This is a genomic window from Methylophilus sp., from assembly GCF_008015755.1.
In the GTDB taxonomy this organism is placed as follows: Bacteria; Pseudomonadota; Gammaproteobacteria; order Burkholderiales; family Methylophilaceae; genus Methylophilus.
The window spans coordinates 57,672-114,649 of the sequence record NZ_SSGF01000006.1; the positions used below are offsets into that span (position 1 = coordinate 57,672).

Annotated in this window: 62 protein-coding genes (2 of these 62 cut by a window edge); 35 read left to right on the forward strand and 27 right to left on the reverse strand. The window is 48.8% G+C overall.

Translation table 11 applies throughout. The features are described 5' to 3' along the window. Positions 1-1,094: the start of a PAS domain S-box protein gene (locus E6Q52_RS02120; RefSeq protein ID WP_292817871.1), read on the reverse strand. 1,906 nt of this gene lie to the left of the window's left edge; the window shows 1,094 of its 3,000 coding nt (coding positions 1-1,094); the start codon lies at positions 1,092-1,094; its stop codon lies beyond the left edge, outside the window. Positions 1,095-1,587: 493 nt separating this feature from the next. Here E6Q52_RS02120 and E6Q52_RS02125 point away from each other — a divergent pair, with 493 nt between their 5' ends. Continuing rightward, a complete protein-coding gene (locus E6Q52_RS02125; RefSeq protein WP_292817872.1) occupies positions 1,588-1,902 on the forward strand; it encodes a hypothetical protein in 315 nt (104 codons plus the stop codon). Between the two features lie 183 nt (positions 1,903-2,085). Then, entirely contained in the window at positions 2,086-2,787 is a 702-nt protein-coding gene (locus E6Q52_RS02130) for an OmpW family outer membrane protein (protein WP_292817873.1), read from the forward strand. 132 nt (positions 2,788-2,919) lie between these two features. On the opposite strand, the gene E6Q52_RS02135 is transcribed toward E6Q52_RS02130, so the two are convergent. Continuing rightward, positions 2,920-3,753 (reverse strand): SAM-dependent methyltransferase, encoded by an 834-nt coding sequence (locus E6Q52_RS02135; protein WP_292817874.1) that lies wholly within the window; start codon positions 3,751-3,753, stop codon positions 2,920-2,922. 255 nt (positions 3,754-4,008) lie between these two features. Here E6Q52_RS02135 and E6Q52_RS02140 point away from each other — a divergent pair, with 255 nt between their 5' ends. Together E6Q52_RS02140 and ylqF are read left to right on the forward strand one after the other, a co-directional pair. Then, positions 4,009-5,076, forward strand: a complete 1,068-nt coding sequence (locus tag E6Q52_RS02140; RefSeq protein ID WP_292817875.1) for a YdiY family protein — start codon at positions 4,009-4,011, stop codon at positions 5,074-5,076. A 170-nt stretch (positions 5,077-5,246) separates the two neighbouring features. After that, the gene (ylqF, locus tag E6Q52_RS02145) at positions 5,247-6,188 is read left to right on the forward strand and encodes a ribosome biogenesis GTPase YlqF (protein ID WP_292817876.1); all 942 of its coding nucleotides are present in this window, start codon (positions 5,247-5,249) and stop codon (positions 6,186-6,188) included. 8 nt (positions 6,189-6,196) lie between these two features. On the opposite strand, the gene E6Q52_RS02150 is transcribed toward ylqF, so the two are convergent. Next, entirely contained in the window at positions 6,197-7,462 is a 1,266-nt protein-coding gene (locus E6Q52_RS02150; protein ID WP_292817877.1) for a GGDEF domain-containing protein, read from the reverse strand. A 127-nt stretch (positions 7,463-7,589) separates the two neighbouring features. On the opposite strand from E6Q52_RS02150, the gene E6Q52_RS02155 reads away from it, so the two are divergent. The 15 genes from E6Q52_RS02155 (at position 7,590) to E6Q52_RS02225 (ending at position 20,965) form a co-directional block, all read left to right on the forward strand. Further along, complete coding sequence (locus E6Q52_RS02155; RefSeq protein ID WP_292817878.1) at positions 7,590-9,614, forward strand: UvrD-helicase domain-containing protein; 2,025 nt, start codon at positions 7,590-7,592, stop codon at positions 9,612-9,614. 106 nt (positions 9,615-9,720) lie between these two features. Further along, entirely contained in the window at positions 9,721-10,152 is a 432-nt protein-coding gene (locus tag E6Q52_RS02160) for a nucleotidyltransferase substrate binding protein (RefSeq protein WP_292817879.1), read from the forward strand. Between the two features lie 10 nt (positions 10,153-10,162). Continuing rightward, a complete protein-coding gene (locus E6Q52_RS02165) occupies positions 10,163-10,477 on the forward strand; it encodes a nucleotidyltransferase family protein (RefSeq protein ID WP_292817880.1) in 315 nt (104 codons plus the stop codon). A 7-nt stretch (positions 10,478-10,484) separates the two neighbouring features. Continuing rightward, positions 10,485-10,646 (forward strand): hypothetical protein, encoded by a 162-nt coding sequence (locus E6Q52_RS02170; protein ID WP_292817882.1) that lies wholly within the window; start codon positions 10,485-10,487, stop codon positions 10,644-10,646. 92 nt (positions 10,647-10,738) lie between these two features. Beyond that, positions 10,739-11,791: a TDP-N-acetylfucosamine:lipid II N-acetylfucosaminyltransferase gene (locus E6Q52_RS02175; protein ID WP_292817884.1), complete on the forward strand. Its 1,053-nt coding sequence runs from the start codon at positions 10,739-10,741 to the stop codon at positions 11,789-11,791. 44 nt (positions 11,792-11,835) lie between these two features. Beyond that, a complete protein-coding gene (locus E6Q52_RS02180) occupies positions 11,836-13,026 on the forward strand; it encodes an ATP-grasp domain-containing protein (RefSeq protein WP_292817886.1) in 1,191 nt (396 codons plus the stop codon). After that, on the forward strand, positions 13,019-13,825 hold the full coding sequence (locus E6Q52_RS02185) for an amidohydrolase family protein (RefSeq protein ID WP_292817888.1): 807 nt from the start codon (positions 13,019-13,021) through the stop codon (positions 13,823-13,825). Before E6Q52_RS02180 ends, E6Q52_RS02185 begins: the two co-directional genes overlap by 8 nt. Further along, positions 13,822-14,505: a class I SAM-dependent methyltransferase gene (locus E6Q52_RS02190; protein WP_292817890.1), complete on the forward strand. Its 684-nt coding sequence runs from the start codon at positions 13,822-13,824 to the stop codon at positions 14,503-14,505. The genes E6Q52_RS02185 and E6Q52_RS02190 overlap by 4 nt, the downstream gene beginning before the upstream one ends. A 20-nt stretch (positions 14,506-14,525) precedes the next feature. Next, a complete protein-coding gene (locus E6Q52_RS02195) occupies positions 14,526-15,257 on the forward strand; it encodes an RraA family protein (protein ID WP_292817892.1) in 732 nt (243 codons plus the stop codon). 55 nt (positions 15,258-15,312) lie between these two features. Then, on the forward strand, positions 15,313-16,449 hold the full coding sequence (gene rffA / locus E6Q52_RS02200; RefSeq protein WP_292817894.1) for a dTDP-4-amino-4,6-dideoxygalactose transaminase: 1,137 nt from the start codon (positions 15,313-15,315) through the stop codon (positions 16,447-16,449). Further along, positions 16,436-17,140, forward strand: a complete 705-nt coding sequence (locus E6Q52_RS02205; RefSeq protein WP_292817896.1) for a class I SAM-dependent methyltransferase — start codon at positions 16,436-16,438, stop codon at positions 17,138-17,140. The genes rffA and E6Q52_RS02205 overlap by 14 nt, the downstream gene beginning before the upstream one ends. After that, positions 17,137-18,573, forward strand: coding sequence for an MOP flippase family protein (locus E6Q52_RS02210; RefSeq protein WP_292817897.1), 1,437 nt, complete (start codon positions 17,137-17,139; stop codon positions 18,571-18,573). The genes E6Q52_RS02205 and E6Q52_RS02210 overlap by 4 nt, the downstream gene beginning before the upstream one ends. 94 nt (positions 18,574-18,667) lie before the next feature. Further along, positions 18,668-19,615, forward strand: coding sequence for a glycosyltransferase family A protein (locus E6Q52_RS02215; RefSeq protein WP_292817899.1), 948 nt, complete (start codon positions 18,668-18,670; stop codon positions 19,613-19,615). Between the two features lie 2 nt (positions 19,616-19,617). After that, positions 19,618-20,376, forward strand: a complete 759-nt coding sequence (locus tag E6Q52_RS02220) for a glycosyltransferase family 2 protein (protein WP_292817901.1) — start codon at positions 19,618-19,620, stop codon at positions 20,374-20,376. A 16-nt stretch (positions 20,377-20,392) separates the two neighbouring features. Continuing rightward, positions 20,393-20,965 (forward strand): sugar transferase, encoded by a 573-nt coding sequence (locus tag E6Q52_RS02225; RefSeq protein WP_292817903.1) that lies wholly within the window; start codon positions 20,393-20,395, stop codon positions 20,963-20,965. Between the two features lie 37 nt (positions 20,966-21,002). Here E6Q52_RS02225 and E6Q52_RS02230 read toward each other — a convergent pair whose 3' ends face one another. After that, positions 21,003-21,149: a hypothetical protein gene (locus E6Q52_RS02230; protein WP_292817905.1), complete on the reverse strand. Its 147-nt coding sequence runs from the start codon at positions 21,147-21,149 to the stop codon at positions 21,003-21,005. 24 nt (positions 21,150-21,173) lie between these two features. On the opposite strand from E6Q52_RS02230, the gene E6Q52_RS02235 reads away from it, so the two are divergent. Both E6Q52_RS02235 and E6Q52_RS02240 read left to right on the forward strand, forming a co-directional pair. Further along, positions 21,174-22,901 carry a nucleoside-diphosphate sugar epimerase/dehydratase gene (locus tag E6Q52_RS02235; RefSeq protein ID WP_292817907.1) on the forward strand — a complete coding sequence of 576 codons (1,728 nt, stop codon included), beginning with the start codon at positions 21,174-21,176 and terminating at the stop codon, positions 22,899-22,901. A gap of 93 nt (positions 22,902-22,994) precedes the next feature. Continuing rightward, positions 22,995-24,902, forward strand: a complete 1,908-nt coding sequence (locus E6Q52_RS02240) for an ATP-binding cassette domain-containing protein (RefSeq protein WP_292817909.1) — start codon at positions 22,995-22,997, stop codon at positions 24,900-24,902. Between the two features lie 78 nt (positions 24,903-24,980). Here E6Q52_RS02240 and E6Q52_RS02245 read toward each other — a convergent pair whose 3' ends face one another. From E6Q52_RS02245 to flgA, 3 genes are all read right to left on the reverse strand, one after another. Then, positions 24,981-25,460, reverse strand: a complete 480-nt coding sequence (locus tag E6Q52_RS02245) for a flagella synthesis protein FlgN (protein WP_292817911.1) — start codon at positions 25,458-25,460, stop codon at positions 24,981-24,983. A 5-nt stretch (positions 25,461-25,465) separates the two neighbouring features. After that, positions 25,466-25,783 (reverse strand): flagellar biosynthesis anti-sigma factor FlgM, encoded by a 318-nt coding sequence (gene flgM / locus E6Q52_RS02250; RefSeq protein WP_292817913.1) that lies wholly within the window; start codon positions 25,781-25,783, stop codon positions 25,466-25,468. Between the two features lie 168 nt (positions 25,784-25,951). Further along, a complete protein-coding gene (gene flgA, locus E6Q52_RS02255) occupies positions 25,952-26,713 on the reverse strand; it encodes a flagellar basal body P-ring formation chaperone FlgA (protein WP_292817915.1) in 762 nt (253 codons plus the stop codon). Between the two features lie 235 nt (positions 26,714-26,948). On the opposite strand from flgA, the gene flgB reads away from it, so the two are divergent. From flgB to flgL, 11 genes are all read left to right on the forward strand, one after another. Beyond that, positions 26,949-27,383: a flagellar basal body rod protein FlgB gene (gene flgB / locus E6Q52_RS02260; RefSeq protein ID WP_292817917.1), complete on the forward strand. Its 435-nt coding sequence runs from the start codon at positions 26,949-26,951 to the stop codon at positions 27,381-27,383. A 16-nt stretch (positions 27,384-27,399) separates the two neighbouring features. Next, entirely contained in the window at positions 27,400-27,804 is a 405-nt protein-coding gene (gene flgC / locus E6Q52_RS02265) for a flagellar basal body rod protein FlgC (protein ID WP_292817919.1), read from the forward strand. 20 nt (positions 27,805-27,824) lie between these two features. Further along, positions 27,825-28,493: a flagellar hook assembly protein FlgD gene (locus tag E6Q52_RS02270; protein WP_292817920.1), complete on the forward strand. Its 669-nt coding sequence runs from the start codon at positions 27,825-27,827 to the stop codon at positions 28,491-28,493. 34 nt (positions 28,494-28,527) lie between these two features. Next, on the forward strand, positions 28,528-29,739 hold the full coding sequence (flgE, locus tag E6Q52_RS02275; RefSeq protein WP_292817922.1) for a flagellar hook protein FlgE: 1,212 nt from the start codon (positions 28,528-28,530) through the stop codon (positions 29,737-29,739). A gap of 36 nt (positions 29,740-29,775) precedes the next feature. Continuing rightward, positions 29,776-30,519, forward strand: a complete 744-nt coding sequence (gene flgF / locus E6Q52_RS02280; protein WP_292817924.1) for a flagellar basal-body rod protein FlgF — start codon at positions 29,776-29,778, stop codon at positions 30,517-30,519. Between the two features lie 53 nt (positions 30,520-30,572). Then, positions 30,573-31,355, forward strand: a complete 783-nt coding sequence (flgG, locus tag E6Q52_RS02285) for a flagellar basal-body rod protein FlgG (RefSeq protein WP_292817925.1) — start codon at positions 30,573-30,575, stop codon at positions 31,353-31,355. A gap of 40 nt (positions 31,356-31,395) precedes the next feature. Further along, positions 31,396-32,046, forward strand: a complete 651-nt coding sequence (locus E6Q52_RS02290) for a flagellar basal body L-ring protein FlgH (protein ID WP_292817927.1) — start codon at positions 31,396-31,398, stop codon at positions 32,044-32,046. An 11-nt stretch (positions 32,047-32,057) separates the two neighbouring features. Then, positions 32,058-33,203 carry a flagellar basal body P-ring protein FlgI gene (locus E6Q52_RS02295; RefSeq protein WP_292817929.1) on the forward strand — a complete coding sequence of 382 codons (1,146 nt, stop codon included), beginning with the start codon at positions 32,058-32,060 and terminating at the stop codon, positions 33,201-33,203. 12 nt (positions 33,204-33,215) lie between these two features. Then, entirely contained in the window at positions 33,216-34,292 is a 1,077-nt protein-coding gene (gene flgJ / locus E6Q52_RS02300) for a flagellar assembly peptidoglycan hydrolase FlgJ (RefSeq protein ID WP_292817931.1), read from the forward strand. A 105-nt stretch (positions 34,293-34,397) separates the two neighbouring features. Then, positions 34,398-36,050 carry a flagellar hook-associated protein FlgK gene (gene flgK / locus E6Q52_RS02305; protein WP_292817933.1) on the forward strand — a complete coding sequence of 551 codons (1,653 nt, stop codon included), beginning with the start codon at positions 34,398-34,400 and terminating at the stop codon, positions 36,048-36,050. 21 nt (positions 36,051-36,071) lie between these two features. Then, positions 36,072-36,977, forward strand: a complete 906-nt coding sequence (gene flgL, locus E6Q52_RS02310) for a flagellar hook-associated protein FlgL (RefSeq protein WP_292817935.1) — start codon at positions 36,072-36,074, stop codon at positions 36,975-36,977. A 13-nt stretch (positions 36,978-36,990) separates the two neighbouring features. Here flgL and fliR read toward each other — a convergent pair whose 3' ends face one another. The 13 genes from fliR to fliF all read right to left on the reverse strand — a co-directional run bounded on the left by fliR (position 36,991) and on the right by fliF (position 48,703). Continuing rightward, positions 36,991-37,758, reverse strand: coding sequence for a flagellar biosynthetic protein FliR (gene fliR / locus E6Q52_RS02315; protein WP_292817937.1), 768 nt, complete (start codon positions 37,756-37,758; stop codon positions 36,991-36,993). Between the two features lie 69 nt (positions 37,759-37,827). After that, positions 37,828-38,097: a flagellar biosynthesis protein FliQ gene (gene fliQ / locus E6Q52_RS02320; RefSeq protein WP_019882538.1), complete on the reverse strand. Its 270-nt coding sequence runs from the start codon at positions 38,095-38,097 to the stop codon at positions 37,828-37,830. Positions 38,098-38,127: 30 nt separating this feature from the next. Further along, positions 38,128-38,895: a flagellar type III secretion system pore protein FliP gene (fliP, locus tag E6Q52_RS02325; protein ID WP_292817939.1), complete on the reverse strand. Its 768-nt coding sequence runs from the start codon at positions 38,893-38,895 to the stop codon at positions 38,128-38,130. A 113-nt stretch (positions 38,896-39,008) separates the two neighbouring features. Further along, positions 39,009-39,524 (reverse strand): flagellar biosynthetic protein FliO, encoded by a 516-nt coding sequence (gene fliO, locus E6Q52_RS02330; RefSeq protein ID WP_292817941.1) that lies wholly within the window; start codon positions 39,522-39,524, stop codon positions 39,009-39,011. Positions 39,525-39,548: 24 nt separating this feature from the next. Then, on the reverse strand, positions 39,549-39,983 hold the full coding sequence (fliN, locus tag E6Q52_RS02335; protein WP_194742215.1) for a flagellar motor switch protein FliN: 435 nt from the start codon (positions 39,981-39,983) through the stop codon (positions 39,549-39,551). Between the two features lie 50 nt (positions 39,984-40,033). Beyond that, on the reverse strand, positions 40,034-41,035 hold the full coding sequence (fliM, locus tag E6Q52_RS02340; protein ID WP_292817943.1) for a flagellar motor switch protein FliM: 1,002 nt from the start codon (positions 41,033-41,035) through the stop codon (positions 40,034-40,036). A gap of 33 nt (positions 41,036-41,068) precedes the next feature. Beyond that, positions 41,069-41,653 (reverse strand): flagellar basal body-associated FliL family protein, encoded by a 585-nt coding sequence (locus E6Q52_RS02345; protein WP_292817944.1) that lies wholly within the window; start codon positions 41,651-41,653, stop codon positions 41,069-41,071. Between the two features lie 174 nt (positions 41,654-41,827). Further along, entirely contained in the window at positions 41,828-43,225 is a 1,398-nt protein-coding gene (locus tag E6Q52_RS02350; RefSeq protein WP_292817946.1) for a flagellar hook-length control protein FliK, read from the reverse strand. Positions 43,226-43,250: 25 nt separating this feature from the next. Beyond that, entirely contained in the window at positions 43,251-43,697 is a 447-nt protein-coding gene (gene fliJ, locus E6Q52_RS02355) for a flagellar export protein FliJ (protein ID WP_292817948.1), read from the reverse strand. Between the two features lie 18 nt (positions 43,698-43,715). Then, positions 43,716-45,254 (reverse strand): flagellar protein export ATPase FliI, encoded by a 1,539-nt coding sequence (gene fliI / locus E6Q52_RS02360; RefSeq protein ID WP_292817950.1) that lies wholly within the window; start codon positions 45,252-45,254, stop codon positions 43,716-43,718. Positions 45,255-45,292: 38 nt separating this feature from the next. Continuing rightward, on the reverse strand, positions 45,293-45,961 hold the full coding sequence (locus tag E6Q52_RS02365) for a flagellar assembly protein FliH (RefSeq protein ID WP_292817951.1): 669 nt from the start codon (positions 45,959-45,961) through the stop codon (positions 45,293-45,295). A gap of 24 nt (positions 45,962-45,985) precedes the next feature. Beyond that, on the reverse strand, positions 45,986-46,984 hold the full coding sequence (fliG, locus tag E6Q52_RS02370) for a flagellar motor switch protein FliG (protein ID WP_292817952.1): 999 nt from the start codon (positions 46,982-46,984) through the stop codon (positions 45,986-45,988). A gap of 3 nt (positions 46,985-46,987) precedes the next feature. Then, positions 46,988-48,703, reverse strand: coding sequence for a flagellar basal-body MS-ring/collar protein FliF (gene fliF / locus E6Q52_RS02375; RefSeq protein WP_292817954.1), 1,716 nt, complete (start codon positions 48,701-48,703; stop codon positions 46,988-46,990). A 265-nt stretch (positions 48,704-48,968) separates the two neighbouring features. Between fliF and fliE the strand changes: the two genes are divergently transcribed. Next, a complete protein-coding gene (gene fliE / locus E6Q52_RS02380) occupies positions 48,969-49,334 on the forward strand; it encodes a flagellar hook-basal body complex protein FliE (protein ID WP_292817956.1) in 366 nt (121 codons plus the stop codon). Here fliE and E6Q52_RS02385 read toward each other — a convergent pair. From E6Q52_RS02385 to E6Q52_RS02415, 7 genes are all read right to left on the reverse strand, one after another. Further along, positions 49,331-49,621 carry an EscU/YscU/HrcU family type III secretion system export apparatus switch protein gene (locus E6Q52_RS02385; protein WP_292817958.1) on the reverse strand — a complete coding sequence of 97 codons (291 nt, stop codon included), beginning with the start codon at positions 49,619-49,621 and terminating at the stop codon, positions 49,331-49,333. The two genes, fliE and E6Q52_RS02385, sit on opposite strands and share 4 nt — an antisense overlap. Continuing rightward, a complete protein-coding gene (locus E6Q52_RS02390; protein ID WP_292817960.1) occupies positions 49,608-50,747 on the reverse strand; it encodes a flagellar hook-length control protein FliK in 1,140 nt (379 codons plus the stop codon). Before E6Q52_RS02390 ends, E6Q52_RS02385 begins: the two co-directional genes overlap by 14 nt. After that, a complete protein-coding gene (locus tag E6Q52_RS02395; protein WP_292817962.1) occupies positions 50,748-51,080 on the reverse strand; it encodes a flagellar protein FliT in 333 nt (110 codons plus the stop codon). A gap of 1 nt (position 51,081) precedes the next feature. Then, positions 51,082-51,573 carry a flagellar export chaperone FliS gene (fliS, locus tag E6Q52_RS02400; RefSeq protein ID WP_292817964.1) on the reverse strand — a complete coding sequence of 164 codons (492 nt, stop codon included), beginning with the start codon at positions 51,571-51,573 and terminating at the stop codon, positions 51,082-51,084. Between the two features lie 81 nt (positions 51,574-51,654). Beyond that, positions 51,655-53,322, reverse strand: a complete 1,668-nt coding sequence (gene fliD, locus E6Q52_RS02405) for a flagellar filament capping protein FliD (protein WP_292817966.1) — start codon at positions 53,320-53,322, stop codon at positions 51,655-51,657. Between the two features lie 33 nt (positions 53,323-53,355). Continuing rightward, positions 53,356-53,700 (reverse strand): flagellar protein FlaG, encoded by a 345-nt coding sequence (locus E6Q52_RS02410; RefSeq protein ID WP_292817968.1) that lies wholly within the window; start codon positions 53,698-53,700, stop codon positions 53,356-53,358. Positions 53,701-53,771: 71 nt separating this feature from the next. After that, entirely contained in the window at positions 53,772-54,569 is a 798-nt protein-coding gene (locus E6Q52_RS02415; protein WP_292817970.1) for a flagellin, read from the reverse strand. Positions 54,570-55,059: 490 nt separating this feature from the next. Between E6Q52_RS02415 and aepX the strand changes: the two genes are divergently transcribed. Both aepX and aepY read left to right on the forward strand, forming a co-directional pair. Then, the gene (aepX, locus tag E6Q52_RS02420; protein WP_292817972.1) at positions 55,060-56,358 is read left to right on the forward strand and encodes a phosphoenolpyruvate mutase; all 1,299 of its coding nucleotides are present in this window, start codon (positions 55,060-55,062) and stop codon (positions 56,356-56,358) included. 24 nt (positions 56,359-56,382) lie between these two features. Next, positions 56,383-56,978 carry the 5' portion of a phosphonopyruvate decarboxylase gene (gene aepY, locus E6Q52_RS02425; RefSeq protein ID WP_292817974.1) on the forward strand. 583 nt of this gene lie beyond the right edge of the window, so the window shows 596 of its 1,179 coding nt (coding positions 1-596); it begins with the start codon at positions 56,383-56,385; the stop codon falls past the right edge of the window.

Here is a 56,978-nt window from a genome sequence, read left to right on the forward strand (position 1 = left end):
CGCAAAAACTCACCAGCGATAGATTCCCCGCGTCTCAGGCGTTGCCAGAAGGTCTCATACTCGCCACTGCTGACAAACGCCGGTTCAACCAGTTGACGATGCGACAGGCCGACCAGCGCATCACGCGTGTAACCCAGCACCTCCAGAAAAATATCATTCACGGCAAGAATCTTGCCTTCCAGGTCAAATTCTATCGAGCCGGTAGAGCGGTTAATCGCCGCCAGTTGATTTTCAAACAAAGCGGCCTGCTCACGGGTTTCGACGGCAGATTCTTTTAACGCGTTTTCACTCACGCTAAGCAGCGTCTGCATTTTCTTCAACGCCTGCAACACTTCACTGAGCTCATTGCTGCCACGTGCATCAATGTAGGTGCTGTAGTTGCCGGTGGTGATTTCCTTCACTGCATGCAGCGTTTGCGCCAGCGGTTGAGTCACTGAGCGTGCAATCAACACCGCCAAGCCTAGCAACAGAGGCAAGGCCAACCCCAGGCTGGCAAACATCATGGCAGGTGATGACGCGGGATGGGCAACGCTGAGTCCGGCTTGCACAGCCATGCATGCAAAAGCCATGACCGCCAGACCGATTAAGCGCTGCTTGACGGTAATCGCCCCCAGTCTGTCTTTTAGGGTGTTGACCCACGACACATTGACCACCTTGCCATCAACAATCGCCAGACCCTTGGCATTGCCTGACGTAAATAAGGCATAAGCGGCAGAGGCCTCATTAATTTGTTCGCGCGTCGGTTTTCGGCGCGCCGATAAGTAGCCCACCACCTGATTGTTTTCGGTCACAGGCGTGGCATTCGCCACCACCCAGTAAAAGTCACCATGCTTGGTACGGTTTTTGACTAAACCAGTCCATGGCTTGCCCGCTTTCAAGCTACGCCACATATCAGCAAAAGCGGCGGCAGGCATGTCGGGGTGGCGCACAATATTGTGACTGCTGCCGACCAGCTCAGCTTCACTAAAACCACTCACTTGAATAAAGTCTTTGTTCGCATAAGTAATCACGCCCTTGAGGTCTGTTCTGGTCAGCATAAACTGGGCATCATCAAACTGCACTTCTGTCGTAGTCACTGGCAAATTTAATTTCATCGTTAATCGCTTTCTATCCCTGAGTCATTGAGACAACTTCATTGAATAATTGAGAGTCCATGTGTTCTTTATTGCCGCCCTGCCAACATGTTCATATTTCAGTGGCAACGCAAAATAAACACCTGATTCTTTGCTTTTCCTAGCGGGATAGCCGTCACTTCACACATCAAAAAACCCGTGACTGATTATCCGTTTTGTCTGTTCGCCATGTCAGAATCTGTCTTACAAAAAACATTACTTTTATTTTTAAATACAATAACTTAATTAACAAATGACATATTGAGATAGATCAATAAATCTGCCGAATCATTAACGCTATTGACACTAAGATGACGCGGCTGACGTTTGTGGCGCCAGGAACCTAATGCCATTGCAGCTCACTAATAAGGAGTCCCTTCTATGATTAATAGGCTCCGGCCAATATCAAGCCAGCGTGCATTTTGGCTTTATAATCGTGTCAAAATTTTGTGATGTTGTTTTTATGGAGTGTCCCATGCGTTTACAAGCCCTTGCCGTTTTATGCCTGATCGCCACACTGAGCCAGCCAGTGTTTGCGCGCAATATTCTGAATGAACAAACGGACGCCGCTACTGCGCGGGATGCCGTCGGTGATGCCATGAGCAAGCTGACCGACCTCGAGCAAAAAATCAAATCCCAGGAAGCCTTGGTCGCCCAAGAACAGGCGAAGTTAAAACAATATCAATCCGATAAAGCGCAGGCCGAAAAAGACCTCGAGAATAAAAAAGTGATTTTTGAGCAAAAATCAAAACTGCTGGATGATGCCTGGAAACAGCGCAACGATTATTAGTTTTAGCGACTAGTTTCACCAAAGCACGCTTGCGCGGGTCGCCACACCGCGCTATCCCATCCCCCTCCCTTTAGGTGTGTTCACACAGCACAAAGCTGTGTCGAGTTGATGTGGGTCAATACCAGGTTTAGCCAGCAACCCTACAATGACCCTAAATTCAATGCACCTAATGGAGTGATCATAATGAAAAAAACCGCAATCAGTTTAATGTTGGCCGCCTTGTTGCCTGCCATGAATGCCCATGCAGAACAAGGCGACTGGGTTGTACGTCTGCGTGCGACGAATGTCAGCCCGAATGAAAGCAGCCGTCTCGGCAGCACCGTGAACAAAGCGGTAGGCGCGAATGTGATGACACCTAGTGCAGACCTCAAAGTGGATAGCAATACCATCCCAGAGCTGGATATTAGCTATTACTGGACTAAAAACATCGCCACCGAGCTGATTCTGGCGCTGGGTAGCAAACATGATGTCAAAATCAGTGGCGACAGCGCGGGGGTCGTTGGTAACCAGCATCTGGGTAGCATTGATGCATTGCCACCAACACTTACCGTGCAATGGCACTTTAACCCCGACCAGACCATAGACCCTTATGTGGGCGCAGGCTTGAACGCCACCTTTATGCTGGACCGTAACCTGCGCTTCACCTCTGGCGCGACCGCTGGCGAGAAAATCAAAATTGACCGTAGTAGCTTTGGCCCTGCTTTGCAAGCCGGTGTAGACGTCAATTTGAAAGATGGCTGGTTATTAAATGCGGATGTGAAGTATGTCTGGATGGATACCGACGTGGAAATGAAGAGTGCGACCACGGGTAATCGCTGGGCAAAAATCGACTCGCTCGACATTAACCCATGGGTGATCAGCCTGGGTATCGGCAAACGTTTCTAACCGAATACGCTTTAAAGTCTCTTCCCTGGGGCAAGTTACACGCTCCATTCGCCTCTGATGCCTTCCCGGTATCAGAGGCTTTTTTATGGCTGGTCGCGTTTATGGCTAGTAGTGTTTATGGGTGGTTCGCGATTACTGCAAATGAAAGCGTGACGAGAGGCTGGTTAAGTTCAGCTGTTCCAGCAGTTGTTGTCCGCGCTCACGGGCGCTACGTTTGCGCTGCCCCGTATATTTGGCAATGATCAGTTCATTTTTCATCGAGTGTTCCCAGCCAACCAATTCGGTCACGGTCACCTGATAACCATGTGCTTCCAGCGCCAAACAGCGCAACACGTTGGTCACCTGGCTGCCAAACTCCCGGGTGTGAATAGGATGCCGCCACAACTCGCTGAGAAACGTCTGCGCCAGGGTTTCAGCTTTATGCTGACGCATGACTTCTGCCACCTCAGCCTGGCAACAGGGCACCAGCACCATAAATTGCGCCTGTTTTTGCAAACCAAACGCAATCGCATCATCAGTGGCCGTATTACAGGCATGCAAGGCCGTGACAATATCCACCGTTGCTGGCAATTGTTGTGACTGCATCGCCTCGGCCACGGTTAAATGCTCAAACTGCATGCGGTCAAAGCCGCATTCTTGCGCCAGTTGGCGTGATTTTCCAATCAGCTCGCCGCGGCTTTCAATGCCAATCACTTGTCCAGCGGCATGTTGCTTGAGCAACAAATCATACAAAATAAACCCAAGGTAAGACTTGCCCGCGCCGTGGTCGACCAATACAGGTTGTGAATGTTTATCCATCACCGCCTGCATCAATGGCTCGATAAAGTTCACCAGGTGATACACCTGCTTGAGTTTACGGCGACTGTCCTGGTTGAGTTTGCCATCACGCGTCAAAATATGCAGTGCCTGCAATAGCGGGAGGGATTGGCCAGGTTTGATTTCTGGCGGTAGATTTGGCTTGACCATGCGTGTTGCTGTTTTAAAATACTAAACAATCAGTTTAACATGCAGCCGCTTTAACGGCATGGGTTGCTTGGGTGTGCCGGGCAAGCGCTCGGGAACTCACAGGCTGTTTTAGTAATCATGTTTATCATGATGACATCATGGTGGCCCATGTTAAGCCGTGCAATCCAGCACGCCCACCACTGCAGCGACGTTAGTTAGCGCTGCATCAATTCGCTGCCCAGCAGCGCAGTTGTTCAATCGTATGAGGGAGTATCTATGCCACAGCGCTTAGCCAAAAGGGCTTTTTTATATCTAGACAAGACGGTTAAGTTCACGCTCTTTCCGCTCACCACCTTCTCTCTGCTCGCTACGCCTGTGCTTGCAGATACCATCTGGCTCAAAAATGGCGACAAAATCACCGGCACGCTAGGCGTAAAAATCTCCAACAAACTCACCGTCAAAACCACTTATGCCGACGAAGTGAAAATCAACTGGAACGATATTCACAGCATAGACGCCGACAAGGCGATCCTGATGCAATTGTCTGACGGCAGCATAGTTAATGGCCGCTTGGTTCACACAGACGAAGGCCAGGTGATTCTAGATGAAGAAACCAACACGCCCCTGGTCGATACCGAGTTAGACGAAATTCATTACATTAACCCCAGCCGCGACCTGATTGGCGAAGGTTATGTCTGGACCGGCAACTTAAGTCTGGGCGGCGCCTTTAACAATGGCAACAGTACCAACCGCAACATGCAATTTAACGGTGAGTCGGTGTTACGTGGCCTGGAGAATCGTTACACAGTACAAGGCTATTACTACTGGGCCGAGGATAACGACCAGCAAACACAAAACAACGCCCGCGTGCGCGGCCAGTATGACCACTTTTTCACCAAAAAATGGTTTAGCTACCTCAACACCATTCAAGAAAAAGACCGCTTCAGAGATATTAAATTACGTAGTACTTACGGTGTGGGGTCGGGTTACCAGATTTTTGAAGGTGAAAAACTGAATCTGTCGGTCGAAGGCGGTGTGTCGCTGATCAAGCAGGATTATTACGAAGAGAGTGATGACAACCATGCTGCGTTGCGCTGGGCGGTCAACTACAACCAATATCTATTTAACTCCTTTGTACAGGCATTCCATCGCCATGAGGTGCTTTACACGGCAAGATCGCCGTCACAAATTCTGGTTTACAGCTCCACCGGCCTGCGTTTTCCGTTTATTTTTGGCTTGAGTGCCTCCACGCAGGTTGACTACAACTATGATAGCCGCCCGGTGGATGACCGCGTCAAAGGTGATACCCGCGCCCTGTTTACTTTGGGTTATAGCTGGAAATAAAATCAAGAGTATCGGCAACATTTAGGGAGTTGCCGCATCAATGTTAAAATAGGCGCTTATGTTGATTTAACCCATTGCAATCACCGCATTGCAAGCCTGGGATAAACCAATACCGAGTACGGCAAAGGGCATTGATACCGTATTTTTTGAGTTGAGGATGGAGCAAAAATATGGCGATACAATGGTTTCCTGGGCACATGACGTCTGCGCGCAAAAAGGCAGAAGAAACACTAGAGCATATTGACGTGGTGATTGAGGTGCTGGATGCGCGCGTGCCAGCCGCCAGCCATAACCCGATGATTGAGGAAATGCGCAACTTCCGCCAGCGCCCTAACCTTAAAATCCTCAACAAGGCAGACTTGGCCGACCCGCAAGTCACCCAGGCCTGGCTGAATTACTTTAATAAACAACCTAATACCAAAGCCGTCGCGCTGTCTTGCAAAAAGCCAGGCGACGCAAAAAAAATCCCCGGCTTGTGCCGCCAACTGGCCCCGCACCGTGGCACGCCGCTCAAACCATTGCGCATGATGATTATGGGCATCCCTAACGTTGGTAAATCCACGCTGATGAACGCCCTGCTCAATCGCCGCGCAGCTAAAGTGGGCGACGAACCTGCCGTGACCAAAAGCCAACAACGCTTTGATTTAAATGATAGCCAGAATATTACCGACACCCCCGGCATGATGTGGCCAAAAATCGAGCATGCGTCAGATGGTTATCTGCTGGCTGCCAGCCATGCCATTGGCCGTAACGCGGTGATTGATGAGGATGTGGCTGAGTTTTTGGGCAACGTATTATTAAAGCAATATCCAGAACTGATGAACACGCGTTATAAACTGGATGTGATGAAGCTGGATGTCAGCAACATGGACGGCATTGATTTGCTGCAAGCGATTGCCAAACGCCGCACCTACAAACGAAATGATGGGCAATGGGATATGGAACGCACGGCAATGGCTTTGCTGACCGATTACCGCAGCGGGGCGATAGGCCGCGTCAGCCTGGAATCCCCTCAAAGCCGGGCCGAGATGTTGGCACTGGCTGAAGAACAGGCCGCGGCAGCGAAAAAAGCCAAAGAAGATCAGGCAGCCCCAGAGCCTGATACTCTATAACTTGTTTATCAGGCAATCAGGCTGGCGTGCCGCTTGGCAGGCTTGGCTTCTTGAGGCGGCTTAGTCAGCAGCTGGTCAATATTGCTGGCAATCCGATTGCGGCCGTTCTGCTTGGCTTTATACAGATTTTGGTCGGCCCCGGCAAATAAGCCTTCCAGCACATAACCAACAGTTTCAGAGCTCACCGAACCAACGCTGACTGTGCATTTGATGGCCTGGGTATCACTACTCATGCTCTCGACCCCGGCAATGCTCACCGGTGTCACTTCAATAATACGGCGGATACGCTCCGCCAGAATCATCGCCTCATGTTCACCCGTGTTGGGCATTAAAATACAAAATTCTTCGCCGCCATAACGGCCTATCACATCGCCACCACGCAATGCCGCCCGTATCGTGCCCGCACAGGATTTAAGCACCACGTCACCCACCAGATGGCCATACACATCATTGACCTTTTTAAAATAGTCCAGGTCGACAATCAGCAGCCCCATCGGTAAGCGGATGCGTTGTGACACCGCCTGCATACGTGTCGCTGCCTCTTGCAAACCGCGTCTATTCAACACGCCGGTCAGGCCGTCGAGCGAGGCAATCGCTTGCAAACCGGCCTGCGCTCGCACATGCATCACCAGTAGCAGCAGACTGGTCACGGTCGTCATCACCAGCATGATGATACAGGTCATATACGCATGAATCTGCCACTGTGCAAACGTGCGCAGGGTATTGTCGTCTCCGAGCACGACTTTCACCGCGATAAACGCCAGCATCAGGCTAATGACGCCAAACAGGCTACAACACAACCAAAACACATTCGCCACAAAGTCTTTACCATGCCCCACCAAGCTGCGCATGCCGTAGCCAAATACCCACATCAACACCAGCGCGTTACTCAGCAATATCCAACGGTCCGGCGTATGCGTATTCAGCATCACTGCGTTACAAGCCAGCAACGCAGTGACGACCAGCAAAGCGCCATAGCGATACACACGATAGCCGCGTAGCAAGCGGATACCGTTGATAAATAGGCTGACACCGAGCGCGATGATGGTCACGGCCGCCGCCTCATAAATGCTAGCCGGGCCATAGATTAAGGAGGTTTGCGAAAGAAAATAAACCGCTAGGCCAACGCCAAACATCAATAGTCCACGTACCCAATGCATAATCAGGCTGCGTTGCTGATAGGCGCCAAAAATCGACAAGACCAGAACCAGCGTTAGGGTGAGTCCAATTGATGATAGAATGACACTGTTGAGATCAAACACAGGGGTGGACAAAGTTTGTTTACCTGAAAAACATAATACTATGGTAGTTGGACTATACCCATATAAATGAAGGGGTTAAATAGTCCATACAGGCTAATTACTTCCCACTTTGTTGTTTAGCACAAACCCTGACGTCCCCATGCAGCATCTACTAAATCCCCCGCAGCGCGAAGCAATCCATTATCTTGATGGCCCCTTATTGGTGCTGGCCGGTGCCGGCAGTGGCAAAACACGCGTCATTACGCAAAAAATTGCCTACCTGATTAACCAGGCCGGCTTTAAAGGCAACCAGATTGCTGCCATTACCTTTACCAACAAGGCCGCACGCGAAATGCAGGAGCGCGTCACGCCGCTGCTTGAGGGCAAAAGCGGTAAAGGCCTGACTGTCACCACGTTTCACTCGATGGGTTTGCACATTCTGCGCCAAGAAGCAGCGCTACTCGGCTACAAACCGCAGTTCTCAATTCTGGACGCCTCAGACAGCTTCAAAATTCTTAGCGATATTCTTGCCACCACAGACAAACAATTGCTGCGCAAAACCCAATGGCAGATTTCCAGCTGGAAAAACGCCTTTGTCAGCCCGGACCAAGCTAAGTCCATGGCCGATGAAGAGCTCACGCATGCCGCCGCCCGCGTTTACCAGCTCTACCAGCAAACCTTGCGCGCTTATCAAGCTGTCGACTTTGATGACTTGATCAAGGTGCCGGTAGAGTTATTTGAGCAGCACGCCGAGACTCTGGACAAATGGCAGCGCAAGCTGCACTACCTGCTGATTGACGAATATCAGGATACCAACGCTTGCCAATACAAGCTGATTAAACAACTCACCGGCCTGCGTGGACAATTTACCGCCGTGGGTGACGATGACCAAGCGATTTACGGCTGGCGTGGCGCCGACGTTGAAAACCTGCGCCAGCTCACTACGGATTTTTCGAAACTCAAAGTGATCAAGTTAGAGCAAAACTACCGCTCTACCGTGCGCATTTTGCGTGCGGCCAACCAGGTCATCGCCAACAACCCCAAATTATTTGAGAAAAAGCTTTGGAGCGAACTGGGCACCGGTGAGCTATTGCATGTCACCGCCACCCAAAGCGAAGAACACGAAGCCGAAACCGTGGTCATGAAATTGCAGGCGCATAAATTCGAGCACCGCACCACTTTTAAAGATTATGCGATTCTCTATCGCAGTAATCACCAGGCACGCATCATCGAAAAGTTTTTGCGTAACCACAAAATCCCCTACACCATCTCTGGCGGCTCGTCCTTTTTTGACAAAGCCGAAATTAAAGACATCATCAGCTACCTTCGGTTGATCGCCAACGAAGATGATGATCCAGCGTTTATCCGTGCTGCGACTACGCCGAAAAAAGGCATAGGCAACACCACACTGGAGCGGCTGGGCGAATATGCCAGCGCGCACAAAATGTCGCTGTTTTCCGCCGCTTTTGAAGGGGGCTTTCAACACGACATCGGCGCCAAACAACTGGACGACCTACTCACCTTCTGCCGCTATATTCAGACGCTACAAGGCCGCGCCGTGAAAGATCCGGCCAATGAGGTACTCAGTGATCTGCTCACCGCCATTCAATACGAAACCTATCTTTATGATGGCGAAGAAGCGCGCGCCGCAGAAACCCGCTGGGGCAATGTCATGGAGTTTGTCGCCTGGCTCAGCAAAAAAGGCGAAGGCTCCACCGAATACGGCAACGAGTCAGACGGCAAAAACCTGCTAGAACTCACACAACTGGTCTCGCTCATCACCATGCTAGAAGGCCGCGAAGACAGCGAGCCAGACGCCGTCAAACTCTCCACCCTGCACGCCTCCAAAGGCCTGGAGTACGGCCACGTCTTTTTAATCGGCTGCGAAGAAGGCATCTTGCCCCACACTAACTCGATTGACGCCGACCAGATTGAAGAAGAACGCCGCCTCATGTACGTAGGCATCACCCGCGCGCAAAAATCACTTAACATCACCTGGTGTAAAAAACGCAAACGCGGTGGTGAAATGCAAGCCTGCGAGCCAAGTAGATTTATTGGTGAGTTGCCGAAAGACGACGTCAAACACTTCGGCAACCCTTTTAACGGGCCGGATCAGGTGTTAAGTAAGGATTATGGCAAGAGCAAGATGGCGAATATTAAGGCGATGCTGGCGAGTAAAGGATAGGTGCAAGACCAATCCCTGTCTGGTAACATTCCTTCAGACACGCAATTTTATTGCAGGTTTTAGACACAAAAAATGCTATGCAGCCATGATGATTGGGGTTCGATAAATGACAGAGCATAACACTCAAAATTTACGCTGGGTGCAGCGATTAAACAACTATCAAAAAGCGCTTGAAAGTCTGACAGCTGCCATCGATTTGAGTAAGGAAAGAGCATTATCTGACCTGGAAAAGCAAGGTTTAATTCAAGCATTTGAATTTACGCACGAGTTGGCCTGGAACGTCTTAAAAGACTATTTTGATTACCAGGGCACACAAAACATCACAGGCTCACGAGACGCCACGCGTGAAGCATTTAGTAAAGGGCTGATTCTAGATGGTGAAGGATGGATGGCGATGATACAGAGTCGCAACAAAACATCACATACTTATAACAAAGCTGTAGCGGAAGAAATCATTGAGGCGATACAAAACAGTTACTATGCCTTATTTGTAGCGCTCATGCATACGCTCAAAAAGTTGCAGTCAAATTTAGAGTAGCAAATCAGTCATGACATTTGGACTACCCGATACCGCAATACAAAAACTCAATGACGTGTTTAATCAAGATACGCGTATCAAGAGCGTCTGGCTATATGGTTCCAGAGCACTAGGCAGAGAAAAACCGGCCTCTGACATTGATTTATGTATAGAAGCTGAAGCATTAAAGCTTAAAGACTTGCACCTGATTGAAAGAAAAATAGATGACTTATACCTACCTTGGAAGGTAGATTTATCTCTCAAACATCACATTGACAACCCTGCGCTGATTGCGCATATAGAGGAATTCGGCATTCGTTTTTTAAATCAAAAAATAGACGCATAAAGCGAAAATGCAAGCCTGCGAACCGAGTCGCTTTATCGCCGAACTACCCAAAGAAGACGTTAAACATATTGGCAACCCGTTTAACAGGCCAGATCAGGTATTAAGTAAGGATTATGGTAAGAGCAAGATGGCGAATATTAAGGCGATGCTAAGTCAAAAAGCGCAGTAATTATTGCCGAACAGCCTTCTATTTTTTGTTAATCTCTATTAGCATTTTATTTTTTTAACATCTCGCAAATATTGCAAACTTATAAGAAACATATGCCCCTTGAAACTATTGCAATGCAAAGCGACAAAACTCTACATATTTGCAGACTGGATAAATTTATCCCGCCTTTCATCGACCTAGTTAAAGAAAACTTTTCATTCTCAAAACACGATTTTTTACTCTTTGGGAACCTGCAAGCTTTTCCAACCAAGTTAGATAAAAACGTCATTTACTTCCATCACGCTTATCAAATATTCGCGCTGATTTTGAAAATGAATCAATCAAAAAAAATCATCTTACACAGTCTGTTTAACCCCCTTGTTGTATTCCTTCTGTTTATGCAACCCTGGCTGTTAAAAAAGTGCTACTGGATTATGTGGGGGGGCGATTTATATTATTACAAATTTCGCAATCACACTTTCAAAACAAACCTTTATGAAAATATAAGGCGTGTTGTGATTAAGCGAATCGGCCACTTTGTCACTTATTTTGAAGAGGAATATCAGTTAGCACAAGAATGGTATGCGGCATACGGAGTACATCATGCATGCTTTAGCTACCCTAGTAATATTTTCAATAATATTGAGCTAGACCAAGTGGCTCATGACTCTATAAACATACAAATTGGAAACTCAGCCACACCAAGCAATCAACATATGGCTGTACTTGAAAAATTAGCCCCCTACAAAGATCTGAACATCAAGATATATATCCCATTATCTTACGGTGATATTGAATATGCACAGCAAGTCATTGATTTTGGGCGTAATATATTTGGCGATAAACTTGTTGCTGTTCAACAGTTTATGCCACTTGATTCATACAAGAAGTTTTTGTCGATTATTGACATTGCGATATTCAATAACAACAGACAACAAGCTGTAGGGAATATTATTAGCCTTCTCGGATTTGGTAAAAAAGTGTTCATGAGATCAGACGTCTCATCTTGGAAGTCACTCAATAACATGGGGCTTAAAATCTTTGACATCGATAATCTGGGAATTAGCAAACTAGATCCGGATGATTCCAAGCACAACAAAAATATAGTATCGACATGCTTTTCAAAGGCTAATTTGATTACGCAACTTGAAAATATTTTTATCTAGTTTTTAGACTAGACAACCTACTATTGGAAACATTTGGACTTTAAATGAAACGCATCATGATTATTGCTGGTGGAGAGTGGCAGATTCCAGTCATTCGCAAAGCCAAACAATTAGGCTTATTTGTTATAAACACTAACTTACACCCCCAATCTTTGGGTTTCAACGATGCTGATGTTGGATTAGTTGCAGACGTTTTAGATAAAGAACAAAACCTAGCCTATGCAAAAGAATGGAACGTAGATGCGGTAATCACAGATCAAAGTGATATTGCTGTCCCGACTGTTGCATATGTTGCAGAACACATGCAATTAAAAGGCGTCGGAACAGCAGTTGCAGCTCTATTTACAAACAAATCTTTGATGAGAAGTTTTTGTGTGAAACATGGCTTCCCATCACCACGTTTCAAATTGTGTAATGAGTTGAAAGATGGAATTGCGTTTTTAAACGAGTGTAATTTTCCATTAGTTGTAAAACCACCTGCTAATCAATCAAGCAGAGGGGTTTTAAAAGTTACTAATATGCATGAATTAGAGCATGCTTACACATTAGCCATGCAGCACAGTAAGGATGAGACAGTACTTATTGAGGAGTTTATTGGTGGGGTCGAACTGACCATTGATGGCGTTCAGTTGAATGCTGGTGAACATTACAGCTTGGCAACATCGACCAAAACTCATTATGCTCACAATGAAATGATTGCGAACCAATTATGGTTTAGCCAACAACACCCAGAGATTGATTTCGATGCTCTTCACGATCAACACAATCAGATGGTAAAACTAATGGGCTTACCTTTTGGATTAACGCATGCAGAGTATAAATATCATGCAGGTAAGTTTTACCTAGTTGAGATCGCAGCTCGTGGTGGAGGTACAAAGATATCTTCTGATATTGTGCCTTTAATGAGTGGTATTGATAGCAATAATTTGTTAATACGAATGGCTTTGGGTGAAAGGATTCATGAAATTCATCCAGAGGCTCGCAAAATTACTTCCGTTTTAGATTTTTTTGAATTCAGTCCAGGAAAAGTCAAAACAATTCATGGGATTGAGCAAGCAAGTGTACTCTCTGGAGTTATTAGCATCGGATTAAATATTGTAGAAGGCGACATTATTGAAGAGGTGTCAGATGATCGCTCCAGGCATGGCTATATTATTGCATACGCAGAAAATACCGAATCTTTAAAAGGGTTGCTACGGAAAATACATCAGACAGTGCAGATTACTTATGAATGAAATAGCGATTTTTGACAGCCTAACCCACCCGATGCCTAACAGTGGGTGGATCAACTCACAGTTCGATCAGCAAAACTCTATCGAGAAGCTCACTGCGAGTATGAAGATCCAAAATATACAATGGGCTCTCGCCGTTGGTATGGGAAGCGAAATAGGCGGTTACCATGAAAAAACGTATGCGTCATTTGTACGCGATCACTCAGACAATCTTTTTCCAATCGCTTTTTTGAATTTTGAAGTATTGAATACAGGCACGACGGTCATAGCGTATTTAGCGAGTTTAAAAAAGCTGGGGTATGTTGGAATCAAAATTCACCCAAGAATATCAAGCATTACATACTCGAACAAATTTCTAATCAGCATCATTAAAGAAGCGAATCAACTTGGACTAGTAGTTTTACTATGCACATACTTCTGGAGTAGAGATAAGAAAATGTGTGCCAACAATCCAGAACAACTGCTTGAGCTCTTGTGTGAGGTCCCTGAAGAAAAGATAGTCCTTCTTCATGGTGGCGCAGTAAGACTGCTAGAAGTGGCTGAAATTGCAAGACAATTTCAAGGCGTGCTCTTAGACCTTTCATTTACATTGTGCAAATATGAAGGTAGTTCTATTGATCTGGATATTAGGTATCTCTTCGAAAAATTTGATCGGAGAATATGCATTGGCTCAGACAGCCCTGAATTCGATCTTTCTAAGTTGAGGCAACGGTTTAATCAATTAACTGAAGGATTGGATATTGTGAAGAAAAAAAACATTGGATTCCAAAACTTACAGACTTATGTCGGAGCTAACTTATGAGTATTTCTATGCCTTTATCCGATAAGCAAGAAACTATCGAACGATACTCTTCAAGATACCAAAAGTTTGGCTATTCCCCTAAGTCCTTAGGTTGGGACAAAGGTAAGCAGGACGTGCGCTTTGAGATACTGACATCACAGTATGACTTTTCCGAAAAATCTATACTTGATATTGGTTGTGGATTTGGTGATTTAAATAAAACGCTTAATGCAAAATATGCAAATAATTACTCTTACCTTGGAGTAGACCTTGTACCGGATTTAGTTATCGAAGCCCGTAAACAGTATGTGGGTGACAAGATTAACTTCAGAACAGGAGATTTTTTAGATATATCGTTTGAAAATACATTCGATTTTGTGATTGCCTCCGGGATTTTTAATCACCGCCTCAACAATGCAAATAATTACGACTTAATTGAAGCTGCGATTATCAAAGCATTATCATTATCTAAAGATGGGCTAGCTTTTGATTTTCTTTCAGATAAAGTTGACTATCAGTTGGAACATACCTTCCATAGCTCTCCAGAGAAAATATTGTCTATCGCATACAAATACTCCAGAAACATTGTGATGCGTAATGATTATATGCCCTTTGAGTTTGCATTATTTATTTTCAAAGATGACTCTTTCTCAACGGAAGATACCCTCTTTAATCGATTTAAAAAGCAAATGAACAAGTAAATTTATCTATCAGAAATTTATTGGGAAAAAAAGTGAGCTATAAAAGTAAAATCATTGATTTTTGTACCGAAAATCGCGTTTCAACAACTGAAGTTGCTGACGCATTGGGAAAGTCAGGTGTACTGCCAAAAGTAACTGCGCTGAACCCTAATCAGTACAGAGTAGGCCCCGTCAGAGCGATATTTACTGCGCACAACTCGAACTATGCAGTGCATGAGCAAATACGAGAAGTAAAAAAGGGCGAAGTTGTTATCATCTTCGCACATGCATGTGAGGACAGGGCCATTATCGGAGATCTGGTTTCTAAATACATCTTATTGTACAAGGGCGCGGCAGCTCTTGTCGTACAAGGGTTAGTACGAGACGCTGCAACCTTAAAGCGTCAAAATTACTCCGTTTGGGCAGAAGGCGTTTCTCCACTGGGCTGCTTTAATGATCCAGCCAAACCATATCCCGAAGACTTAGAAAAGCAAATGCGCGCAACCTATGAAGGTGGAATTGCGATATGTGATGATGGTGGAGTGACTGTTATACCTGCCGACAGACTGAATGAAGAAATGCTGACCCAGTTAAAACTGATCGAAATGCAAGAGGATATATGGTTCTTTTGTCTTGACACGTTAAAATGGGATACAAAAAAAATAGTATGCGATAAGGCATATCTAACAGAGCAAAGTCTGCTATCAAGTACCCATATCGAACAGTTAAGCGAGTTATCAAAAGCCCTAGATCAAGGAAAAACTAGTGAATAATAGTTTTTCAGATTATTTTGTGCTGTAACGTCATAAAAGAAAAGAACCTCAAAGCATGATCCCATTTAATCGCCCCCCATACACAGGCAATGAAGAGCAGCATGTATTGAATGCTATGCGCAGTGAAAAAATTTCTGGCGATGGCAAATACGGATTACTCTGTCAACAGTGGTTCGAGGAAAAGCTGAATTGCAACAAAGCACTACTTACGCCCTCGTGCACTCAGGCTCTTGAAATTGCAGCGATACTAATAGATATTCAACCAGGTGACGAAGTCATTATGCCCAGCTACACGTTTGTGAGCACGGCAAATGCATTCGTTATGCGTGGGGCAAAAATCGTTTTTGTTGACATTAGACCAGATACACTAAATATTGACGAACGCCTGATTGAGGCTGCAATTACCCCGAAAACCAAAGCGATAGTGCCAGTACATTATGCGGGTGTTGGCTGTGACATGGATGTGATCATGGATATTGCTAATAGACACAAATTGTATGTGGTAGAGGATGCTGCACAAGGCATGATGTCGACCTACAAAGGTAAACAACTAGGCTCTATTGGTCATCTTGCAGCATTCAGCTTTCATGAAACTAAAAACTTCACCAGTGGTGGCGAAGGTGGGTTACTCATCATTAACGATGCACAATTTGTTGCTCGTGCAGAGATTATTCGTGAAAAAGGCACCAACCGTAGCCAGTTTTTCCGTGGCATGGTCGACAAATATACCTGGGTAGATATTGGTAGTAGCTATTTGCCGAGTGAGATACAAGCGGCTTACCTTTGGGGACAGTTAGAGCAAGCGAACCAAATCACTGAGAACAGACTGGCAAGTTGGAATAGTTACTACGAACAACTAAGCAACTTAGCAACACAGGAAAAGTTCGAACTTCCGATCAGTCCTGAAGATTGCCAACATAACGGACATATGTTTTACCTTAAAACCAAAAACCTGTTGCAGCGTACCGAATTGCTGTCACATCTGAAAGCTGAAGGGGTTTACGCTGTTTTTCACTACGTGCCGCTGCACAACGCGCCTGCAGGAAAACAGTTTTCCCGATTTAATGGTGCAGATCAGTTCACAACGGCAGAGAGTGAGCGACTGATCAGATTACCTATGTGGTTTAATTTTGGCCAGGATTCGTTGAACCATGTAGTGAAAAGTGTTTTGAGTTTTTATGAGAAAAATTAGTAGTAAGCACTCCAATCGCCGCCTTTACAATTGGTTGGTTTATGACATTGGTGATCGCTTCCTAACAAAGAATAGCGAAAAATATAAAGGTCAACTTTACGACCTGGGCTGTGGCGAAGCACCTCATAAGGAATTTTTTCTTAATTTTGCCGAGAGGTACATAGGCGTCGACTGGACTGGCAGCTACCATAACACGCATGCGGATATTAGCGCCGACCTCAATCTTGAACTACCTATAGACTCTGAAGTTGCCGATACTGTTATCTCTATGTCAGTCATGGAGCACCTTCGCGAGCCACAAACAATGCTCAACGAGGCTAACCGCATTCTAAAACCTGGGGGAAACTTCGTGATGCAGGTGCCATGGCAATGGTGGTTGCATGAAGTGCCATACGACTTTTTTAGATATACCCCCTATGGCCTTAAATATATGTTGGAAAAAGCAGGCTTTACTAATGTTGCGGTTGAGCCACAATCGGGTTTTTTTAGCATGTGGTTTTTAAAATTTAACTATTTTAGTTTGCGAGTTATTCGTGGCCCTCGTTTGCTTAAACGGCTCTTTATGATTACTTGCATCCCTTTTTGGTATATCGGTCAAATGATTGCCCCGCATCTGGACAAACTAGACTCCGACTGGAGCGCGGAAACAATAGGTTATTTTGTAACAGCCAAAAAACCATTGGCCAAATGACGCTCAAAAAACAAGCATTTTCTGCCATCAGGTGGACCTCATTCTCGTTGTTTACCAGAGCATTTTTGCAATTTGCTCAAATTGCGATTCTGGCCAGAATATTAACGCCTGCGGATTTTGGCCTTGCTGCTATCGTGACGTCTATCATGGCTTTTTTGCAGATTTTCGCAGATGCCGGCATCAGTAATGCGATTATCCATTACCAGAACATCTCTAACACTCAACAATCCAGCCTGTATTGGCTCAATGTTTGTGCCACATCGGTGTTGGCGATAGCGCTAGTGCTATTTAGTGGGCTGCTGGCAACATGGTATCAACAGCCAAATCTTGAAAACTTAATTACATTAGCTGCGCTGGCAATGATAGCAAGCTCTATTGGTCTACAGCTACGCTTAAAAGCACAGAAAAACCTCAATTTTTCACCTCTGGCCAAAGTGGATGTATCAGCGGCGCTTTTAGGCTTTATATCTGCCATCGCCTCCGCATTTGTTGGGTTTGGCGTTTATTCTTTACTCATTGGTGCATTAATCACCTCAGTATTAAGTAGCTTGTTGTCATGGGTCTATTTATCAGATGGCTGGAGACCTCTAATAAGACTTAAGCTCAGCGAAATTCGTGAGTTCTTGCAGTTTGGTGGCTATATGATGGCGAACAATCTAGCTAACTCATTCAACTCACAAATTGATGTTTTGCTGGGTGGAAAAATGATGTCAGCGCAGGCCATTGGCCAATATAGCATTGCCAAAAGTCTTAACTTGAATATCGCCATGATTGTTAACCCGATTGTGACGCAAGTTGGCCTGCCTGTAATGGCGCAAGCGCAAAATGACTCAGCTTTGCTAAAACGCATCTATTTACAGACGATGCTCATGACGGCATCGATCAATTTTCCGATATACATCTTTCTGATCTTTTTTGCCCCCGAAGTTGTAGCTTTATATTTGGGCGAAAGTTGGTCTTCTGCCATCCCGTTAATGCAAATATTTGCAGCATGGGCACTACTCAGATCTACTGGTAATCCAGTGGGGAGCTTACTGATGGCTAAAGGCAGAGCAGACCTCAGTTTTAAATGGAATCTGACATGGCTGTTCATCACCCCACCTGCGATTTGGTTAGGCAGTCACTATGGTGCAACAGGCATGGCTATTTCCATGGTGCTTTTGGGCATTGTCGGATACTGGCCTAACTGGTACTTTCTGATCAAACCATTATCAGGAATAGGCTTTGGCGAGTATTCAGGACACCTGATAAAACCATTACTAATCTCAATGCTTGCTGTGATTACTGGATATTTGGCGATAACATTAGCCACAACGCCAATTTACAGACTCATAGGAGCGCTATTAATCTCTTCAGCCTCTTATTTAATAATGAGTTTTTATTTTAATAAAACATGGTTTAAAGTCATCATGGAGTTTATCAAAGGAAGATAAGCATTCATGCAACAAAGAATGATTTAAAATCATGAACTCTATGACTTTTTACCAAAATGCACTCGCGACCTTATTACTAGGCAATGCTCTCTAAATGCTTCCCCCTCTTGTCAGCATCATCATCCCGTATTTTAACGCAGCGCAATTTATTGAAGAGTGCGTCAACAGTATTTTGAATCAAAGCTATTCAAACATTGAAATCATCATTGTGGATGATGGCTCTGTAGATAATGGCCTAGAAAAAATCTCACTGATACCCCAGCTTAAAATCATTCATCAGAAAAATGCTGGCGCTTGTGTCGCAAGAAACCGGGGATTGGATGCAGCGCGTGGGGAGTTTGTTAAGTTTTTAGATGCTGATGATTACCTGGAAAAGGACTGTATTGCATTACAAGTAGAGGAAGCGCTCAAACACGATAACAACACAATTGTTTATGGCAACTTTACGATAGTGAGCCAAAACACGCTCAAACCAGTTAACACGCGTATTGCACCTCAAAATCAAACAGCCACGTTACTGTTTTCTGATTTACTGACCACCACCCCTTTGCATCGCAAATACATGTTAGAAGCTATTGGCGGCTTTGATACCAGATTTAAAAATGGGCAAGAGTGGAATCTGCATGTCAGGTTGGCCGGTAAAGGTTATCAATTTGTGCACATGGATACGAATGTTTATTTTTATCGTGTGCATGCGGCTGACGGCAGAATTTCTAATAAAAGAAAAAGGCATACAGACAGCTCAATTGCACATGAAATAGACAAAGTACGTTTTACTGGTGAGGCTCTACAAAGCGCAGTTTCAGGAGATATGCGACCATATATTTCGATGAGATATTGGTGGGTGGGTAGACTCGCATTAAGGCATAGCCTACCGTCATTTGCTAGTTTTGCTTTTAATGAAGCCAAATCAACCTATTCAAACTACAAGCAAAAGTGGCCACTATACTATAGGCTATTGCACACGATCCTCGGTGCCAATCTCGCAGAGAGGGTGCTGTCACCTATTTATGATTGGTTTGGTGGAAAGTATCACAAATAAATATGAAAGTTTCTATCATTACGCCGATGTATAACTCGGGTTTATATATTGAAGAGACCATTCAATCGGTATTGTCACAAACATTACCAGAGTGGGAAATGATCATTGTCGACAATTATTCCTCTGATGAATCATGCTCGATTGTTGAAAGTTATGTTCAAAATGATCCCAGAATTAAACTGATCAGGAATCATCGTAATGGTGGCGCCGCTGAAGCCCGAAATAAAGGAATGGATATCGCACAAGGTGCTTATATTGCTTTTTTAGATAGCGATGATTTTTGGTATCCAACATTCTTAGAGGATATGTATTCTTTTTCCAGCAAAAATAATTACAGTTTTTGTTACGCCTCTTATGAAATTGCGATCAACACATTATCCAATATACAAAAAGAGTTTACGGTTCCGGTGGTGGCAACCTATGAAAGCATGCTCAAAGTATGTGTTATCTCTTGTCTAACTGCATTTATACGCCGTGAACTGGTTGGGGACAGCAGAATGGAAGGAAAAATTAACGAGGATTACTTCTTCTGGCTAGCATTGCTGAAAAAAACACCTCAGGCTCACGGATACCAGTCTGCGCTCGCTATCTACCGCTTAAGGCCAAACTCGGCATCGCGCAATAAACTAGAGGTTGCTTATCAAAAATGGGTGGGATTTAGAACAAGAGAGCAGATTCCTTTTTGGAAGTCTGTTTACTATTTCTCGTATTACTTTTGGCATGGTTTAAAAAAATACGCCTTTAGTTTCAAAAAACATTAACTCCATTCACACTCAGATGCTTAAACGCCTATTAGACATTATTTTGTCTTTACTATTATTACTGTTGCTGTTGATTCCGATCGTACTCACTGCTTTAGCTGTGAAACTCACCTCCAAAGGGGATGCACTTTATTGGTCTCGTCGTATTGGCAAATGTAATACAATATTTTCAATGCCAAAATTTAGATCCATGCAAACTGGCACCCCACAAATTGCCACGCATTTAATGAATCAACAAAGCAATCCCAATAGTTTTCTTACACCTATTGGCAGTTTTATACGCAAAACAAGCCTGGATGAATTGCCGCAGTTATGGAGTGTGCTTAAAGGGGACATGTCGATTGTGGGGCCACGCCCTGCCCTGTTTAACCAAGATGACCTTGTTAGCTTGCGCACAGAGCAAGGCGTGCACACATTGAAACCCGGCATCACTGGCTGGGCGCAAATCAACGGCAGGGATGAGATTCCGATTCCGCAAAAAGTGGCTTTGGATGCATATTACCTTGCCCACCAATCAGTTTGGCTGGATTTCAAGATTATTTTACTGACTGCAATCAAAGTGTTAAGACGTGATAACATCACGCATTGATTATTGAATTGCAACCATGCTTAAACTCCATCCAAAATTATTGTCTTTTTTGGCTTTTCTGCATGATGCCATCGTAGTCATTGCTGCCTGGCTGATGGCGTTTGCACTTCGTTTTAATTTCCATATCCCTAATCAATTCGTCAGTTTTTTCTTTCAAAGCCTCCCAATTATCTTCATTTTTCATAGTATTTGCTTCTACAGTTTTGGTTTGTACAAAGGCGTTTGGCGCTTTGCCAGCCTGCCTGACTTAAAACGCATTATGCGTGCTGTGGCATTTGCTGCGCTACTGAGCGCCACCTTTGCCTTATTGGTACACCCTTCAATCGTCATTCCACGCTCGGTACTAATTCTAAACCCCATGTTATTGCTGTTAACCATGGGCGGCAGCCGCTTTATTTATCGCGCCTGGAAAGAGCGCCGTTTGTTTAACGGCATTGCGCTGCAAGGCAAACCTGTGATTGTGATTGGTGTTGAAGACGCTTCGTTTAACCTGATTAAAGAGCTGAGCAAAAACCCTGAGTGGCGCGTGGTGGCGATGGTTGACCCTAGCAACAAGTTGGTCGGGCGAGAGATCATGCACACCAAGGTCGAGGGCGGCTTGGAGGATATGGCGCAGATTGCGGCGCGTCACAACTGCCAGCACTGCATGATTGCAATGCCGGGGAGTAGACATGAAAAGCGTCGCATGGCGGTTGAGGCAGCGCGTAAAGTCGAGGGCATGGAGGTGTTGACCTTGCCTGCGATGTCGGATCTGATCAGTGGCCGGATTAGCTTATCGCAGATTCGCAAGATTGATGTAGAGGATTTGCTTGGCCGTGATGTGGTGCAGTTGGATACACATGGCTTAAGCAGTATGCTGGCAAATAAAGTGGTGTTGGTGTCTGGTGCCGCTGGCTCGATTGGCTCTGAGTTGTGTCGGCAGATATTGAGTTTTCACCCTGCGCAATTGATTTGTCTGGATATTTCAGAGTATGCGCTTTATACGCTCCAGCAGGAATTTAGCCAATGGGTGACAGATACCGAGCTGGTTTACCTGGTGGCCGATGTGAAAAACCAGACGCGTATTCAGCGCATTTTACAAAGCCATCAACCTGACGTGGTCTTGCATGCTGGCGCTTACAAGCATGTGCCGATGATGGAGCATTTTAATGTGGTGGAGGCCTTGCAAAACAATGCGCATGGCACTTACCAGATTGCGGCGGCTTGCCAGGCGGCAGGGGTGCCGACGTTTGTCTTGGTATCCACCGATAAAGCCGTTAACCCGACGAATGTCATGGGGGCCAGCAAACGATTGGCAGAGCTCATTTGTCAGGGCTTGCAACATGCCGACAGTAGCAATACTCGCTTTATCACCGTGCGCTTTGGCAATGTGTTGGGCAGCAGTGGCAGCGTGATCCCCAAGTTCCGTGAGCAGATCGCGCACGGCGGGCCACTGACGATTACTCATCCTGACATCACGCGTTACTTTATGTCTATCCCCGAGGCAGCCCAGTTGGTGTTGCAAGCCGCGACCATGGGCAATGGCGGCGAAGTGTTTGTGCTGGATATGGGCACACCGGTGAAGATTATTGATCTGGCGCGCGACATGATTAAATTATCTGGCTTGCAAGAACAAGAAATTCGCATTGAATTTACCGGATTACGCCCAGGCGAAAAACTCTATGAAGAGCTGCTGGCAGATGATGAAAACACCCTGCCGACCAGCCACGAAAAATTACGCATTGCACAAGCGCGAAGCGCAGATACGCTTTGGTTAAGTAACTTGCTGGAGTGGCTGGCAAGCGTGCCACATTTACAAGAAGTGCAAATCAAGCAAGACTTACAGCGTTGGGTAGAAGAATACCAACCGGATACGCGCCCGGCGCCTGATGTTTCTTTGCGTGGTGGCGTGTTATCACTGGACACCCTGCCCTCACCTTCGCAGCATATACACTGATATATTGTTGATATTTACCTATTCAGCATATTCTGCGGTTTGATGTCGTTTACAATAGTGCCCCTTCCATTCGCACTGCTTTGAGTACTCTTTATGCCCCATATTACGCTTGATAATGCCAGTCTCGCATTTGGTCATCATGCCTTACTTGCCCAAGCCTCATTTCAGTTAGATCCTGGTGAACGCGTTGGCTTGATTGGCCGCAATGGAGCCGGTAAATCCAGTTTACTCAAAGCCATTGCGGGTACGATCAAACTAGATGATGGCACCGTATGGCGTGCACCCAACGTGCGCGTGGTCTATGTACCACAAGAGCCTGAACTGGATAATACACACACCGTATTTGAAGCCGTTGCAGAAGGGTTGGGCAGTTTGCAACAAACCATCATTGACTACCATCAGGTCACCCATGACATGGGCATGCCAGATGCCAATATTGAGGTGTTGATGGAACGTATGCAAGCTTTGCAGCATGAAATGGACGCGCAAAACGGCTGGGTTGCGCAATCACGAGTAGAAACCGTGCTCAGCCGATTGAAACTGGATGCAGATGTACTGGTCTCCACACTGTCTGGTGGCTGGCGTAAACGCGTCGCGCTTGGGCGCGCGCTGGTGGCAGAGCCTGAAGTACTATTGCTTGATGAGCCAACCAACCACCTGGATCTGGAAGCCATCGAATGGCTGGAAGATTTGTTGTTAGGCTTTAATGGCAGTGTGTTGTTTATTACCCATGACCGCCGTTTTTTAGACAAACTGGCTACACGCATTACCGAATTGGACCGTGGCAATTTGACAGACTTTGTGGGCAACTTTTCACAATACCAAATTAAAAAAGAAGAGTTACTCGCTGTTGAAGAAACCCATGCGGCTAAGTTTGATAAGTTTTTGGCGCAGGAAGAAGTCTGGATCCGCCAAGGCATTAAAGCACGTCGCACCCGTAATGAAGGGCGCGTGAGAAGATTAGAAGCGCTCCGCTTAGACCGAGCAGCTAGGCGTGAGCGCCAAGGCGATGTCAAACTCAATCTGGATGCGGGCGAACGCAGTGGCAAACTGGTGGCTGAGCTGGACCAGGTTTATAAGTCATATGGCGATAAAACATTAATCAAAGGCTTTAGCACACGTATTTTGCGTGGCGATAAAATCGGTTTATTAGGGCCCAACGGCATTGGTAAATCCACGCTATTAAAACTGATTTTAGGCGATATTGAAGCAGATAGTGGCGACATTCAGCGCGGCACTAAAATCAATGTCGCTTATTTTGACCAGATGCGTGAGCAGTTAGATGAAGAAGCCACCTTGGCCGACACCATCAGCCCGGGCTCTGACTTTGTTGAAATCGGTAATGAGCGCAAACATGTCATCAGCTACCTCGAAGACTTCCTGTTTCCGCCACAACGCTCACGCTCACCCGTCAAATCACTCTCTGGCGGTGAACGCAACCGTTTACTGTTAGCGCGCCTGTTTGCGCGGCCGGCTAACGTTCTGGTGTTAGATGAGCCGACCAATGACCTGGATATTGATACTTTGGAGTTATTGGAGACGCTATTACAGGACTATTCAGGCACCCTTTTTCTGGTCAGCCATGACAGAGCCTTTTTAGAAAACACCGTGACGCAAGTGATTGCGTTTGAAGGCCAAGGCAAATTAACCGAATTTGGTGGTGGTTACGATGACTGGTTAAGATTTACCCAGGATCGCACCAGCAAACCCGCTGCGACGCAAAAACCAGCGGTGGCCGCGACTGTAGCCAGCAGCCCTATTCCGTCGGTTAGCGCCAAAAAATCGTTGAGCTTTAAAGAACAACGTGAGCTGGAAACGCTGCCAGCAGAGATTGAGCAGCTGGAGCAAGAGCAAGCTTCAATTCAGAATCAGTTTGCACAAGGTGATATTTACAAACAAGCGCCTGAGCAGGTGAAACAATTACAAGACCGGTTGGCCGAGATTGAGTTGCTGATCGTGCAAAAGCTTGCGCGCTGGGAGACACTGGAAAGCTTAGTTTAAGCAGGCAGATCGCATTAAAACAAAACAGCCGAAGATTTATGCTTCGGCTGTTTTGTGTTTAGTCGTATGTATCAGTCTTTATACTGAGAAGCCACTCCGGCTGGCGTTGGCTCTATGGGCTTGGCCGTTTTTGCCATAAAACTGCGGTGCAGAACTCTTGCCGTTCAACGCATCTAGTTTTTCCTGATTACGCAGAAAGTGTTTATTGATTAAAATGCCATTGACGCGATTGAGCTCTTTGGCTTGTGTTAGCTGTTGCTGAAAAGTGACCCAGGCACTGTCTAACAATTGGCTGGACTGTTTTTGCAGCCAGACAGACATGCCCTGCTCGTTCGGCTCAAACCCCGCGGCGGCCAATGCATCGTAACGCGCATTGGCTGCGGCACCGAGTGCTTGTAGCAGTTCTACACGTTTATCGACCATGCGCTCAATCGTATCCAGATCAGCTGTCACCAAGGCAGATTGCTCAGATTGCAAATCACTCAACAGCTCAGACACCAGTGCGGCGTCTTTTTCAAACGTCACGGATGAGGAAGATAAATGATTTGCAGTGGTCATTGTGGTCAGCCTTTATTCGGTTGTATCAAATCTTTCACAGATTGCAGCAAGCCATCGGCTACTTTGGCGGTATCGACTGAGAAATCACCTCGCGCAATCGCGGCTTTGATTTCTTCGACTTTATTGGTGTCAAACACCTCACCAGATGCCATGCCAGCCTCTAATGACTGCAACTGCACTGAGGCAGAAGATAAAGTCACATTGTCTGAAGAAGCGGTCGATGTGCTCGTTGCTTTTTCACTGCCTTTATTGGCAGTGCCTTTGTCCAAAGTCGGCTTGTCTACGCCAACACCCATTTTTTTAATCGAATCTGAAATGTTCATGCCGTACCTCTTCTGATTTTGAATTGTGTCAGGGTTTATCAAAGCCAAACCCTCATTCGTTAACAGTACTATCGGCATAGTTTAAGCGAACTTTAGTGCTTAATATACTTTTTATCGCATGTTTATAATTTTCAGACATTTTTCAATTAAAAATCGTTGTCAGCCTGACTAAAAGCGGACGTCTACCTTACCGGAAGACTGCGCCACGCCTTTTACAATCTGACCACTACTGACTTTCACATCCACCACCTGGCCCACATTGGCGGTTTGCATGGCAGTGCCATCGGCAGTGATGACGAAGCCGTCACCACGACTATTTAACTGTACGGTTTGTCCTTGCATAATCACTGGCACAGACTTTAATAATTCAGGTCTTAACACAGTGCCTAATGGCAAGTTCAACGCGGCTTGCTTACCAGCCAGCATAGACAAATCTGTAATGATGCCCGCAGGCAATTTGCTTAAATCACCAGCCTGCATCACCACGTCTGTGGGTTGTACTGCAGAGCCTTGGGCAACCGGCAAACCAGTGACTGCGTATTCTCCCCACACCTGCACATCGGCCTGCACGTAAAGCGTCCATGGCTTGGTGTCAGATTGCAGGCAACGCACACCAATATGGGTTTTACCCCACAAACGTGCGCCCTGCACGGTAAACCCTTCCATCAAGGCACACTCGGCAATGCGGATGCGGCTATCCAGCGGCTGAATCTCGATGTTGACTTTGCCCGGATACCCTTGTGTCTGGCTTTGCACATATTGCATCGCCGTCTGATACAAGCGGCTGTGCATGTCGTTACCCACAGTGGCAGCACCCGCTGCGTGCTGATTCGCAATCACAGTGCGGTCTGCCGCATGCACAGAGCCACTCATCAGCCATAACAGGCCAACAATGAGCGTCATCACAATCTGGGGCTGGTGTTGTTTCATGTGCCCTATTTTACGTATCGCGGGCGGATTTAATATCGGAATTAAAGGGGATTTCCCCCGTTTAATTGAAGAATCATCGTATAGGCCGCGGCGTACACTAAGCATAGCTAGTAAAAGTCACGTGTGCAAACCAGACCTGCTTAATCGGGTTAACGGTCACCACAGACAAAACTTTAGAGGTTCGACAGCAACAAGCGTTGAACAGGGCTTGAGAACAGCCAGGAAAGGATAAACGATGATAAACAAACTGGACGCCGCACTGAATTTCCATCAGACGGCATTGCGCGTGCGCAATGAACGTCAAGAGCTGTTGGCATCGAATATTGCCAATGCCGATACGCCGCAATATAAAGCACGCGATATCGACTTTCAGTCTGCCATGAAGGCGGCATTACAACCGAATGCTTCTGCGGGCACACCTACAAACGGTGGCGCCCTGCAACAAACTAATAGTGGCCATTTAAACGGCATGGGTAACAGTGGCTATGTGAGTGGCGCCAGTGACCCGCTGTTCCGCTCTGTGGTACAAGGCTCGGCCGATGGCAACACAGTTGATATGGATGTTGAGCGTAATGCTTATGTCGATAACGGTATCCGTTATGAAGCCAGCCTGACCATGATAGGCGGCCAGATTAAAAAGATGCTGTCTGCGATTAACGGTCAGCAATAATTAAAGGAGGTCAGTGATGTCTCTGTTTAACGTATTCAAAATTTCCGGCTCGGCCATGAGTGCGCAATCGCTGCGCCTGAACACCGTCGCCAGTAACTTAGCCAACGCCGATAGTGTGGTGAGCTCAGATGGCAAGCCCTACCAGTCCAAACAAGTCGTGTTCAAGGCGGTGCAGGATGCCGCCAACAAGAGCAGCACGGTTGAGGTAGATCGCGTCATTGAAGATACCAAGCCAGGCAAAATGGTCTACGACCCCAAACACCCTATGGCCAATGGCGATGGTTATATCACCATGCCAAATGTCAACGTGACCGAAGAAATGGTGAACATGATTTCAGCCTCACGCGCCTATCAAAACAACGTGGAAACCATGAATGCGGCGAAAACCATGTTGCTTAAAACACTGAATATCGGTCAATAACCTGCAGAAAGGATTTCAGCATGACCACCGTTAATACCAACAATCAGGTGTCACAGGATTTACTGAGTTCAGTGAACACGCGCAATACCGCCAGCACCACCGATGAGACACAAGACCGCTTCATGACCCTGCTGGTGACGCAGATGAAAAACCAGGATCCGTTAAACCCGATGGATAACGCCCAGGTGACCAGCCAGATGGCGCAGTTAAACACGGTGACTGGCATTAACAAGCTGAATGAAACCATGAGCAGCCTGATTGGCAGCGTACAACTGGGTCAAGCCTACCAGGCCACCAGCATGATAGGCCGTAACGTATTGGTAGAGGGCAAAACGCTCACCCATACCGAGACGGGTGGTTACTTTGGCGTCAACGTACCTAACGGCGCAGATAGCTTGTCCGTGGCCATTAAAAACGGCTCTGGTGCCACTATTCGCACACTGACCTTTGGTAAACAGGATGTGGGTGTTAACGCACTGAGCTGGGATGGAAAAATGGATGATGGCACGACGGCACCAAGTGGTGACTATAGCTTTGACATTACCGCCAAAACCGGCGATACCGCAGTGAGCAGTACTGCCCTCAGTTTGGCACAGGTCCAAAGCGTCACCACCAGCACCAGTGGTGCAAAACTGAACCTGAGCAATAACACAACGGTATCTGCATCGGATATTTCAGAGATTTTCTAATTTTAATTTTTAGTCCTTACCAAGGAGAGATAACATGGCTTTTTCACAAGGCTTAAGTGGTTTAAACGCAGCGTCCAAAGCACTGGAAGTGATTGGCAACAACGTTTCTAACGCTAACACCGTTGGTTTTAAACAGTCTCGTGCAGAATTTTCTGATGTGTTCGCGGCCTCATTAAGTGGCGCGGGGACGACACAAATCGGTATTGGTACCAAAATCTCTGATGTGGCGCAGCAGTTTACCCAAGGTAATATTACGGCCACCAACAACACACTGGATGTGGCGATTAACGGCGCCGGCTTTTTCCGCCTGAGCAATAACGGCGCGGTGACCTACACGCGTAACGGCCAGTTCCAGATGGATAAAAATGGCTACATTGTCACCAGTGACGGCAAACGCCTGATGGGTAACAGCGCGGACAACCTCAACGGTTCCAGCCCAGTAGAAATCCAGATCGACACCAGCGACCTGCAACCGGTGGCCTCACAGAAGATTACCGGCACCTTGAATCTGAACTCGGCCAGTGCCAATATTGACCAAACAGTGACACCATTCAGCTCTACTGACCCAACCAGCTACACCAACTCAACCGCGATTACGGTGTATGACAACCTGGGTAACTCACATAATGTGCAAAACTATTATGTGAAAACGGCAGCGAACACCTGGAGCGTGTACACCACTGTAGATGGAAGCGATGTGACGCCAAGCCCAACCCCATCCATGGTATTTAATGCGGGCGGTTACGACTCAACCAACTCTAGCATCCCGGCAGTCAGCTTCACACCGACCACTGGCGGTGCCACCATGAACATCGGCTTTGATTACTCAAAAAGCACACAGTACGGCTCCTCTTTCAGCGTTAACAAGCTGAGCCAAGATGGTTACTCTTCTGGCCGTATTGCCAGCTTTACCATTGGCGATGACGGCATTATTCAAGGCCGCTATACCAACGGTCAATCTAAAGACTTAGGTCGCGTTGTACTGGCTAACTTTGTAAACCCGAACGGCTTGCAATCGTTGGGTGGCAACCAGTGGGCATCGACTTATGAGTCTGGCGATGAGCTGATTGGTGCGCCAGGCAGCAGTACCTTGGGCGTATTGCAATCCTCTGCCGTGGAAGACTCCAACGTCGACCTGACGGCAGAACTGGTCAACATGATTACCGCACAGCGTATCTACCAGGCCAACGCGCAAACCATTAAAACGCAAGATCAGGTCATGCAGACCTTGGTCAACCTGCGTTAATAAAGGTTTGATTCACTTTTTGATAGGGGTAGCTTTATGGATCGTCTGATATATACCGCAATGACTGGCGCCAAGCATATTTTGGAGCAACAGGCGACCACTGCCCACAACCTGGCCAACGCCACCACGACCGGCTTTAAAGCCCAAGTGGACAGCTTCCGTGCAGTACCGATTTTAGGCGATGGTTTACCTACGCGTGCCTTTGTCGTCGATGCCACCGTCGGCACCGACTATAAGGCTGGCAGTATTCAGCATACCGGCCGCGACCTCGATGTTGCGGTACAGGGTGAAGGCTGGATTGCCGTACAACGTGCAGATGGTTCAGAAGGTTATACCCGCAACGGCTCACTCAAAATCAATGAGAACGGCCAATTGCAAACCGAGTCAGGTCTCAATGTGATGGGCGATGGCGGCCCGATCAGCATCCCACCCAACGTGGTGATCAGTATCGGTGGCGACGGCACGATTTCCAGCGTCAATGATTTCACTGCGCCTGGTGCGACCACCATTTTGGGCCGGATAAAACTGGCTAATCCGCCAGCAGCCTCGCTCAAGCGTGCCGATGATGGCTTGTTTGTGACCAGCAACGGCCAGGCAGCGCCTTTAGACCCCACGGTCAAAGTCACCGGCGGTGCCCTCGAAACCAGTAATGTCAACGTGGTGGAAACCATGGTGAATATGATCAGCCTGGCGCGCCAATTTGAAATGCAAATGAAAATGCTGGAAAACGCGCAAAACAACGCTGGAAAAGCCGATCAGCTCTTCAGTATGAATGGCTAATGGTTGGAATAATATTGCAGTATGAAAACGGCTTTAAGCCCAAGGAGTGAACGATGATACGCTCATTATGGATTTCCAAAACCGGTCTAGATGCACAACAAATGCAGATGGACGTGATTTCAAACAACCTGGCCAACGTCAGCACCAGCGGCTTTAAAAAGTCTCGTGCGGTGTTTGAGGACCTGCTCTACCAAAACATTCGCCAGGTAGGCTCGCAAAGCTCACAACAGAGCCAGCTGCCCAGCGGTTTGCAATTAGGTACGGGCGTGAAACCAGTCGCCACCGAGCGTATTTTCACCCAAGGCAATTTACAACAAACCAGCAACGACAAAGATATTGCTATCCAGGGCCAGGGCTTTTTCCAGATATTGCTGCCAGATGGCACCACCGCTTACACCCGTGACGGCTCGTTCCAGGTCGATAGCCAGGGGCAACTGGTGACCGCCAGCGGCTTCCCGGTACAACCGTCGATTACGATTCCAGCCAATGCACAAAGCTTCTCAGTGGGACGTGATGGTGTGGTGTCAATCACCACCCCTAACTCAACGGCCACCACGCAAATTGGCCAGATTCAGTTAGCCACGTTTATCAATCCGGCTGGCTTGCAAGCCAAAGGCGAAAACCTCTATGTAGAGACCACCGCTTCTGGCAACCCAAATACAAATACACCAGGTACCAATGGCGCGGGTCTGCTTTCACAAGGCTATGTTGAAACCTCTAACGTCAACGTAGTGGAAGAGCTGGTGAGCATGATTCAAACCCAGCGTGCGTATGAAATTAATAGCAAGGCGATTACAACCTCGGACCAGATGCTGCAAAAGCTGTCGCAGATGTAATCCCTGCTTGAGGATCACTCAAATGATGAATAGAACGATCATGAGCTTACTACTTTGCTTGGCGTTTTCCCAATTGCTGAACGGCTGTTCCATCACGCCGTCAACGATTGTACAAAAACCTGAAACGCCGCGGGTAGCGATGGCACGTCCGGATGCGCGCACAGAAGGCGCCATTTTCAACAGTGCTGCGTTTCGTCCATTGTTTGAGGACCGTCGTCCACGTTATGTAGGTGATATCGTCACTGTGCGCATTGCAGAAAACACCACCGCTAACAAGGCTTCTGATAACGAGCAAACCAAAGACGGCTCAACCGCCGCTTCTGTCACTGGCCTGTTTGGTCATAACGTGCCTAAAGCCGCCTTTAACGCCAGCTCTGCGCTGTCCTTTAAAGACAAAGCAGCGGCAGATGCCAGCAATACCTTTAGCGGCTCAGTCACGGCGACCGTGGTCGACGTCTTGCCTAATGGCTACCTGGTCATCAGCGGCGAGAAACAGATCGGCTTTGACAAAGGCACCGAGTACGTCAGGTTCTCAGGCATTGTAAATCCTGACATGATTACCATCGGCAACGAAGTGGTGTCGACCAAAGTGGCTGATGCCCGCATTGAATATCGCAGCAACAGCAAAATGGATGCCGCAGAAGTGCTATCCATGTTCTCGCGCTTTTTCCTTAGCATGATTCCATTGTAGGAGCGTTAATCATGCCCACACTGACACAGACTCTTTTTCACAACGCACAGCGCGGCACACGCGCTGTTGCATATGGCCTGCTGGCCTGCAGCTTGCTGCTCACCACTCCATTCGCCCAAGCTGAGCGGATCAAGGATATCAGCAATATTCAGGGTGTGCGCGCCAACCAGTTGATTGGTTATGGCCTGGTCGTTGGCCTCGATGGCACGGGCGACATGACGACACAAACGCCATTCACCGTGCAAAGTATTATCAGCATGATGAACCAGATGGGCATTACCTTGCCACCTGGCACCAACCTGCAATTGAAAAACGTGGCAGCGGTGATGGTGACCAGCTCCCTGCCCGCTTTTGCGCAACCAGGGCAAACGCTGGATGTGACAGTCTCCTCCATGGGTAACGCCAAGAGCTTACGTGGCGGCACCCTGCTGATGACGCCATTAAAAGGCGCTGACGGACAAATTTATGCCATGGGCCAAGGCAACCTGGTGGTAGGCGGCGTCGGCGCGGCAGCCAATGGTAGCCAAACACAGATCAACCATTTAAGTGTCGGCCGCATTTCAGAAGGCGCCACGGTAGAACGTGCCTTGCCAAATACCCTGCTCCATCAGGATGTGGTGAAACTTGAATTGAAAGAAAGCGATTTCTCCACCGCCAATAATGTGGTGGAAGCCATTAACAAGAAATTTGGCCCGATGACCGCACAAGCCGAGAGTGGCCGCGTGATTCAGGTGCGTCCGCCAGAAAGCATGAGCCGTGTGTCGTTTCTGGCCAATCTGGAAACCATCAATGTCGCATTGGCGGCTACTCCGGCCAAAATCATCCTCAATGCACGTACCGGCTCTGTGGTCATGAACAAAGCGGTCACACTGGATAGTTGCGCAGTGTCACACGGCAACCTGTCAGTGGTGATTAATACCTCACCAGTGATTAGCCAGCCTGGCCCGTTCTCTAATGGTCAAACAATTTCGACTGCGGTCTCAGAAATCAACATCAACAAAGAGCCGGGCAAAGTACTCAAGCTGAATAACGGTGCCAACTTGTCTGATGTGGTGAAAGCGCTCAATGCGATTGGTACCACCCCCCAGGACCTGCTGGCTATTTTGCAAGCCATGAAAGCTGCTGGCGCATTAAACGCCGAGCTTGAGGTGATTTAGCAGGAGACGGCCATGCAACCACGTGTCGACCCGACTACTCAGAGCCTGGCGATTGACGGTAACTCGCTCAATAGCCTCAAGCGTGGCAATACAGATTCGCCCGAATCGATTCGGGCGGTGGCACGTCAATTTGAAGGCGTGCTGATGAACATGATGCTGAAAAGCATGCGTGATACCGTGCCGCAAGATGGCATCACCGATAGCGAACAAGGCAAGATGTTTATGGGCATGCTCGACCAGCAACTGAGCACCAACCTGAGCCAGAAAGGCTTGGGGCTCACCGAAGTGCTGGTTAGACAATTGAGCAAGTTTACCCAGAAACCGGGCGATGCCACCGATGGCAGCAAAGATAGCAAATCAACGGGCAAGCTAGATAGCAGCAGTGCCCTGCCCCACACCAGCCAAACAACCAACACTAGCAACGGTAAAGCCGTGCTGGCACAAGCCGCGCAAAAAATCCGTGAGGCTTACCAGCAGTGGGAGGCCACTGACAGCCCGACCGATAGTAATACCGACATCGCCTGGGCACGTGGCATTCCAGAATTGCCACCACTGGTGGAGGAAACACAAGCCAATATCCAAAGTTTCACGCTGCCACAAGCACCATTAGCGACCGCCATGCGCGAAGTCGCAGGTAAAACACAACAGTTTATCCAGAGCATGTTACCGCACGCGCAGGCCGCCAGCAGTAGCTCTGGCATCCCTGCCAAGTTTATGATCGGCCAGGCTGCGCTTGAGAGCGGCTGGGGCAAGCATGAGATTAAAACCGACAATGGCGTCAACAGCCACAACCTGTTCGGCATCAAGGCAGATGCCAACTGGAAAGGCAAAGTCGCTACCAGCACAACCACTGAATATATCAACGGCGTCAAACAGACTCGGGTTGAAAAATTCCGCGCTTACGACAGTTACAGCGATGCTTTCAAGGATTACGCCAAACTCATTTCACAAAATCCGCGCTACCAGCAAGCCATGAGCAATACCCATGATGCCAGCGCTTACGCCAATGCATTGCAGCGTGCAGGCTATGCGACAGATCCGCAATATGGCAAGAAACTGACGCAAGTGATTAAGAATTTACAAGGTTAAGCAGCGACACCCTAAAGAAACAAAAAAAACAGCCGTTAGGCTACATAACCACACTTTAAAGTCGTGTCTGACTCTCTGCAGGGGGCCGACACATGAGGAAATCACATGTCAAATGCACTCAGCATTGGTAAAAGCGCTCTAAATGCCGCGCAAATAGGCATCGCTACCGTTGGCCATAACATTGCGAACGCCGCCACAGAAGGCTATAACCGCCAGGTCGTGGTGCAAGCCGCTGCGCAGGCGCAAAACTTTGGTTATGGCTATGTTGGCCAAGGCACCAATGTGGTGGGCATTCAGCGCGTCTACAACGACACACTTGCTAAGCAGATGATTAATGCCACCTCTACAGCAAACGCCAGTAGCGCTTATTACAGCAATATCAGCCAAATCAATGGCTTACTGTCTGATAGTACTGCCGGTTTAAACCCGGTCATTACCAGTTTTTTCAGCGCAGTGAGTGCTGCAGCCGCCAACCCAAGCGACACAGCCACGCGCCAGACTCTGATTTCTTCAGCACAATCGATGGTGAACCGTTTTAACGCGGTGAATACCCAGCTGGATCAGATGCACGAAAGCATCAACACCCAGATCACGGCCAGCGTGGATACGATTAACAGTTATTCTTCGCAGATTGCCTCTTTGAATGACACCATCAGCAAGGCGATTAACGCGACCGGCAACCCACCAAATGATTTAATGGATCAGCGCGATCAGCTAGTGGCAAAGCTGAGTGAACAAGTTAAAACCAGCGTGATTAAGCAGGATGATGGTTCTTACAATGTGTTTGCCGGTAGCGGCATGCCACTGGTGGTCGGGACACAGCAATACTCGCTCTACACGCGTGCCAGTGACACTGACCCAACGCGCGTAGAAGTTGCTTATGGCAATCCAGCCAGCCCCAAAATCCTCAGTTCAGATACATTGTCTGGGGGCACCTTGGGGGGCGTCTTGCAGTTTAGAAGCGAAACGCTAGATCCGGTACAAAATCAGGTAGGCCAACTTGCCTTGACCCTGGCCAACCAGTTTAATGCGCAGCAAACGCAAGGCTATGACTTGAATGGCGTCCTAGGCACTAATCTGTTCACTATCGGCAACCCAACTGCCATCAGCAGTTCCTATAACAGCGATCCAACCAAAGCGGCCACGGCGACGACTGTCGATGCCAGTCTGCTGACCAGCAGCGACTACACGGTTAAATATAACAGTGGCCAATACACAATCACTCGCTTAAACGATAAGTCCATCATGTGGCAAGGCGCTTCACTGCCTGCCACGGTCGATGGTATGCAGATTGATGTCAATACCAGCACACCGGCTGAGGGCGACTCTTATCTGATTAAGCCGACGCAATACGCAGCGGGCCAACTGACACTGGCATTTACCAATGTAGATAAATTGGCCATGGCTGGCTCCGCCACCAGTGGTCCCAACGACAACGAAAACGGCCTTAAACTGGCTGCACTGCAAACCGGCGCCAATGTGCGCGTGGCTGGCAGCAACACCAACAGAACCTACGCGCAGGCGTTTGCTCAGATGGTGAGTGCCGTGGGCACTAAAACCAACGAACTAAGCATCACCAGCAAGGCCGATGCGACTGCGCTGGAAAACGCTACCAGCGCCATGCAATCAGAATCAGGCGTTAACCTGGATGAAGAAGCCACCGATTTGCTGCGTTATCAGCAAGCCTACCAGGCGGCGGGCAAAATGATGCAAATTGCTAGTCAGCTGTTTGAAGTCTTGCTGCAACTGGGTCAATAAGTTTTTGAAGGATAGGCCATCATGAGAATCAGTACCAATACCATTTATCAATCTGGGACTAACCAGTTAAATACTCTGCAGTCTGACCTCAACAAACTGAGTATTCAAACGGCGACCGGAAAGCGCGTGAACTCGCCAGCAGATGATCCGGTGGCCGCGGCGCGCATACTTGAGCTCAACACAGCTAAAGATCAAAACGCGAATTACACCAATACACGTAAAACGGCAGAGACCCTGCTACAAACTTACGAAGCGAACCTGAGCAGCGTCACCGATACCATACAATCGATCCAGTCCACACTGATTGCGGCCGGTAACGGCGCTTATACCGATGCTGAACGCGCCAAGCTGGCCAATGAACTGCAAGGCAGCCTCGACACGCTCAAAGGCTTGGCCAATACCAAAGACTCACAAGGTAACTATATGTATTCGGGCTACGCATCGACCACCGTGCCTTTTGACGCCAACTATGACTTTGTTGCAAGCACCAACCGCACCAAGTTGCAGATTGATGTGCAAAGCCAGCTGCCAGTCACTTATACCGGTGACCAGGTGTTTGGTGCTAACGGTGACAATGTATTTACCAATCTGCAGGATATCATTTCGCTGCTAAAAACACCGATCACAGACAGCACCACCCAAGCCACTTTTAATAGCGGTCTGGCGACCAGCATTGATAAAATGAAGGGGTCATTGAACTCGGTATTGGATGCGCGTTCAGAAATTGGGAGTAACCTTAATTTGCTGGATACGCTGAACTCGACGGGTGATAGCCTGGATCTGCAATACGATGCGTCTATTTCGACCTTGCAAGACTTGGACTATGCGCAGGCCTTATCTGACATCTCGAAGAAAACCACCATTTTGCAAGCCGCACAGAAAGCGTTTGTGGCCACCTCTAATATCTCGTTATTTAGCCTGATTTAAACACTCGTCCAGGTTAGCGCAGGACTTGCAACATCAGTTGTTGCGCGTCAACCAGCCAGCGGCTGACCGGGCTGATGAGTGATGGCAAGCTGAGTAGCGTCATTAAAAAGCCGACTGAAATGGTAATCGGAAAACCAATCCCAAAGATATTGAACTGCGGGGCGGCTTTGGTTAACACTCCCAGCGCCATGTTGGTAATCAGCAGACTGGCCACCACCGGCAGTGACAGCATCAGGCCTTGTGAAAAAATATGGCCGCCCAGGCTAGCAATCGCCTGGCTATTCAATTGCCAGTGCGCCATGCCTATCGGCATGGTTTCAAAGCTTTGCAACATCACAGCCACCACAATCAAATGACCATCGAGACTCAAAAACACCAATAGCGCCAGCATGGTTAAAAACTGGCCAACGGCGATGCTTTGGCCGTGTGCCTGCGGATCATAAAAGCTGGCAAAGCCCAGGCCCATGCTCATCCCCATCATGAACCCGGCCATTTCGACAGCCGTAAACAGCAGCCGCATGACAAAGCCCATGCTGATGCCGATGACAAACTGCGCCAGCAAAGACAACAAGCCTTGCCAGGAAAGCACTTCAATTGATGGCACCTGGATCGCGGGCACAATGGCCAGTGTGATCACAAAGCCAATGGCGAGTTTGATACGTTTGGGGATGGAGGGATGACTAAACAGCGGCACAACCGTGAGGCAGCCGAGCACGCGGGTGAGCGGCCACAGGAGCTGGACAATCCACAATTGCAGATCTGAAGCATGGATGGTCAGCATGCGGTCAAATACCTAGTTAAAAAATGACTACCTGGTTAAACAATGACTGCCTGGTTCAGCAATCGCTGCTTAGTTCACCAATTGCGGAATCATGGTGAAAATATGATGCATATAATCCACCATGGTCATCAGCATCCAGTGGCCTGCCAGCAGCAGCACCGCCATGACGCCGACCAGCTTGGGGATAAATGACAAAGTTTGTTCGTTGATTTGGGTCGCCGCCTGAAAAATACTGACGATCAAACCGATCATCAACGCGGTGCCCAGCACTGGCGCCGCCACCATCAACGTGGTTTGCATGGCTTCGCTTCCTATCGTCAACACCTGCTCTGGACTCATGGCTTACTCCTGTAAATATAACAATGCGGTTTAAAGCACAAAGCTTTGTGCCAGCGAACCCAGCACTAGTTGCCAGCCATCGACCAGCACAAACAACATGAGCTTAAACGGTAGCGACACAATCGCCGGTGACACCATCATCATGCCCATGGCCATCAAGATACTGGCGACCACCATGTCGATGATTAAAAACGGGATATAAATGGCAAAGCCAATCTGGAAGGCGGTTTTGAGCTCACTGGTCATAAACGCAGGCACCAGTATTCTGAGCGGCACATCCTCTGGCGTTTGAATAGTCTCAACATGGGCCATATTCGCAAACATGGCCAGATCATTCTCACGCGTTTGCTTGAGCATAAAGCCTTTGAGCGGCAACACGCCGCGCTCTAATGCTTCCTGCATGGTAATTTTGCTTTCAGATAAGGGTTGGTAGGCGTCGGTATAGATTTTGTCGAATACCGGCCCCATGACAAAAAAGGTAATAAACAAGGCCAGGCCAATCAATACCTGGTTAGAAGGCGCAGACTGGGTGCCCAGTGCCTGACGCAGCAAAGACAGCACGATGACGATACGTGTGAAGCCGGTCATCATCAGCATGGCGGCAGGAATAAACGTTAAGGAAGTGAGTAAAATCAGCGTTTGCAAGCTGAGCGTATAGTCTTGCCCGCCACCTGCCCCGGGGCTGACTGTACCGATGGGCAAGCCACCGGCGGCCAGCGACAACAGCGGCACGCTCCAGAGCACAGCGGCAGGTAGTAGCCAAGAGCAGATAGACTTTAATACTGAAAAGACGCGCATGTATGTGGCACCCGAAACAAGCTTGTGGCCACCAGCAGCAGACACAAGGCAATCAATAAGTTAGGGGTATAGTACGCCCGGCCTGGTGAAATCAAAGGCCGGAAATGAACGACTCAAGGCTTGTTTTTGAGGGATTTGACGGTTTGCTGCAAGGTAGCCTGCATGGCCTGCTGTAAACGTATTGCAAAAGAGGCTTGTGCATCGACACCAGAACGATCAACGCCAGAACTCGGGGACAAAGACACACTACTGCCCTCTTCTGCTGCGGACTCTCCGGCAGGTGGGTCTACCTCACCCAGGGCGGTCATTTGGCCTGCATTGATCCCGACCACCAGCCAACGACCCGCGACTTCAAGCACAACTACACGCTCTCTGGGGCTTAACTGCAGCCCACCGACCTGTTTGATCACTCCGCGTTGAGCCATGGTTTGTCCAGGCAGCACGCGCCTGAGCACCCAGGCAATTGCAGCAATCACCAGCAAGACGATCACCGTGCCATAGACCATACGGCCCAGACTGTCGCTTGTGCTCGGTGCAGCAGCAACCGTTGCCGCAGGCACCACCGCCCAGGCGACGCCAGTCATTAAGCTGCTAAACAGGGCAATGAACCACTGGCTGAAAGTTTTCATGGCGATCTAATTCAAAAAAAGCAATTAACGATTCAGTTTGCGAATACGTTCGGCCGGGGTAATGATGTCTGTGAGACGGATACCAAACTTGTCATTCACCACTACCACCTCACCTTGCGCAATCAGGCAGCCATTGACCAGCACATCCATCGGTTCACCAGCCATGCCATCCAGCTCCACCACCGAACCCTGTGCCAGTTGCAGCAGGTTCTTGATCGAAATTTTGGTGCGGCCTAACTCAACCGTCAGCTGTACCGGAATATCCAGAATGAAATCAATGTCATTCTGCGTCCCTTCCAGCTTGTTGTTGGCGCTAAACTCGTTAAACACCGCCGTCTTGCTGGTCGGCTCTTGCAGCGCCGAAGACTCCGCCTGGGTTTGCTCAGCCAGGGCCGCGCCCCAGTCATCCTCGGCAATTGTCTGCACATCACCGGGATCAGACACTCCCATGGCAGCCATCGCTGCATTCATATCATCATCGGCACTATTCGTGGCGGGATCCATAGCCATTATGACTCTCCTTGCAATTGCTCCTGACTACCGTCAGCGCGAATTAACTTTTCAACCTTAAGGGCATACTGCCCGTTAAATACCCCATAACGACAATCCATCACTGGAATGTTGTCAATTTGTCCTTCAATACTGTCACTGATATTAATCGGGATTACATCACCCTCTTTCAGCTCCAGCAAGTCTGCCACTGTCAATTTACGCGTCGCCAGATTAGCCACAATCTCCACCTCTGCGGCTTGAATCTGCTGAGTCATCAATTTGACCCAGCGTTTATCGCCACCCAGATTTTCGCCTTGTAACGGTGAGGTCAGCAGATCTTTGATTGGCTCGACCATGGAATACGGCACGCAAAAATGCATTTCGCCGCTATTCGGGCCCAGCTCAATATTGAAGGTAATGGCCACGACCACTTCATTTGGCGTGGCAATATTGGCAAACTGTGTATTCATTTCCGAGCGCAGGTATTCAAACTTGACCGGATACACAGGCGCCCAGGCTTTTTCATACGACTCGAACATAATGCTCAAGATGCGCTGAATAATGCGTTGCTCAGTGGCAGTAAAATCTCGGCCTTCAACGCGGGTATGAAAGCGGCCATCGCCGCCGAACATATTATCCACCACCAGAAATACCAGTGTCGGATCCAGCACCAGCACGCCTGTGCCGCGCATTGGGTTCATATGAATCAGGTTGAGATTGGTGGGCACCACCAAGTTACGGATAAAGTCGGTATATTTGATGATTCTGACCGGGCCCACAGAAACCTCTACTGTGCGGCGCAGAAAGTTGAACAACTCCACGCGTAATAAACGCGCATAGCGTTCATTGATCATTTCCAGCGTGGCCATGCGGCCGCGCACAATACGCTCTTGCGTGGCTAGGTTGTAATTGCGTACACCAGCCTCGTCTTTGCTCGACGATTCAGTCTCATCATCGCCCTCAACGCCCTTGAGTAGCGCATCAATTTCATCTTGTGATAAGAACTTGTCAGCTGACATGATGACTCACTTTAAACAACTAGGCCCATAACATTACTGAATCACAAACGAGGTAAATAATACCTGAGTGACTTTCAGCGGCTTACCGTGTGCTGCCAGCGGTTTTTTCAATTCAACCAGCAACTCTTCACTGAGTTGGGCTTTGCCTTCTGGTGTAGAGATATCAGACGCTTTTTTGCTGGTGAGCAATAACAATACGCGATTACGCAGCACCGGCATTTGTGCCTTCATTTTTTCGGCCAGTTCAGCGCCTTTCACCTCCATCGTCAAATCCAGTTGCAAGAACTTGTCATCTGGGTCTGGCAATAAATTCACGGTGAATGTCTCAAACTGTACATAGGTCAACGCCGTTTTAGGATCTGCATGACCGCCCGCTTCTTCTTCAGGCGCCTCTTCCTCAGCGGCCTCGCCTTCAGCGGCTGCATCTTCGTGACCTTCGGCTTTTTCGCCATGCTTGGCTTTGGCTTGCTGTGCATCAGGCTTCTTCATCAAAAAGAATGCCGCCGCGCCGCCACCGGCAGCCAATGCCATGACCACGGCCAATATGACAATGAGTTTTTTCTTGGATTTAGGCGCCGCTTCTGCTGCGCCTTCTGCTTTAGCCGGTTGTTGAGCCATGACACAAACCTTTCTTACATCAAACTTTGACTGTTTATGGTGTAATTATGCGCAACACTGCGGTCTGGAGATTGGCGGATAAAAGGGTAAAATTGGCGTTTAATCGACACTTACGCCACTGGCAGTTCCATCGACTGCCTGCGGCCAACCATGGCTGGTTAAATACATAGTTGATTAAACAAAGGTGTCGACCAGGCCACGTGCAACGGTGGTATTCACTGCTTGTGGCGCCAGCAAAGTCTCGGATTCACTTGCGGTAGTTGCAGTCTGTCCACCTTGACGGGAGGTTTGCTGCTCAAAATGTTGCTGCGCCTGCTGGCCATCACCGACAAAAGTTTGGCCCAGTTGCAAGCCTTGTGACTCCATACGGTTACGCAGGTCCTGCATGCCATCTTCCAGTGCCTGACGTACCAATGGATTATCGGTAATAAAACTGGTATTCACAGACTGGTTATCTACTTTCAGTACCACCTGAATCGGCCCCAGATCTGGCGGTGACAAAGTCAGGCTGGCGACATCATCGCCACTGCCCACCATTTTCATCACATGCTGGTTCATGGCGGTTTGCCAGCGCTCATTGCCAAATGGCGCCGCAATTTGCGACATCACCACCGGGCTGCTTTGCGCGACACCGGCCGCATTCAACCACGGGCTGTTCGGCAAGGCTTGTGCGGCGGGTTGTTGCGTTATGTTCAACAGATCGGCCTGCGCATCAGCACCACGCATCTCATTAAAAGCCTGTGTGGGTCGTCCGCCACCTGCCGCCTCTGCCATCAATTTGGCATTGACCAGGGTTTCAGAAATACTAGGAGATTCTTTACCGGTCTCGGCGCTGACATTGCCAGCCAGCAATTGTTTGAAATCGACAGCCTGATCATCTTGATCAACATTCACTGCAGGCCCGGTCGGCGTTTGCACGCCGGTGGTCTTAGTCATTGCTTCAGTGTTCACAGGCAAAGCCAAGGCATTGCTATCGAGCACAGGCAGTTGCTCGCTAGCCACCGTTACCGCTGCGCCCTCGGTGCTGATTTCGGCTTTAGGCGTACTATCCACAGACGTCGCCGCCGGACGCATGGCAATCATGGTTTGCATCCAAGGTGAAATGCCGGTGGGCAATTGATCATTTGCAGCCAAATCTGCCAATAAACGCTTTTTCCGCTCTTGTGCAGTTTCAATCACGGTAGCGGGGTCTTTGGTATCGCTGGCAACGGTTGTTGTTTCTTCAGTGCTGGCAGGGGCTTCATGAGTCGCGGTCGACTCATCGCTGCTATCGGCGGCTGTTTTTTGTGGGCTGTCTTCTGACTTCACGCTATTGTTTGCTGCAGTGGGCGTTTTATCTGTGGCCGCAGCATTGGGTGTTGCCTCAGGTTTAGGCGTATCAGCCTTATCTGCCATGCTCTTATTGGCCGCTGGCATGACGGGCTTATTGTTTTGCTGCATTTGCTTGCGCAATGCCTGTGCAAACTCATCAGTGCCATTGGCCTGAGGTTCCGGTGACACTTGATTGGCAGACGCTGTTTTCACAGCCTCTGCACCCATATTCAGTAAAGTTGCGGAATTCAAAAACGCCATATGACTCTCCCGGTCAACACTTGTTTTACATGCGCATGCGCTTGGCACGGCTGGCAAACTCATCCATCAGTTTCTGATCACGCTTGCCCTCTGCTTTTGCCTGCATGGTTTCTGCCCGTGTCATCAGCACTTCAAAAGATTTTTGTTTGCGCTGTTTTTCCTGCAATTGCTGTCGCTTGTGCACGACATTCGCCTGACATTGTTCGATTTGAGCATTTTGACTGCGCACGGCCAATTCCAATTGCGAGAAAAAGCCCTGAAAATTGCGGTATAAATCGGCTTTGAGTCCTTTTTGAGAGGCCTGCTGCCATTGCTGCTCATATTCTTGCTGATATTGTTCCAACATGGTGCGTTGTTGCTGCGCCTGGTCAAGCAGTTGCATGGCTTTCGCCAGGTCCTGCATGGCCTCCTCAACGGCATCTGTCGCCAACTGGATCAGCAAAGTAAGCGTTTGTGTCGACTGTTTGGCCATGGTGTATTAACTATTTCCTCAGGACACGGTTTGTGCCAATTGCTGCAAACAGGCTTGCATATAGGCGCTCTCATCGATATCTTGCTGCAAAAATGCATTGATCTGGTCGCGTTTTTTAATGGCGACATCCAGCATCGGGTCAGACCCTGGCTGGTAAGCGCCGACAGCGATCAAGTCCTGGTTACGCAAATAGCGTGAATATAACTGCTTGAGCAAACGCGCCGCCTGCTGATGTTCTTTGCTGGTGATATTGTGCATGGCGCGGCTGATCGATTGCTCAATATCAATCGCTGGATAATGTCCGCTTTCGGCCAGGGTACGATTAAGCACAATATGGCCATCGAGAATCGCCCGTGCCGAATCGGCAATCGGATCCTGCTGGTCATCGCCTTCAGTCAGCACGGTATAAAAAGCGGTAATGGAGCCCTCGCCTCTGGCACCGTTACCAGTACGCTCTACCAGCGCTGGCAACTTGGCAAACACAGAGGGCGGATAGCCTTTGGTGGCTGGCGGTTCGCCAATCGCCAAGGCGATTTCCCGTTGCGCCATGGCATAACGGGTCAGGGAATCCATGATCAACAAAACGTTTTTGCCTTGCGAGCGAAAACGCTCGGCAATCGCGGTGGCGTAATTGGCGCCTTGCAAACGCATCAATGCCGACACATCGGCAGGCGCAGCGACAACCACAGAACGCGCCAGGCCTTCTGGCCCTAAAATCTGCTCAATAAATTCTTGTACTTCGCGGCCGCGCTCACCAATCAGGCCAACCACGATCACATCGGCAGTGGTATACCGTGCCATCATCCCCAGCAACACGCTTTTACCTACGCCAGACCCGGCAAACAGGCCCAGACGCTGGCCACGGCCGACAGTCAGCATGGCATTGATTGCACGTACACCGACATCCATCGGCTCTTCAATCGGCGCGCGCATCAAAGGGTTAATGACGCGACCACTTAAAGGCGCGGTGACTTCGGTTGAAATCGGGCCGAGATTATCCAGCGGATTCCCGGCGGCATCGACGACGCGACCAAGCAAGGCATCGCCCACTGGAAAGTGGCGTGCACGGTCTTGCGCACGACGGCGAGGCGGACGGCCAAATTGCGGCTTGGGCAAGGTTTCTGTGATTTCCATGCTGAACACTTTGGCACCAGGCACCACACCATCCACCGCAGACTGCGGCATCAAGAGCAAATTCTCGCCATCAAAACCGACGACCTCAGCTTCCACGCGGCCACCATCTTGCAGCGGGATATAACAGGCACCACCGATAGGCATTTTGATGCCAGTAGCGACCATAATCAGGCCAGTGACCTTGACGATACGGCCAGCAACCTCTAAAGGCTCGACCAAATGAATCAACTCCCGGCAATCTTTGAGGTAGCTTTGCCAACGTTGGTGATGCACGTTGTTTGTGAGGTCTGTGGTCAGCGGTGACTGTGCATCGGTCGGTGCTGAGACGGCATCAGCATCTGCCACGGCTGTCACAGCCGCATCATTGTTTAACGCTTCGGCCAGCGTTGGGCTGGCGTCTAAGGTGGCATTAGGTTCTATCATGCTGGAATCCATCACAATCAGTGCATGGCCTGCACAGTTTATTCGTTGCTCATGGCAGGTTTGTGCCAGTCATCGACGCGCGACAAGCCTTGCACCAAGCGTTTCCAGCGCATTTCGTTACTGGCATCAATCTGGTTTTCAGCGGTTTCCACCAGGCAGCCGCCACGCTCAATCTGCGCATCCTCAAGTAATTGCCACCCCTGCTCTTTTAATTGTTCGCCAATATGGGTGCGCAGCACTTTGGCATCTTCATGATGCACAATCAATCTCGCTGGCTGTTTGACTTGTGGTAAATAATGCATGGCGTCAAGCACGACCGGAATCACCGCTTGCGGATCTACCTGCAACTTGGTTTTCATCATGGCTTTGGCCAGATCCAGCGCCAGACTTAATACTGACTCGGCCACGCAGGTATCTTGCATCGCTAATGCTTGCTGAAAGCTGGCCGCCATTTGTGATAATTGCTGACGCTCGACATCAATTTGCGATTGCGCCTGTGTCAGGCCATCACCATAGCCGGTTTTAAAGCCTTCTTCATAAGCTTCTTGCCTAACCTGCTTGAGAATCTGACTCACCGTGCGTGCATTTTCTTCAGCCTGTTCGCGCTCACGCTTGACGCGCTCACTCGAGATGGAATCATCAAAGCTGGCCATTTCCCAGCGTTGATAGGCGCTCATTTGTTCTTTAGGGATTGCAGGCGCTACCATGAGACACTTTCCTTATTCAATGCATTACACATATTGCTCGCTGTCACCTTTACCAGCCAGCATGATCTGGCCTTCATCTGACAAGCGACGCACAATTTGCAAAATCTGTTTCTGCTGGGTTTCAACCTCTGACAACTTGACCGGGCCACGGCTTTCCAGGTCTTCACGCATCATGTCCGCCGCACGCGACGACATATTGCGGAAGAATTTTTCTTTCATTTCGTCTGACGTGCCTTTGAGCGCCACAATCAACATATCTGACTGCACTTCACGCAACAGCACTTGAATCCCGCGATCATCAATCTCCATGATGTTGTCAAACACAAACATCTGGTCCATGATTTGTTGCGCCATGCCGTCATCGTAGCTTTTGAGGCCGTCCATCAATTTGGCTTCGTGTTCGCCACTGATATAGTTCATGATCTCGGCGGCTGTTTTCACGCCACCAATGGCCTGGCGCTTGAGGTTGTCGTTACCGGCCAGCATTTTCAACATGCCTTCATTCAACTCGCGCAAGGCGGTCGGCTTGATACTGTCCAGCGTAGCGATGCGCAAAATCACGTCCTGGCGCAAACGCTCGGTAAAGTGTCCTAAAATCTCGGCCGATTGCTCAGGCTCCAGATGCGACAAAATGGTGGCAATAATCTGCGGATGTTCGTTCTTGATGAAATCGGCTACACTGAAAGCATCCATCCACTTCAGGCTTTCTATACCAGCCGCATCTTGAGATTGTGGAATACGGTTGAGCAAGTTGGAGGCTTTGTCATCGCCAAATGCTTTAATCAGCACCGAGCGGATATAGCTGTCTGAATCCAGGCCAAAATCACTACTGCTGGCAAAGTCAATCATGAACTTTTCCAGCACCTGCTCAACTTCTTCGCGAGGCACCGGCTTCATTGAGGCCATGACGATGCCTAACCGTTGCACCTCTTTAGGTGACAGGTGTTTCATGACTTCAGCGGCTTCGTCTTCGCCGAGCGCCAGCATCAAAATTGCACTTCTGGTTAATCCCTGGTCACTCATGAATTACTTCTCCGCCGAGGTCCAGCCGGAAACCACATTGGCAACCATGCGTGGATTATCTTTTGCTACCTGTTTAGCGGCTTGTAAGGTCTGGTCCAGACCGCTGGGCAAGGCAGTGGCGTCGCCACTCAAGGTCACCAGCGCATCTTCGCCATCTGCCCCAGCGGCGCCTGCCAATGGCAAGCCATCCGGGCCGCTCAACGCGGCATTGCCTGCGGCCAGCGCGAGTTCTTTTTTATCGGCGCCAGTCAGTTTCCTGGTCATGGGCTTGAGCAGCTTTTTATACAGCAGCATCAACACAATGGCCCCTGCCAGAAAACGTAAGGCATCTTTGCCATACTCAATCACCAGCGGATCTTTCCACAATGGAGGCTCGACCAGTTTTTCCTGCGCCTCGGCGACAAATGGCGTGTTCACCACAGAAATCGTATCACCGCGCTCTTTGTTAAAGCCCATGGCCTGCATGGCGAGGTCGCTCACTTGCTGCTTCTCGGCATTGCTCAAGGCACGGTAGGTAGTTTTTCCTGTGCTATCCACCACCGGGATATGATTGACCACCACCGCCACGTGCAGGCGCTTGATGCCGCCCTTGGCTTGCTGAACATAGCTGACAGTTTTATCCAGCTCGTAGTTAGTGGTGTTATCTTTTTGTGTATTGAGGGGGGGTGCTGGTGGCGCGGCCGGGGCGGCACCTTCTGCACCAGGCGCTTGGGCACCAGGGGCATTAATCGGGGCGGTAGACTCACCAGGTGGCTGGTTGGACAATGCGCCTGGCACGGCACCGTTGCTGCCACCCGTATTTTGTGTTTCATGGCTTTGTGCGCTACGGATCGCCATATCATCCGGCTTGGTATTCGGTTTGTAAGACTCGTTGGCTTGCTCAGTCATGGAGAAATCAATCTCTGCGCTGGTTTCAGCGTGCACGTTCTTGGCACCGACGATAGGCGTAATAATCGACTCCACCCGGCGGGCAATGCTATTTTGCATATTCTCAACATAGGCCATTTGCTCTGGGTCGAGACCGTTTTGCTTGAGCTTGTTTGCATTGTCAGACAGCAAATTACCGTTCTGGTCGACCACCGTCACATGGTCGGCAGACAAGTTAGGCACGCTACTGGCCACAAGATGCACCACGGCGCCCACTTGCTGGCCATCCAGACGACGGCCATTGTGCAGATTTAATAATACAGACGCGGTTGGGTACTGTTGCTCGCGCACGAACACGCTGGGTTTTGGAATCGCTAAATGAATACGGGCAGCCTGTACCGCAGAGATAGACTGGATGCTGCGCTCAAGTTCACCTTCCAGCCCACGCTGAAAGTTCACTTGCTCGACAAACTGTGACACGCCAAATTTTTGGTTTTCGAGCAGTTCAAAGCCGATATTGCCGCCTTTAGGTAAGCCTTGTGCCGCCAGTTTTAAACGGACTTGATGGACCTGATCTGCAGGCACTAAAATCGCCCCTCCGCCTTCAGCAAACTTGTAAGGCACACTTAACTTGTCGAGCTCGGCCACAATCGCGCCACCATCTTTGTCAGCAAAGTTGGAGAACAACACGCGATAGTCCGGCTGTTGACTCCACAGCCAGAACACGACCATCACCGCCACGATGGCTGCAATGCCTGCAACCAATAGCAGTTTTTGTCCCAACTGACCGAACATATTCGGTGCAGCGTTAGACTCACCCGTTGACGTAAGTAAGGCAGCATCAGCAGCCATCTGAACCTCCATGTTTACTACCCTAGGCTTTTGAGTTGTTGCCCAGACTGGCTGGCTCACTCAAAAAATCCCTTTTTGAACTCGAATGCGCTTTAAGGACACACTCACATAGATCACATTATGCGCTTAGCGCTGATTTTCAAATTGGCAAATAAGACGGATTAATGTTGCCTATTTTACAAAGCACCCCACAGCCCAGAATGCTAAAGTGTCTACCATGACAATTAAGGGCTTCATGTGCCCGTAACGATGAAAGGAGTCCACCATGAACGCAGGCGGTATTGATGCACAACGCATCTCGTCCATGCTGGCACAATTGCGTGCAGCCGCGCAAAAACCTGAGGGTTTGGGCAGTGCGGCCATCGCAAGTCCTGTGCAAAAAACCAATGCAGCAGCCCCGACCAGCCAGGTCAGCTTTAGTGATGCCTTAAAAGCCTCGCTGGATCAGGTCAACAATATGCAACTGCAATCAGAAAAGCTGGGGCAGGATTTTGCCATGGGCAATGATAATGTCAGCCTGTCTGATGTGATGATCTCTGGTCAAAAAGCCAACATCGCCTTCCAGGCCACGGTGCAGGTACGCAACAAACTGGTGACGGCTTACCAGGAGATGATGAATATGCAGGTTTAAACCTTGGGCGCGTCCCGGGTTTCGCCCTGCTCCAGCTGATATAACCACGCCAATATTTCAGCAATCGCCTGATACAACTGTGGCGGAATATGGGCATCCAGCTCTACCTGCATCAACAGGCTCAATAAGGCCTGCGATTCATGCACATACACCTCATGTTCTTTTGCCAGCGCAATAATGCGCTCCGCCAGCAAACCGTTGCCTTTGGCCACGACGCGTGGTGCCAAGTCTCCGGCCTCGTAGGCCAGCGCTACCGCGCTTTGTGTATAGGCCTTATCCTGCTGCATATTGCGGCCTGTCTTCTGCGCTATCATCACGGCTAATCTGCAACGACTCCAGCTTTAAGCCCACGGACTGTAAACTCATGGCCAATTGGCTGCGGCCAGACTGCATTTCTTTCAGTGACTGCGTCTCTGTTGGCTCGACGCGGACACTAAAACGACCATTCACCATGGTAATTTTGACCGAGACCTCGCCCAAGCGTGGCAACTGCAAGGTCAGGTCGCTCTGCAAGCTGTTTAACACCGGCGCATCTGCTGAGTGCGCCGAATTTTCCTGCTCATTCACCTGCCATTGCATGGTTTGCCCTGGCCACACTTCACCGTGCCAGACCACGCGCTGCTGCTCCAATACCTGCAACTGTTGCGCCACCATTTCAGGCGGCATAAAAGCAGGTTTATTCTGTGGTTCCTGTAGCAACTGATGCCAGGGGCGGCTGCCTAAGGTCGCTTCTTTCAGGTGTGACTCGTAAAACAAGCCTGAGCTATCCAAAGCATGTTTAAGGTCTTGTGCCAGCACTTGTGGCTTTTGCGGGCTATGGCTAACCACTGTTTGCGCCTGCAAGGCCGTGGTTTGTTGTTGAAACTCAGACGAACTCAACCAGCGCTGTAAGTTTTTTGCCGGTGGGCTTAGTTCAACCAGGCTCGCTTGCCCGGCAGCGGTTTTTGCCAGGGTTTGCAGATGCTCTTCATGCCCAGGCTGCGACATATCGGTTAACAAAGCCGCCTCGCCTAATGGCATTTGACCGGCGCTCGCCTGGCTATGACCAGGCTGCAAGCCCCACTTAACCTGTGGCAGATTGTCTTTACCAGCGGCCGACTGGGCCAAGCCCATAAACTGCATATGCAAGGTTTGTTGTTGCGCCAGATAGGCTGGTAACTGCATCTGCACGGTGGCAGGTGGCTGGTTAGGCAGTTGGATTTGAACTTTGAATTGTGCCAGCTCTGAGGATTTGGCCGCACCTGCTTCTTTTTGCAGAATCAGGCCGGTAAACTGCATGCCGGGTCGCATGCGCTCCCACAACGGCGCTTCTGACTGCGTGCCTTCGACCGGCATGATCGAAGAAACTGCACGCAAGCTCTCTGTTTCACTGGCGATGACACGTGGTGAGAGAACTTGCGGTATCGGTAACATCTATAGGCCGTCCGGTGGGATGCGCGCATGCAATTGCGCATCAAAGATCATATCAGTAATGCGATGCATCACTGGATACAGCAAATTGCGGATTTCGCCATCATCGGCCAGAATCTTCTGTACCAAGGCCTGTTTACGGGCATTGAGCTCAGGGCTTAATGATTCGGATTCCAGGCGCATGGTTTGCTCCAGGCTTTTGACCACTTCGAGTTTGAGCATGTAAGACTGCTCCAGCTCTGTGACCTTTTCCCAGGCATTCTGTCGCGCCGCGATCAGCATTTGCTCCATGAGTTTTGCAGCAGATTCATAAGTATTAACTAATGCTTGTGACATCTTAGGCTCCGGCAGTGGCCAAACGGTTAACTTGCAACTCGTGCGTTTTTTGGGCAACCATCTGCCCCAAAGACATATCCGCTTGCACTGGACGCGCAGTGGCTGATTTTTCCAGTGTTTCCCATGCGCTTTTCAATTCCATTAATAATTGTTGAATTTCTTGCACTTTTTTCACATCCTGACGCACACTGGCTTCCATCAGGCTGCGTGTCATATATTGATAAAGCTGATCCAGGTTCTGGGCGATGTTGCCACCGGAACGCTTGTCCAGGCAGGCACGTAAGCCGCTATCGATGATGGTGACTGCTTGAGTCAGGTATTGTCCTTTTTTGGCAATATCGTGCTGGGCCATCGCTTGCTGGGCATGAATACAAGCTGAAATCGCACCGTCATACAGCATCACGATCAACTTCAAAGGGCTGGCATCTACCACACCGGTTTCCAACCCTACGCTTGCATAAGCATTCACACCTAATTTCTTCATCCCGAACATTTTTTACTCCTGAATTCTGCTTAAAAGCGCATGGTTTAAGATCATTTGCCAGCCGCTCACTGCAGAGATTGACCGCTTCAACTAGTTGTTGGCGCTAATCGCAGCCAGTTGTGAAGTCAGGTTACTGCTTGTGCTCTGCAAGCTACTGAGCAAGGCATCCAGCTTCGCATACTGTGCACGGTAACGTGCTTCAATCGCGGGCAGCTTGGCACTTATATCATCGGCCTTTTTGTTCAAATCTTTAATCGAACTTGAAATACCATCGGTTTTTGTGGTCAATGCACCATCGGTATCCAGCCAGCCGTCTAGCAAGCTGCTGAGCTCGCCTGCCAGGCCTTTGCTAAAGGTCACCGTGCCACGACTGCCAGTGGCCGTGCCAGTGACACTCAATTGCAGCCCATAGCTGCCATTACCGGTCACGCCAGTCAGCACGGAACCCGTGGTATTGGCCGTCACGCCGTTAATCGTCCCAATCGCATTGACGCCATTGCCGCCCAGTTGCGTAATATTCACCGCATAGGTGCCAGAGGCGGTTTCATCCTTGCTACTGATATATGTCACTTGCGGATCAGTAGAGGTCGCCGATGGCGAGAATAACTTGGCCACATCACTCACATTGTTAGTAATGGCTTTTTGTAATTTAGTGCTATCCAGCGATAGCGAACCATCTGACCCCATACTCACGCCGACATCGCTCAGGGTTTTATAGGTAGTGGCGGTGGGCGAAGAAGCCGATAACATCGACTTTAACTTGACCATGATGTTGCGCGCCGTCGAATCTCCGAGCAAGGCACCATTCGCGCTCGACCCCGCCGATACAAACTTGGTCAGGTTGCGCATACTGGTATTCAGCGCGTTATAAGCGTCGACAAAGCTTTGTACCGAGCTTTGGATGGTATCCGTGTCCGTGCCCACACTCAGCGTATTACTGGCCGAGGTCACCGACTTCAGTGTCAAGGTAACACCCTGAATCACATCAGAGACGGTATTACTGGCTTTGCTGATGCTCATGCCATCTACATTGAGCAAAGCATTTTTTGCCGCGGTCATTTGCGTCATATTATTGCTACTGGCTACAGGATCATAGGCGAGCGCAGACAATCCGCCTGTATCGGTGTTGTTGCTATCATCATCGGCCACCGATACTTTGAGGCTATTCACCTCGCCAGTGTCTTTAGAGGTAATCACCAGGCGATTGCCGGTACCATCATTGACAATAGACGCCGACACAGACGCGTTTTTGGCATTGATCGCATCACGGATACCTGACAGCGTATTGTTGCTGCTGGTAATGTCTATGGTGATATCGGTTTTATCCGCATTCGCGGTAAATGAGGCAGGTGCCGTCCCAGCCGTACCGAAAGAAATGGTGAGTTTGCCAGTGCCCACAATATCGGTCGCGCTGCTGTAAGCAGGCGATGCCAATTTTTGTGAGGTCGCCAGTTGCGTGACTGACACACTGTAGTTACCAAGCACCGCGGTGCCGTTGGCGGTGGCGCTGATGCTGGTCGCATCACTCGCAGTCACCGATTGCGCATTAAACTTGGCAGCAGTAGCCAATTTATCAACAGCCGTTTGAAACGTACTTAGCCCGCTCTTGAGCGTGCTATAGGCAGACAGCTTGGTGTTGTAAGACGATACTTTGGTTTTAATATCGGTAATGGGTTGCTGTTCCGCTTGCATCTGTGCCGTGACTAATGAGTCAATCGGCAGCCCGGATGCGCCTGTAGAGGATACAATCGATGCCATTTCTTAATCTCCCAACCGAATTTAAACGCAATATCAGGCGGTCTGTCGTACCACCAGCCCGCGTAATTTATCCAGCGTTTTACTGATGGCTAACACTTCCTCATTGGGAATCTGGCGCAATACTTTTTGTGTTTCGGTATCGACCACTTTCACAATGATGCGTTCGCTATCATCGTCGATAGAAAACTCTATCGTTTGTAACGCTGGTGCTACATAATCATTTAACTTTTTGACAGCACCGGTCAACGCGGCTTTGTCATTCACATCAGCTGTCGCTTTATCAGCAGATGATTCAGCATATTTCACCAGCTTTAAACTACTGGCTGCCTGCACACCCTGTAAACCACCGCCTACACCATTAACAAATGAATCACTCATGATGTTGCTCCTTTACCTAGGCCAAATCCACAGGGTCTAGGCCTGTGGATTTAGCGTTACCGTGTGATGGATTAACCTCTCAGCAATGTCATCACTTGGTTAGGCAACTGGTTCGCTTGAGCCAGCATCGCAGTACCAGCTTGTTGCAGAATCTGTGCACGTGTCATCTTGGCTGTTTCTGAAGCAAAGTCAGCATCAGTGATACGTGACTTAGCAGCAGACATGTTCTCAGAAGCCACACCCAGGTTGCTGACCACTGAAGCAAAACGGTTTTGGTAAGCACCCAATGTCGCACGGCTGGTGTTCACTGTCGTCAGTTGTGCGTCAATCGCTGTAATCGCAGATGATGCAGCAGCAGCTGAAGACAGGGAACCGGACAGAGAAGCTGCTGACACAGATGACACGCTAATCGTATCGCCACTGTCTGCACCGATCTGGAAGTTATAACCAGCACCGAATGCAGCTTGACCGTTAAACTTGGTTGCAGTACCCAAACGTGTCAGTTCTGATTTCAGTTGTGAAAATTCTGTATCCAGGTTTGCACGGTCACCAGAGCTGTAAGAACCGTTAGCTGCTTGTACAGCCAGTTCACGCATACGTTGTAAGGCATCAGTTGCGCTGCTCAAACCACCTTCTGCAGTTTGCAGGAAAGAGATCGCGTCGTTGGCGTTACGTGTTGCAACATCCATGCCGCGAACTTGTGAGTCCATACGGGTTGCAATCGCCATACCAGCCGCATCGTCTTTAGCGCTGTTGATACGCAGACCAGAAGACAAGCGTTGAATAGAAGTATTCAGGCTGCCTTGTGAAGCGTTTAAGTTACGTTGTGCATTCAAGGATGCCAAGTTGGTGTTGATTACTGAAGCCATGTTAAATCTCCTTTAGAGTCGTATATCCAGTTAAGTGTCAAATCGTCATATTACTTTCAACGTTGATCGCTATTTACCACTTAATGTTTGCTATCTAGCGTTGTTAGTTGTGTTATCGACCGCTTCTGAAATTTCTTTAATCCTTGTTGCAAATTTCTTTTTTCGATCAATCATGCACTTGAAACTATTTACGACCCCTTGCTGCAAATCTTTAGCCTTTTATCAAAAACGACACAAAATTGTTTATATCAATCTATTTTACAAAAGGAGGCGCTGTCACCATTAACCGAGCTAAACAGAGATTCAGTCTTAATTCCGCTTTTAAAGCTTCCCCTTTAAAACCGTGCATCCTAGCCAGCATGTCACACAAGATATAAGGCCAGTTTTCGGCGTTTATCTACAAATCATTCCCAGGCATAGCCAACGATAATCAGGCTATCCATTTCGCATACCTTATATAAGGTATCCAAAAAGACTAAAGGAGTTTTGCATGGCATCAGTTTATGTAGGGATGACGGTAGACATCTTGCACCATGGCCATATCAATATTATTGAGCAGGCCAGAAAGTATGGCGACGTTACCATCGGCCTGTTATCAGACGCCGCGGTGGCAGACCATAAACGTCTGCCTTACCTGACTTATGAACAGCGCAAACAGATCGTCAGCAATATTCGCGGCGTGGTGAACGTGGTGCCGCAGGAAGAATGGGACTACGCGCCTAACCTGCTCAAATACAAACCCGACATCATGGTGCATGGCGACGACTGGCTGGAAGGCCCATTGGTGCCCTACCGTGACCGTGCGCGTGCCGCCCTGGCTGAATATGGCGGCCATTTAATTGAGATTCCTTATACACGCGGCGTGTCTTCTAATGAAATGCTGGGCCAAATCCAGGCGCTGGGCACCACGCCGGATATTCGCCGCCGCACCCTGAAAAGATTACTCACGGTCAAACCGATTTCGCGCTTTATTGAAGCGCACAACCCGATCTCTGCCCTGATTGCCGAACACGCCACCGCACAGCGCAATGGCAAAACCTGCCAGTTTGACGGCTTCTGGTCGAGCTCTTTGACTGACTCTACCGCCCGCGGCAAGCCGGATATTGAAGCGGTCGAAATCAACAGCCGTTTGTCGAATATTAATGACATTTTTGATGTCACCACCAAACCTTTAATTATGGATGCTGACACCGGTGGCAAACTGGAGCACTTTGAACTCAATGTGCGCAGCATGGAACGCCTGGGCATTTCCGCCACCATTATTGAAGACAAGATTGGTTTAAAAAAGAATTCTTTATTTGGCAATGAAGTGCCACAGTTACAGGACGAGATTGAGCCGTTTTGCGAAAAAATCATGGCAGGTCGTGCTGCGCGTGTCAGCGATGACTTTATGGTCATTGCCCGTATCGAGAGCCTGATTCTCGATAAAGGTATGGCAGATGCGGTGAAGCGCGCACAAGCCTATGTCGGTGCAGGCGTAGATGGCGTCATGATACACAGTCGCCAAAAGTCACCTGATGAAGTATTTGAGTTTGCCAAAATCTTTAAATCAGAGTTTCCGACCACGCCATTGGTGTGCGTCCCAACCAGTTACAACATGGTGACAGAAGAAGAATTGGCTTTACGTGGATTCAACCTGGTGATTTATGCCAACCACATGATGCGCGCAGCTTATCCGGCCATGCAAAATGCGGCGATAGAAATCCTTAAAAATGGCAGGACCGCAGAAATCGAATCCAACCTGATGTCGATTAACGATGTGCTGGAACTGATTCCAGGCACCAAATAACCGTCACCACATAAGCGGAGCATCATGATGATACCAGCCGAGGCATTTTTAAGCGCATTACAAACCGAGCAGGTGCAGTTTTTTGCCGGTGTGCCAGACTCACTGCTCAAAGAGTTGTGCGCCTGCTTTTCAGACACGCTGGCGACAGGTCAGCATGTGATTGCTGCCAACGAAGGCGGCGCAATTGGCCTGGCGATTGGTCATTACCTGGCCACGCATCAGCCTGCGCTGGTCTATATGCAAAACTCCGGCCTGGGCAATGTGATCAACCCGATTGTGTCACTGGCAGATCCACAGGTGTATGGCATTCCGATGTTGCTGGTGGTTGGCTGGCGCGGTGAACTCAATGCGCAAGGTGAACAAATCCATGATGAACCGCAGCACGTAAAACAGGGCCAGATTACCTTGTCACAACTTGATGTGCTGGGCTTACCTTATCAAGTGATGGCCGAGGACATAGCCACGGCGCATGCGCAAATCAACACCTTATTGCAGCAAGCGATGACTCGCCAAGGTCCGGTCGCATTGGTGGTGCGCAAGCAAAGTTTTGCGCCGTATAAATCGGTGAAAACAAGCACGGCCCCCGCCTCAACCCTGGCAGATAAATTACCCGTGCTGCA

Coding starts and splice junctions, on each gene's coding strand:
- E6Q52_RS02125 (WP_292817872.1), top strand. CDS start 1,588: ATGCGTTTACAAGCCCTTGCCGTTTTATGCCTGATCGCCACACTGAGC.
- E6Q52_RS02130 (WP_292817873.1), top strand. CDS start 2,086: ATGAAAAAAACCGCAATCAGTTTAATGTTGGCCGCCTTGTTGCCTGCC.
- E6Q52_RS02135 (WP_292817874.1), bottom strand. CDS start 3,753: ATGGTCAAGCCAAATCTACCGCCAGAAATCAAACCTGGCCAATCCCTC.
- E6Q52_RS02140 (WP_292817875.1), top strand. CDS start 4,009: ATGCCACAGCGCTTAGCCAAAAGGGCTTTTTTATATCTAGACAAGACG.
- ylqF (WP_292817876.1), top strand. CDS start 5,247: ATGGCGATACAATGGTTTCCTGGGCACATGACGTCTGCGCGCAAAAAG.
- E6Q52_RS02155 (WP_292817878.1), top strand. CDS start 7,590: ATGCAGCATCTACTAAATCCCCCGCAGCGCGAAGCAATCCATTATCTT.
- E6Q52_RS02160 (WP_292817879.1), top strand. CDS start 9,721: ATGACAGAGCATAACACTCAAAATTTACGCTGGGTGCAGCGATTAAAC.
- E6Q52_RS02165 (WP_292817880.1), top strand. CDS start 10,163: ATGACATTTGGACTACCCGATACCGCAATACAAAAACTCAATGACGTG.
- E6Q52_RS02170 (WP_292817882.1), top strand. CDS start 10,485: ATGCAAGCCTGCGAACCGAGTCGCTTTATCGCCGAACTACCCAAAGAA.
- E6Q52_RS02175 (WP_292817884.1), top strand. CDS start 10,739: ATGCCCCTTGAAACTATTGCAATGCAAAGCGACAAAACTCTACATATT.
- E6Q52_RS02180 (WP_292817886.1), top strand. CDS start 11,836: ATGAAACGCATCATGATTATTGCTGGTGGAGAGTGGCAGATTCCAGTC.
- E6Q52_RS02185 (WP_292817888.1), top strand. CDS start 13,019: ATGAATGAAATAGCGATTTTTGACAGCCTAACCCACCCGATGCCTAAC.
- E6Q52_RS02190 (WP_292817890.1), top strand. CDS start 13,822: ATGAGTATTTCTATGCCTTTATCCGATAAGCAAGAAACTATCGAACGA.
- rffA (WP_292817894.1), top strand. CDS start 15,313: ATGATCCCATTTAATCGCCCCCCATACACAGGCAATGAAGAGCAGCAT.
- E6Q52_RS02205 (WP_292817896.1), top strand. CDS start 16,436: ATGAGAAAAATTAGTAGTAAGCACTCCAATCGCCGCCTTTACAATTGG.
- E6Q52_RS02210 (WP_292817897.1), top strand. CDS start 17,137: ATGACGCTCAAAAAACAAGCATTTTCTGCCATCAGGTGGACCTCATTC.
- E6Q52_RS02215 (WP_292817899.1), top strand. CDS start 18,668: ATGCTTCCCCCTCTTGTCAGCATCATCATCCCGTATTTTAACGCAGCG.
- E6Q52_RS02220 (WP_292817901.1), top strand. CDS start 19,618: ATGAAAGTTTCTATCATTACGCCGATGTATAACTCGGGTTTATATATT.
- E6Q52_RS02225 (WP_292817903.1), top strand. CDS start 20,393: ATGCTTAAACGCCTATTAGACATTATTTTGTCTTTACTATTATTACTG.
- E6Q52_RS02230 (WP_292817905.1), bottom strand. CDS start 21,149: ATGAAAAATGAAGATAATTGGGAGGCTTTGAAAGAAAAAACTGACGAA.
- E6Q52_RS02240 (WP_292817909.1), top strand. CDS start 22,995: ATGCCCCATATTACGCTTGATAATGCCAGTCTCGCATTTGGTCATCAT.
- E6Q52_RS02245 (WP_292817911.1), bottom strand. CDS start 25,460: ATGACCACTGCAAATCATTTATCTTCCTCATCCGTGACGTTTGAAAAA.
- flgM (WP_292817913.1), bottom strand. CDS start 25,783: ATGAACATTTCAGATTCGATTAAAAAAATGGGTGTTGGCGTAGACAAG.
- flgA (WP_292817915.1), bottom strand. CDS start 26,713: ATGAAACAACACCAGCCCCAGATTGTGATGACGCTCATTGTTGGCCTG.
- flgB (WP_292817917.1), top strand. CDS start 26,949: ATGATAAACAAACTGGACGCCGCACTGAATTTCCATCAGACGGCATTG.
- flgC (WP_292817919.1), top strand. CDS start 27,400: ATGTCTCTGTTTAACGTATTCAAAATTTCCGGCTCGGCCATGAGTGCG.
- E6Q52_RS02270 (WP_292817920.1), top strand. CDS start 27,825: ATGACCACCGTTAATACCAACAATCAGGTGTCACAGGATTTACTGAGT.
- flgE (WP_292817922.1), top strand. CDS start 28,528: ATGGCTTTTTCACAAGGCTTAAGTGGTTTAAACGCAGCGTCCAAAGCA.
- flgF (WP_292817924.1), top strand. CDS start 29,776: ATGGATCGTCTGATATATACCGCAATGACTGGCGCCAAGCATATTTTG.
- flgG (WP_292817925.1), top strand. CDS start 30,573: ATGATACGCTCATTATGGATTTCCAAAACCGGTCTAGATGCACAACAA.
- E6Q52_RS02290 (WP_292817927.1), top strand. CDS start 31,396: ATGAGCTTACTACTTTGCTTGGCGTTTTCCCAATTGCTGAACGGCTGT.
- E6Q52_RS02295 (WP_292817929.1), top strand. CDS start 32,058: ATGCCCACACTGACACAGACTCTTTTTCACAACGCACAGCGCGGCACA.
- flgJ (WP_292817931.1), top strand. CDS start 33,216: ATGCAACCACGTGTCGACCCGACTACTCAGAGCCTGGCGATTGACGGT.
- flgK (WP_292817933.1), top strand. CDS start 34,398: ATGTCAAATGCACTCAGCATTGGTAAAAGCGCTCTAAATGCCGCGCAA.
- flgL (WP_292817935.1), top strand. CDS start 36,072: ATGAGAATCAGTACCAATACCATTTATCAATCTGGGACTAACCAGTTA.
- fliR (WP_292817937.1), bottom strand. CDS start 37,758: ATGCTGACCATCCATGCTTCAGATCTGCAATTGTGGATTGTCCAGCTC.
- fliQ (WP_019882538.1), bottom strand. CDS start 38,097: ATGAGTCCAGAGCAGGTGTTGACGATAGGAAGCGAAGCCATGCAAACC.
- fliP (WP_292817939.1), bottom strand. CDS start 38,895: ATGCGCGTCTTTTCAGTATTAAAGTCTATCTGCTCTTGGCTACTACCT.
- fliO (WP_292817941.1), bottom strand. CDS start 39,524: ATGAAAACTTTCAGCCAGTGGTTCATTGCCCTGTTTAGCAGCTTAATG.
- fliN (WP_194742215.1), bottom strand. CDS start 39,983: ATGGCTGCCATGGGAGTGTCTGATCCCGGTGATGTGCAGACAATTGCC.
- fliM (WP_292817943.1), bottom strand. CDS start 41,035: ATGTCAGCTGACAAGTTCTTATCACAAGATGAAATTGATGCGCTACTC.
- E6Q52_RS02345 (WP_292817944.1), bottom strand. CDS start 41,653: ATGGCTCAACAACCGGCTAAAGCAGAAGGCGCAGCAGAAGCGGCGCCT.
- E6Q52_RS02350 (WP_292817946.1), bottom strand. CDS start 43,225: ATGGCGTTTTTGAATTCCGCAACTTTACTGAATATGGGTGCAGAGGCT.
- fliJ (WP_292817948.1), bottom strand. CDS start 43,697: ATGGCCAAACAGTCGACACAAACGCTTACTTTGCTGATCCAGTTGGCG.
- fliI (WP_292817950.1), bottom strand. CDS start 45,254: ATGATAGAACCTAATGCCACCTTAGACGCCAGCCCAACGCTGGCCGAA.
- E6Q52_RS02365 (WP_292817951.1), bottom strand. CDS start 45,961: ATGGTAGCGCCTGCAATCCCTAAAGAACAAATGAGCGCCTATCAACGC.
- fliG (WP_292817952.1), bottom strand. CDS start 46,984: ATGAGTGACCAGGGATTAACCAGAAGTGCAATTTTGATGCTGGCGCTC.
- fliF (WP_292817954.1), bottom strand. CDS start 48,703: ATGGCTGCTGATGCTGCCTTACTTACGTCAACGGGTGAGTCTAACGCT.
- fliE (WP_292817956.1), top strand. CDS start 48,969: ATGAACGCAGGCGGTATTGATGCACAACGCATCTCGTCCATGCTGGCA.
- E6Q52_RS02385 (WP_292817958.1), bottom strand. CDS start 49,621: ATGCAGCAGGATAAGGCCTATACACAAAGCGCGGTAGCGCTGGCCTAC.
- E6Q52_RS02390 (WP_292817960.1), bottom strand. CDS start 50,747: ATGTTACCGATACCGCAAGTTCTCTCACCACGTGTCATCGCCAGTGAA.
- E6Q52_RS02395 (WP_292817962.1), bottom strand. CDS start 51,080: ATGTCACAAGCATTAGTTAATACTTATGAATCTGCTGCAAAACTCATG.
- fliS (WP_292817964.1), bottom strand. CDS start 51,573: ATGTTCGGGATGAAGAAATTAGGTGTGAATGCTTATGCAAGCGTAGGG.
- fliD (WP_292817966.1), bottom strand. CDS start 53,322: ATGGCATCGATTGTATCCTCTACAGGCGCATCCGGGCTGCCGATTGAC.
- E6Q52_RS02410 (WP_292817968.1), bottom strand. CDS start 53,700: ATGAGTGATTCATTTGTTAATGGTGTAGGCGGTGGTTTACAGGGTGTG.
- E6Q52_RS02415 (WP_292817970.1), bottom strand. CDS start 54,569: ATGGCTTCAGTAATCAACACCAACTTGGCATCCTTGAATGCACAACGT.
- aepX (WP_292817972.1), top strand. CDS start 55,060: ATGGCATCAGTTTATGTAGGGATGACGGTAGACATCTTGCACCATGGC.